A 51,227-nucleotide genomic window follows, 5' to 3' on the forward strand; every position below is an offset into this window, starting at 1 on the left:
GACGCGATTCGGATTCGTCGCGGGCCCTCGAAAGGACTGACCCCTCCCATGGACCTCCTCGGCACGATCCTCTGGCCCCTCAAATGGGCTGTCGAGCTGATCCTCGTCGCCTTCCATCAGCTGCTGACGCTGACCGGTATGGAGGCGGCGGCCGGCATCACCTGGGTGCTGTCGATCGTGGGCCTCGTCCTCGTCATCCGCGCCGCTCTGATCCCGATCTTCGTGAAGCAGATCAAGAGCCAGCGCCGCATGATGGAGGTGGCGCCGCAACTGAAGAAGATCCAGGACAAGTACAAGGGCAAGCGCGACCAGCTCTCCCGCGAGGCGATGTCCCGCGAGACCATGGAGCTCTACAAGAAGACGGGCACCAACCCGCTCGCCTCGTGCCTGCCCCTGCTGATCCAGATGCCGATCTTCTTCAGCCTGTTCTCGGTGCTGAACGACGCCCAGCGGAGCGAGGAGGGCGTCGGCCCCCTGAACGAGCAGCTCGCCCGCCAGTTCGGCGAGGCGAACCTGTTCGGCATCGCGCCGCTGCACCAGTCCATCCAGGGCGCCCTGCAGGAGGGCGGCCAGGAGCTCGTCGTCGTGATCGCCGTCATCATGGTGGTCCTGATGACCGCGTCGCAGTTCATCACCCAGCTGCAGATCGTCTCGAAGAACATGTCGCCCGAGGCCAAGGCCTCGCCGACCTTCAAGCAGCAGCGGATCCTGCTCTACATCCTCCCCCTCGTGTTCGCCTTCTCGGGCTTCGCGTTCCCCCTCGGCGTCATGTTCTACTGGCTGACCTCGAACATCTGGACGATGATCCAGCAGTTCATCGTCATCCGGAACATGCCCACCCCCGGCAGCGAGGCCGCCAAGGCCCGCGAGGAGCGACTGCGCCGCAAGGGCAAGCTCGTCGAGGAGACCAACGTCGCGGGCGAGACCACCCTGGTGGAGAAGAAGGTCGTGCAGCGTCAGCAGCCCGTCGGCAAGAACCGCGCCAAGAAGCAAGCCGGAAAGAAGTAGGACCGCCATGACCGACCAGACGCAGACCACTCCGGCCCTCGCACCGTCGTTCGACGAGGCCCCCCTGCCCGCCGAGGCGCCGGCCGCTGCCGCCGTTCCGACGCCGGAGGACGACGCTCCCGCATCGACTCTGGCTCAGCTCGAGGACGAGGGAGACGTCGCCGCGGACTACATCGAGGAGTTCCTCGACATCTGCGATCTCGACGGCGACATCGACATCGAGGTGCGCAACGGCCGCGCCTACCTGTCGGTCACGGCGACCGGCGACACCAACCTCCGGGTCCTGTCGCGCCCGGACGCGGTCCAGGCCCTGCAGGAGCTGACGCGCCTCGCGGTGCAGACGAAGACGGGTGCCTTCTCGCGCCTCATCCTCGACATCGGCGGCTCGCGGGACGCCCGCGAGCACGAGCTCGCCCAACTCGTCGACCGCGCCATCGAGCGCATCGAGGAGGGCGCGACGTCGGCGTCGCTCCCCCCGATGTCGTCCTACGAGCGCAAGCTGGTGCACGACATGGTCGGCGAGCGCGGTTTCGTGTCGGAGTCACGTGGCGAGGCGCGCGAGCGCCACACCGTCATCACCCGCGGCTGATCGCCGTGGAGCCGCGCTTCGAGGCCGAGCCGGAGGCCGCTGCGGCGATCGCGGGCGATCGGCTGCCGGTCCTCCGTGCATTCACGGAGTCGCTGGCCGCGCAGGGTGAGGAGCGCGGTCTGATCGGCCCGCTCGAGCTCCCCCGCCTGTGGACCAGGCACGTGCTCAACAGCGCGCTGGTGGCCCCTCTGCTGCGCCCGGGGCTGGTGGGTGATGTCGGCAGTGGGGCCGGCCTTCCCGGGCTCGTACTGGGCATCGTGCGGCCGGACGTGCGGTTCGTGCTGATCGAGCCCATGGAGCGGCGCATCGTGTGGCTCCGCGAGCAGGTTGCGGAGCTCGGACTCGAGAATGTCTCAGTTCTTCGGGCCCGCGCTGAGGAGGTACGACTCGAGGAACCGCTGGATCAGGTCACGGCCAGGGCCGTCAGTGCGCTGTCGAAGCTGATCCCTCTCACCGCACCGCTGCTCCGCCCCGGCGGCGAGCTCGTCCTGCTGAAGGGCGTCAACGCCGAGAAGGAGATCGCGGCCGCCGAGAAGGTCCTCCGGCGCTTCCGGGTGTCTCCTCCCGAGGTCGTGGTGCTGGGCGACGGCGTGCTCTCCGAGGTCACGCGCGTGGTCCGGGCTACAGTGGGTTGATCCGCCGACCTCGCAGGTGATCCGTTCCGGATCCTCGATCGTCGGCCCCGGTGGCACCCGCCCTGATCCGATTGCCGAGCGAAGGTTTCACGTGAAACGACCCGATTCCGATGTGGCCGGACAGTCCGGGGGATTCGACGCCTCCACTCCCCTGGCCCGCGAGATCGCCGACATGACCCGCCGGCGCGCGTTGCTGAATGCTCAGCCGCTGCCCAAGCCGGAGTCGACGCGTGTCATCACCATCTCGAACCAGAAAGGCGGGGTCGGCAAGACGACCACGACCGTGAACCTGGCGGCCGGGTTGGCGCGGGGCGACGCGAAGGTCCTGGTCATCGACCTCGATCCTCAGGGCAACGCCTCGACGGCACTCGGGATCGAGCACCGGGCGGACACCCGCAGCGTGTACGACGTGATCGTCAACGACACTCCCCTCGCGGAGGTCGTTCAGAAGAGCCCCGAGTTCGACTCGCTCTACGGGGTGCCGGCGACGATCCACCTCGCCGGCGCCGAGATCGAGCTCGTCTCCCTCGTCGCCCGCGAGCAGCGTCTTCGCCGAGCGCTCGACAAGATGCTCGAGAAGATGGAGGAGCCCTTCGACTACGTGTTCATCGACTGCCCGCCGTCGCTCGGGCTGCTGACGATCAACGCCTTCGTTGCGGCGCGAGAAGTGCTGATCCCCATCCAGTGCGAGTACTACGCGCTCGAAGGACTCAGCCAGCTGCTGAAGAACATCGACCTGATCGAGCGGCACTTGAACCCGAACCTCGCGGTGTCGACGATCCTGCTCACCATGTTCGACGGGCGCACGAACCTCTCCCACCAGGTCGCGGCCGACGTCCGCGAGCACTTCCCCAAAGAGGTCCTGAGAGCGGTCATCCCCCGGAACGTCCGCATCTCCGAGGCGCCGAGCTACGGGCAGAGCGTGATCAGCTACGACCCGCAGTCGTCAGGATCGCTGGCGTACCTCGAAGCCGCGGCGGAACTCGCGCGGCGGGGCGCACGGAAGGTCGAGAACACCGAGAACGAAGGGCAGGCACGCTGATGGCGACGAAGCGGACTGGACTGGGCCGGGGCATCGGCTCGCTCATCCCGACCAGCGACGAGACGCGCTCGCGTCCGGTCGATGTGTTCTTCCCCGACCAGAACGTCGACGTCGAGTCGGCAGACGATCTGCTCGACGTGCCGGGCGCGCGGCTCGCACGACTCCCCCTCGAGGACATCGTGCCGAACGCGGCTCAGCCTCGGACGGTCTTCGATCAGGACGACCTCGCCGAACTGATCCACAGCGTGCGGGAGTACGGGGTTCTGCAGCCGATCGTGGTGCGGCCGGTCTCCGGCCGTGGTGGTGCGAAATTCGAGCTGGTGATGGGGGAGCGCCGATTCCGGGCCTCCCAGGCGGCCGGGCTCACGACGATCCCCGCGGTCATCAAGGACACCGCGGACGAGAACATGCTGCGCGATGCGCTGCTCGAGAACCTGCACCGGGCGGAACTGAACCCGCTCGAAGAGGCGTCGGCTTACCAGCAGCTGCTCAGCGACTTCGGGATCACGCAGGAGGCTCTCGCCACTCGACTGGGCCGATCCCGCCCGCAGATCTCGAACACGCTGCGCCTACTGCGCCTTCCGTCCGACGTGCAGGCTCGTGTCGCCGCCGGAGTCCTCACTGCCGGCCATGCTCGAGCGGTACTCTCGCTCGATGACGTCGAGCTGATGCGGCGTCTCGCGGACAAGATCGTGAATGAGGACCTGTCTGTGCGCGCGGCAGAGGCCGCCGCCGCACAGATGAAGGCTCCGCGTAGTGCGGTTCGCCCGGCGCCGGAGGAGCGTGGCGGCCATGTGGGGCACCTGAGCTCGATCGCGGATCACCTCGGAGACCGACTGAACACTCGCGTGAAGGTCACCTTGGGTGCTCGCAAGGGCCAGATGGTGATCGACTTCGCGACCATCCAGGATCTGAACCGCATTCTTGCCGAGATCGGCGAGCCGTCTGAAGTGTCGCTCGCGCCGTAGGTCGCTGTGATGTTTCACGTGAAACGCCCCGGAGTGATCTACTTCGGGGCGTTCTCGCGTTGAAAGAAGAGCGATCTAAGCCTTTGCCTCGCCGAGGATAGGGTCGTGCTGTTGATATCGATACGCCGCGCTGCGCGAGCTACTCGATCAGCGACTACTGATCACTTCCGCCGTTTCATGTGAAACGGTGGAGGGAACTCCGTCCCTGCCGTCGTCGCGCAATCTCACTTGGCTGCATCGCGAGTCATATTCTCGACAGCCACACCGCGCGGATTGCTCGCTCAAAGATCCCGTGTGTTTCACGTGAAACGGCAGAGTCCGCTCCATCACGATTGTTGTCGCGTTGCCTGGCTGAGCCGTATCCGCGGGTGGATCTACTAGAAGGGGCTCCCGCTTCCTTGTTGGTCGAGTAGCCCCGAAGGGGCGTATCGAGACTCATGTCTTCCAGAAGATCCGTCTCGTCCCTGCCCTGCGTCGGCGCCGAAGGCGCCCCTGCGCCCGGTGCGCGAGCTCTTGGACCAGCAAGTACTGAAGAATTGCGGCCCGGCGATATGCACGGCGCACGGCTCGTGTCCTCGGATAAGAATGGAGCCGTTCACTCCCGTCTTCGGTGGAGCGCGACGCGATCACGTTTCACGTGAAACCCTTGTCACGGGATCGTCTCCGCGAGGTGCTGCCGCTGTGCCATTCGACTGCTGCGGCGCGGATCGTTTCTCGTGCGCCGATCTCGATAGGCCTGCTGCGTGTCTAGTCGGACAGCGGCTGCAGGCCACTCTCGATCTTCTCTTAAGGAGTTCCAGGCCGAGTGCAGCGGTCAGTGCACAGGCGAGATCGAAGAGGGCTGGCACGGCAAGCGTTTCACGTGAAACGCTCGACAAGCGGGTATCAGATGCGCGCGGTATGTCCGAGTACCGCGCAGTGCGCCAGAGTCGAATAGACGTCGCCGAGATAGCGGCCGGAGGCCTCGATGGCCTGGGGGACGAGGGACGTCTCGGTCAGGCCGGGGATGACATTCGCATCGAAGAACCAGGGACGACCATCGGCGTCGATGACGAAGTCGATCCGGGAGAGATCCCGGAGTCCGAGGAACCGGTGAACAGCGACGGCCGCGGCGGAGACTTCGGTGAGTGCCTCAGGAGCGACGCGCGCAGGAACGTAGAAGCGGGTCTCCCCAGCCGTGTAGCGCGCGTCGAACGTGTACACGCCTCCGATCGGCTCGATCTCGATCACGGGAAGAGCGACCGGGCCGTCTCCGAGGTCGAGGACACCGACCGCCACTTCCGTCCCATGGACGCGCTCCTCGATCAGGACGACGTCACCGTAGGTGTAGGCGCTGACCATGGCTCGTGAGAGGTCGCCGTCGGCGTCGACAATGCTGACCCCCTGAGCGGAACCGCCTTGAGCCGGCTTGACCACCAGATCGCCGGTCAGATGAGATCGCACCTGCGCGAGGATGGCTGCGGCGCCGAGCTCGCGGAATGTGTCGCGGGGGAGGGTGAGGGAGCGCGGTGTGAGGATCCCCGCGCGCGCTACCAGGGTCTTCGCGGTCGGCTTGAACCAGGCGAGCCTCGCGGCGTCGGCGTCGGACCCCACGTAGGGCAGACCGGCGGCCTCGAGCAGCCCCAGTAGCGCTCCGTCTTCTCCGCTGGCTCCGTGGACCGCAGGCCAGACGAGGTCCGGGCGAGCATCGGCCAGGAACGGGAGCAGATCCGCATCCGGTTCGCGAGTGGTCACGCGGTGCCCGAGCGCGGCGAGTCGGTCGGCGACACGACGCCCCGACCGGAGGGATACGTCCCGCTCATGGCTGATACCGCCGCTCACGACGACGATGTCGAGGGAGTCGCCGGACGTGCGGAAACTGGTCATGATCAGGCCTTTTGTTGGAGATTGGGCGGTCAGGAGACCGTCGGGGGCAGGCTGACGACCGTCTGCTCGTCCGGGGAAGTGCGCATCGGCTTCGTGTCGGCGAAAGTCGACAGGAGATCGAGCTCGCCGTCGATGACCGTGGCGAGCCGCCGGATCCCGTCACCGATCCGCTCGGGAGTCGGATAGCAGAAGGAGAGACGGATGTTCTGTCGGCCGTCGCCGTTGCCGAAGAAGGCGGTCCCGGGGGTGTAGGCCACCAGTTCCTTCACAGCCCGGGGGAGCATCGCCTTTGAGTCCAGCTCGTCCGGCAGCGTGAGCCAGACGTAGAAGCCGCCGTTGGGGTTCGTCCACGTGAGTGAGGGCAGGTGGGTATCGAGCCCGCGCAGCATCGCCTCTTTGCGCTCGCGGTACACGCCGCGGAACGTGTCGATCTGCGCCTTCCAGTCAGCGGTGGCCAGGTACTTCGAGATGACCAGCTGACTGAAGGAGGACGGACTGAGCACCGCGGCCTCGTTGGCGAGGATGAGCTTCTCGCGGATGGCGTGCGGCGCCAGCGCCCAGCCGACGCGGAAGCCGGGAGCGAGGGTCTTCGAGAAGGTGCCCAGGTAGACGACTCCGTCCTCCTCGAGCGACCGCATGGCCTTCGGCGGGACATCCTCGAAGTAGAGGAGTCCGTAGGGGTTGTCCTCGAGGACGAGGATCCCCTCACTCTTGCAGATCTCGAGGATCTCGACTCGTCGCTCCCAACTCAGCGTCACTCCGGCCGGGTTGTGGAAGGTCGGGATGGTGTAGAGGAACTTGATGGTCCTCCCCTGCCCCCGGACCCGAGCGATGTGCTCGCGGAGGGACTCCGGGATCAGGCCGTGCTCGTCCATGGCGACGTGCTCGATGTCGGCCTGGTACGAGCGGAAGATGACCATCGCGGTGACGTAGCTGGGCCCTTCGGAGAGGACGACGTCCCCCGGGTCGAGGAAGATCTTCGAGACGAGCTCCAGGGCGTGCTGAGAACCCGTGGTGACGACCACGTCGTCAGCGCTGGCCGAGATGCCTTCGAGGGCCATCACCTCGAGGATCTGCTCGCGCAGGACGGGAACGCCCTGTCCCGAGCCGTACTGCAGCGCGACCGGACCCTGCTCGCGCATCACCGAGTCGATCGCCCCCGTGACGAGATCCTGCGGCAGGGCGGACACGAACGGCATGCCGCCTGCGAGCGAGACCACCTCGGGGCGCGAGGCGACCGCGAACAGGGCTCGGACCTCGCTGGCGGCCAGACCGGCCGTCCGCTCCGCATAGGAGTCGTACCAGGGGTCGAGGTTGGTGCCGCGGTTGATCACGATGTCGTCGTTCCGGTCGTCGAATGGAGGCCCGGCCGTTCGACCGGGTCCGTCCACACTATCCGGCGACTGTTCCGCCGAAGCGGGGCCGTTCGACTCCACTCCGCTGTCGGTGGCCCGAGCTGTTTCACGTGAAACAGCACGAAGCCCCCGCCCGAAGGGGCGAGGGCTCCGTGGATCCGACTCGGCCGGATCAGAGGATCGCGTCGATCAGAGGAAAGCGGCCAGGTCGGCCTCCAGGGCCGGCTTCGGCTTGGCGCCGATGACGGTCTTGACGACCTCGCCCTTCTGGTAGACCTTCATCGCGGGGATCGAGGTGATCTGGTACTTCGCCGCGGTCTGCGGGTTCTCGTCGACGTTCAGCTTGACGATCTCGATCTTGTCGCCGTGCTCGGCCGAGATCTGGTCGAGGATCGGCGAGACCATGCGGCACGGGCCGCACCACTCGGCCCAGAAGTCGACGAGGACGGTCTTCTCGGAGTCGAGGACGTCGGACTGGAACGAGGCGTCGGTGACGCTCTTCGCGGTGGACATGGTTTCTCCTTCGCGAACCGGTCGAGCCGGTTCCACTGGTGTTGACCGGGGGGTCAGCGGGTGATGAGTTCAGCCTCGACCGAGGCGGCCACCTGGGGTGCCCCCTCGGTGTGGGCGGTGCCATCGGCGAGCGCAGCGAGGTAGTGCTCCGCGTCGAGGGCTGCGACCGTTCCGGATGCAGCGGCGGTGACGGCCTGACGGTAGGTCGGGTCGATCACGTCGCCCGCGGCGAAGACGCCGGGAACGGAGGTCTGGGAGGAGCGGCCGACCACCGAGATGGTGCCGTCGGTCGTCAGGTCGAGCTTGCCGTGCACGACGTGCGTCCGCGGGTCGTTGCCGATCGCGATGAAGAGACCGTCGATGTCGAGGGCGCGCTCGGTGCCGTCGACCGTGTCGCGCAGCTTCACTCCGGTGACGTGGTTCTCACCGCGGATGCCGACGACCTCGGAGTTCCACACGAATTCGATCTTCTCGTTGTCGTGCGCGCGCTTCTGCATCACCTTGGAGGCGCGGAGCGTGTCCTTGCGGTGGATGACGTAGACCTTCTCGGCGAACTTGGTGAGGAAGGTCGCCTCCTCCATCGCGGAGTCTCCACCGCCGACGACGGCGATGGTCTTGCCCTTGAAGAAGAAGCCGTCGCAGGTCGCGCACCATGAGACACCGTGTCCCGACAGGCGCTCCTCGTCGTGCAGGCCGAGCTTGCGGTACGCCGAGCCCGTCGCCACGACGACCGTCTTGGCCTCGATGCTCTCGCCCGATCCGAGGTGGACGGTCTTGGTCTCACCCTCGAGGTCGAGGGAGGTGACGTCGTCGTAGTAGGTCGTCGCTCCGAAGCGCTCGGCCTGGGCCTGCATGGAGGCCATGAGCTCGGGCCCGAGGACACCGTTCGGGAAGCCCGGGAAGTTCTCGACCTCGGTGGTGTTCATCAGGTCACCGCCGATCTCGACCGAGGAGGCGACCACGATCGGCTTCAGGTCGGCACGGGCCGCGTAGATGGCGGCAGTCCAGCCGGCGGGGCCGGATCCGATGATGACGATGTCGCGCACGGCAACTCCTCGAGGTCTGTGCTGAGCGGGTGCTGGTGGGAGACGGCGCCCCAGGGGCGCTGTCGTGGTGCTGAACGGTCGTGCGGAGCCCGGATCCGGTCGCTCGGTCGTTCCCCGGCTCCACGGGCTACAACACATCCTAGGCGGGCGCTATTCCGCGCCGACCCGGGCGCTCGGCCCGCGGTCAGGGTCACGTCGGGCGAATCCGCCCCGAACGCTGGATACCAGCGCTGATCAGGTTATTCCTGGTCGCTGTCCGAAGCCGGTCAGCGGCCGAGGCGACGCAGGATCGGAGCAGCCATCGCGCGCAGCTCGGGGTTCCGGGCGATCCAGAGGACACCGAAGTAGACCAGAGCCATCGCGACTCCGGTCAGCACCATCGAGACGAGCGCCTGCGGCCAGCCCGCGGTGGGGAACCCGTCGTTCTGCGCGAGGAGGAACATGACCAGCACGCCCGCACCGATGGCGGGGATCGTCGCGAGCCCGAACTGCGCGAAGCGGAAGACGATGCGGGTGCCGCCCCAGCCGCCGAGCTTGCGGCGCAGCAGGAAGCAGGCGAGGAACGCCTGCACGGCGACTCCGACCGAGATCGAGGCGGCGACGAAGATCGTCGTGAACTCGGACGGGAGCCCGAGGGCGACCAGACAGCCGACGGCGATGACGATGGTCTGCACGAGCGTGTAGAAGAACGGTGTGCGGCCGTCGTTGAGGGCGTAGAAGCCGCGCTGGACGATCGCGAGCGTCGAGAAGAGCGGGAGGACGATGACGTGCGCCGTGATGATCTGCGCCATCTGGAGAGCGGCGTCGGGATTGCCGGGCGCGAAGATCGTGGCGAAGGAGGTCGCGCAGACCACGAGTGCTGCCGCCGAGAAGAAGAGGAACAGACCGACCACGCGGATCGAGGTGGAGATGTCGGCCCGGAAGTCCGTCATCTCCCCGCGGGACGCGTGTCCGCTCATCTTGGTGAAGTAGGCGGTCGCGATCGAGACCGCGACGATCGAGTGCGGCAGCATGAAGACGAGCCACGCCTTCTGCAGGGCGGTGGCTGACGCGTCCTCACCCGACGCCCCGCTCACGACGGTGTTCTCGAGGAATCCCACCGCGACCGTCAGTAGCAGCGTGGCGAAGGTCCAGCCCGCGATCCTGCCGGCGCGGCTGAGGCCGACCCCGCGGAAGCCGAAGCTGGGCCGGTAGCGCAGGCCCACCCGCTTCCAGAAGAAGACGAGCAGGATCGCCTGCAGGGCGACTCCGAGGGTCGCCGAGCCCGCGAGCACGACGATCATCTCGGGCGTCCAGTCGGTCGCGTCCCGGAGTCCCTCGCCGTCGGCGCCGAACAGCTGCTGGAAAGCGATCAGCCCGCCGATCGTCACGACGTTGTTGACCACGGGCGTCCAGGTGAAGGGGCCGAAGGAGCCGCGGGCGTTCAGCACCTCGCCGAGGACCGTGTAGAGCCCGTAGAAGAACACCTGCGGCAGGCACCAGTAGGCGAACGTGACCGCGAGGCGCGTCTGCTCGGGGCCGTACCGTCCCGCAGAGAGCTGGATGAGCAGAGGAGCGGCCAGTGTCGCCACGACCGCGGCGCCGACGAGGACGAGCAGCGCGAGGGTCAGCAGCTTGTCGATGTACTTCCGTCCGCCGTCGGCCTGCAGCCCCGCGCGGACGATCTGCGGCACGAGGACGGCGTTGAGCGCGCCACCGGCGAGGATCGCGTAGATCGTGTTCGGGAGGCCGTTGGCGACCGTGAACGCATCCGCCCCCTGACCGGTGAGTCCGATGGTCTGCGTGAAGACCAGGGACATGACGAAGCCGAGGACGCGCGAGACCATCGTGCCGGAGGCGAGGACGGCGCTCGCGCGTCCGAGGGAGAAGCTAGCCACGCGGGTCCGTTCGTCGGTCGTCCGGTCCGGGCTGGACCGCCAGGGGGGCGTTGGGGTCCTCCTCCGGCTCCACCGCCGCTCCGCCGCGGCGACGGCGGCGGATGTTGCGGAGGATCCCGACGCCGAAGACGACGACGAGCAGGAGGCCGAACGAGAGAGTGCCGACGGTCTCCCAGTCGGCGCGCACGTTGGTGCTCACGCGCGCCGGGAGGCCGATGACCGTGCCGTCGAGTGCGGTGAGCTGCATCCGGAGCGTCGTCTCGCCGCTGCCGACCCGTGCCTTGACCGGGATGAGGACGCGGCCCTGCGATCGGGCGTCGATGGCGGTCGGCTCGATCGAGCTCTCGTCGATGTCGAGGACGGCGTTCGAGGTGGAGGCGCTGATCTCGACGGTGACGGGCCACGGGAGGTCGTTGCGGACGTAGACGGGGATGCTGGAGTCGCGGGACAGCTGGTTGAGCGTGCTCGTGGCCTCGATCGAGACACCACCCAGAGTGGTGTCGGCGTTGTCGAGGCTCGTCGTGACCGCCTCCGTCCAGCCGGCGTCGTCGTCGCGCCACGAGACGGCCAGGACCGCGAGCATGTCGTTGCGCCGCTTGCCGCTCAGCAGCTGCGGATCGGTGAGGACGGCCGAGAACTCCTCCACGCGGGCGGCGGCGTCCAGGAGCGTCGAGACGGTCTCGAGGCGCTCCTCCGACTCCGGCGCGTCGACCACGGCGGCGTCCGCCGTCTCGGGGGCCGTCAGAGCGGCGGCGAGCGAGGTCCCCTCCGCGTACGGCAGGGCGTCGAGCGCGTCGAGCGTCTGCGCGAGGCGGACTCCGTCGAGGGCTGCTCCGCGCTCGAGGGCGAGGACGACGTCGGGCACCTCTGCTTCGCGCTGCACCTGCGCCAGGTCCGCGGTCAGCGCGGTCATTCGCGCGCGCCACTCCGAATCCGTGCCGGCCGTGACGGCGTCGTCGAGCGCGGTGGAGAGGACGCTGTCGCTGACGATCAGGTCGTGGCCGTCGACGGCGGCCCGGGTCGCCGTGTCCTCCGGGAGCGTGAGGTTGGCGGAGGCGACGACCGTGCGGCTCATGCCGCTCGCGGCATAGACGTCGAGATCCGCGGCGCGGACGGTCAGATCGTCGGGCCAGGCGATCGACCCCACGGTCGGCGACCAGTCGAACGCGAGCAGCGACTCCGCCGTCGGTCGGGCGGGCAGGACCTCGTCGGCCTGCTCAGTCGGGACGGGTTCCGGCGTCGCGGAGGGAGTGGCTGTGGTGGCCGGCTCGGCGAACAGCGTCGGATCGACGCCGTACTCGAACGACGTCGGCCCCAGCAGCGTCGCGAGGCCCGACTGCGCCTGCGCCGAGACGTCCGCATCCGCATAGGGAAGGGGGAAGACCTCGTTCGGCGCGGACTCGAGGCGCTCGAGCCAGGCTGTCGCCGACTCGGGAGCGGCGGCGCCGAGGATCCGGATCGACGCGAGGATCCGCGGGTCGACCCCGATCGCGACGGCGCGGCCGAGCACGGAGTCGAGCTGCCGCGAGAGCGTGCCGGTCGACTCCGTGTAGTCGGCCAGGGTCTCGGCCGGGATCAGGCCCTCTCCGCTGCCGGGGATCGTGAGCGGGACGAGGACGGCGACGCCCGTCTCCTGCGCCGACGGGACACCGTCGGTCAGCTCGACCGCCGTGCGCGCCGTGGCGACGGGGCCTCCCGGACCGGTGACGGTGACGGCGACGGCGTGGGACCCGCGAGCGGCGGGGTCGGAGGAGAACGGCACGGCGGCCGCGGGGATCGTGAGCGAGACCTGGGCGGAGCTCGAGGGGAGCAGGCGGACGTCCGCTCCGTCGCCGATCGGGAGGCCTGCGTCGTCGTCCTCTCCCCCGAGCCACTCGGCGAGCTCGTCGCGCGAATCGAGCGTGTCGGAATCGATCGTCACCTCGACGCGGGCGCCGTCGATCGACTCCGTGGTGCCGTTGCGCACCGAGACCGACAGCTGCAGGTCCTGCCCCGCGAGCAGGACGCCGTCGTTCGCCGCGCCGACCGTCGCCGTGACGGTGCCGTCGGCCGGGTCGTCGGGCGACGGCGAGCTCAGAGTGCTCGGCGCGGGTGTCGGAGTCGTGGCGAAGGCCGGCGGAGCGACGCCGACGAGCGCGACTGCGAGGGCTGCCGCGCCGACGACGCGGAGCAGCTGCGGGATCGGGAACCGATCCGAGGGGGTGGGGCCGCGCCGATGCATCGAACTCACTCGGCCTCCATGCGGGTGATTCTACGTGCAGGCCTGCGGGGGGCGGCGGGCGGGTCACGGCGAGTGATGTAACCGGTCTGAGCGGTTAGCCCTACCAGCGCCCCTGGGGGCGTCGTCCGCCGCGACTACACTCGTGCGAATGCACAGCGTCCAGGCGGCACTCGAGACCCTCCGAGCACTGGCGCGTACTCCCACGGTGGCGCGGCTGGCGGAGGCGTTCGCCGTGGAGGGCCACGAGCTCGCGCTGGTCGGCGGTCCGGTCCGCGACGCGTTCCTCGGACACGGCGTGCACGACCTCGACTTCACCACCTCCGCCCGCCCCGACGACATCGTGCGCATCGTCGCTCCGATCGCCGAGGCGCACTGGGACATCGGACGCGCCTTCGGCACCATCGGCGCGCGTCTCGCTGGCGAGACCGTCGAGATCACGACCTACCGCAGCGACAGCTACGACGGGGTGAGCAGGAAGCCAGAGGTCGAGTTCGGCGACACTCTCGAGGGCGACCTCGTGCGGCGCGACTTCACCGTCAACGCGATGGCGCTGCGGATCCCCGAGGTCGTCCTCGTGGATCCGTCCGGCGGTGTCGAGGACCTGCTGGCCGGGCGCCTGCGGACGCCCGCCGACGCCGAGGTGTCCTTCGGCGACGATCCGCTCCGCATGCTGAGGGGTGCGCGCTTCACCTCCCAGCTCGGGTTCCGCACCACGGAGGAGGTCGAGTGGGCGATGGCCGAGCTCGCGCCGCGCATCCGCGACGTCTCGGCCGAACGGGTGCAGGAGGAGCTGCGGAAGCTGCTCTCGACCGCGTCCCCGCGCGCGGGCCTCGAGCTCCTCGTCGACACCGGTCTGGCCGGTTACTTCCTCCCGGAGCTGCCCGCCCTGCGCCTGGAGCAGGACGAGCACCACCACCACAAGGACGTCTACGTGCACAGCCTCACGGTGCTCGAGCAGGCGATCTCGCTCGAGCAGTCGCGGAACCCCGGAGCGGCACCCGATGTCGTGCTGCGCCTCGCCGCCCTGCTGCACGACATCGGCAAGCCCGCGACGCGCCGCCTCGAGCCCGGAGGGGCGGTCAGCTTCCACCACCACGACCTCGTCGGGTCCAAGCTCGCGACCAAGCGGATGCGCTCGCTCAAGTTCGACAAGCAGACGACCACCGAGGTGGCCCGGCTGATCGAGCTGCACCTGCGGTTCTTCGGCTACACCGACGGAGCGTGGACCGACTCCGCCGTGCGCCGCTACGTGACCGACGCCGGGCCCCTGCTCGAACGGCTGCACATCCTCACGCGGGCCGACGTGACCACGCGCAACAAGAGGAAGGCCGACCGGCTGGCGCACGCCTACGACGACCTCGAGCACAGGATCGCGGAGCTCGCCGAGAAGGAGGAGCTCGCGTCCAAGCGGCCCGACCTCGACGGCACCGCGATCATGCGGGTCCTCGACCTCCCACCGGGGCCCGAGGTCGGAGCGGCGTACCGCTTCCTGCTCGAGCTGCGGCTCGAGGAGGGCCCGCTGGGCGAGGAGGTCGCGACGCAGCGGCTGAAGGAGTGGTGGGCGGCGCGCTGAGCCGCGCTGCACCGCTCGCACGGGCGCAGATCTCCTGACCGCGGGGACGGCCGCGATGGTAGGGTGTCCAGGTTGTCCACGACCAGACGCACTCGCGTCCGCGGGAGTGGGCAGATGCTACATACCCTCCTGTCACGGAAATACCGTGGCCGTTCAGTCCGAAGGAGGTGGGTTAGTGACGCATCAGTACGAAATCATGGTCATCCTGGACCCCGAGATCGATGAGCGCACCGTCGCTCCGAGTCTCGACAAGTTCCTCAACGTCATCCGCACCGATGGTGGATCCATCGACAAGGTGGACGTCTGGGGTCGCCGTCGTCTGGCGTACGAGATCAACAAGAAGACCGAGGGCATCTACGCCGTCGTGGACTTCACGTCGACCTCCGCCGCCGCGAACGAGCTCGACCGTCAGCTGAAGCTGTCCGAGGCCGTCATGCGCACCAAGGTGCTGCGGGCCGAAGAGGGCATCGCCCAGGTCGCGGCCGCCGCGAAGCTCGCCGACGAGAAGGCCGCCCGCAAGGCTGCCAAGGCCTCGGCCGCTCCCAAGGCGTAGCGCTCATGGCCGGCGAGACGATCATCACCGTGGTGGGGAACCTCACCTCCGACCCCGAGCTGCGCTACACGCAGAACGGGCTCGCGGTCGCGAACTTCACCATCGCCTCCACTCCGCGCACCTTCGACCGTCAGGCGAACGACTGGAAGGACGGCGAAGCGCTGTTCCTCCGGGCCTCCGTCTGGCGCGAGTTCGCCGAGCACGTCGCGGGATCGCTGACGAAGGGGAGCCGCGTCATCGCGACCGGCCGCCTGAAGCAGCGCTCGTACGAGACGAAGGAAGGCGAGAAGCGCACCAGCATCGAGCTGGAGATCGACGAGATCGGTCCCTCGCTCCGCTACGCGACCGCTCAGGTCACGCGTGCCTCCGGTGGAGGCGCGGGCGGCGGACGCGGCCAGGTCGGCGGCGGTCAGGGCGGGAGCCAGGGCGGTCAGGGCGGCTTCGGCGGCAACCAAGGGGGCTCCGGCGGCAACGCGGGAGGCAACCGCGGTGGCCAGGCCGAGGAGCCGTGGGCGCCGAGCGCGCCCGCCGGTGGCGACGTCTGGAGTACGCCGGGCAGCTACAACGACGAGACGCCGTTCTGAGCCTCGGGCTCGGGCGCGACCTCACCTGAATCACGCCTTTCCCGCAGACCGCACGAGCGGCAGCGGGCGGGGGCGAACCAGAATCTAAGGAAACCACTATGGCTGGAAAGAGCAGCGGCGACCGCCGCAAGCCGATCCGCGGCAAGGGCGCGAAGAACGCGGCCCCCGCGAAGTCGGTCCGCGTGGGTGTCATCGACTACAAGGACGTCGCGACCCTCCGCAAGTTCATCTCGGAGCGCGGGAAGATCCGCGCCCGTCGTATCACCGGCGTCTCCGTCCAGGAGCAGCGCCTCATCGCCCGTGCCGTCAAGAACGCCCGCGAGATGGCGCTCCTGCCCTACGCCGGCAGCGGAAGGTAGGTATCGGTATGTCCAAGGTCATCCTGACCCACGAGGTCGACGGTCTCGGCTCCGCCGGTGACGTCGTCGACGTCAAGAACGGCTACGCCCGCAACTACCTCATCCCGCAGGGCTTCGGCGTCGCGTGGACCCGAGGCGGCGAGAAGCAGGTCGAGCAGATCAAGTCGGCCCGCGCCGCGCGCGAGCACAAGACGATCGAAGAGGCGCAGCACACCAAGCAGGTCCTCGAGGCCAACCGGGTGAAGCTCACCGTCAAGGCGGGCCGCGACGGCCGCCTGTTCGGCTCGGTGAAGACGAGCGACATCGCGAACGCGGTGGCGTCGGCCGGCTTCGGCGAGCTCGACAAGCGCAAGATCGTGATCGTGAACGCGATCAAGACGGTCGGCGAGCACGAGGCCGTGGTGCGTCTGCGCGACGACATCCAGGCCACCGTGAAGCTCCAGGTGGTCGCGGCCAAGTAAGGCCGCGAGACACGCCTCGAAGGGCGGTGCGGCGGGATCTCCGGGTCCTGCTGCACCGCCCTTCGTCGTCCCGTTCTCCACAGCTCCATCCACATACACCCAAACGTGCGGGCAACCTTCAATGTGGTCTGGAGACTCTTTTCCCCACAGGCTTGTGGAATGAAGGTTTTCCCTGGTCAGGTTGCTGAAAAAAGATCTGGATCGCTTCTGTTTCCACAGGGTTCTCCACACGTTGCTCACACGGAGTGCGGCGTTTCCCCGAAGTTGTCCACACTCTCCTCCACAGGGCGGTTTGACCCCGGTGTCGAGCGGTACGTAGTGTGGCGCAGCGCCCCGCGAGGGGAGCGGGACGAGGCGTCCGGAGCACCGGCGCCGACCCTGTCGGAGGTCGCTGGTAGACCGGATCCGACGCTTGCGATCGCGGCTCGGCCGACGATCCGCGCGTTCCCGCGAGGCACCCGACAGGAGGAGGCGAAGGCATGACGATCGCGCACCTGGCGGTTCCCGGCTCGGACGGACGGAGCGAGGGCCGGGGCGACTCCCCGCGCCACGAGCGCACCCCTCCGCACGACCTGCTCGCCGAGCAGTCGGCACTCGGAGGCATGCTGCTCTCGAAGGACGCGGTCGCCGACGTCGTCGAGAGCGTCAAGGCCACCGACTTCTACATCCCCAAGCACGAGATCGTGTTCGACGCGATCCTGCAGCTCTACTCGCACGGCGAGCCCACCGACGTCATCGCGGTGACCGACGAGCTCACCAAGCAGGGCGAGCTGCAGCGCGCCGGCGGCGCCGACTACCTGCACTCGCTGACCGCGATGGTGCCCACGGCGGCGAACGCCGGCTACTACGCCTCGATCGTCGCCGAGCGTGCGCTGCTGCGCCGCCTCGTGGAGGCCGGCACCCGCATCGCGCAGATGGGCTACCAGGGCGAGGGCGAGGTCCTCGACCTGGTCAACACGGCCCAGGCCGAGATCTACAACGTCACGGGATCCGAGGCGGCGGAGGACTACGTCCCGCTGACCGATGCGGTGACCGTCGCCATCGACGAGATCGAGGCCGCCGCGCACAAGGACGGCGCCTTCACCGGAGTGCCGACCGGGTTCGCCGACCTCGACGACCTCACCAACGGCTTCCACCCCGGCCAGATGATCATCGTCGCCGCGCGACCGGCGCTCGGGAAGTCGACCCTCGCGCTCGACTTCGCGCGCGCCGCCGCGATCAAGCACCAGATGCCGACCATCTTCTTCTCGCTCGAGATGGGGCGCAGCGAGATCGCGATGCGCCTGCTCTCGGCGGAGGCCTCCGTGCCCCTGCAGCACATGCGCAAGGGCACCGTCGACCAGCGCGACTGGACGACCATCGCGTCGACCCGCGGTCGCATCAACGACGCTCCGCTCTACATCGACGACTCGCCGAACCTCACGCTCGTCGAGATCCGCGCGAAGTGCCGCCGGCTCAAGCAGCGCATCGGCCTCAAGATGGTCGTCATCGACTACCTCCAGCTGATGACCTCGGGCAAGAAGGTCGAGAGCCGCCAGCAGGAGGTCTCGGAGTTCTCCCGTGCGCTCAAGCTCCTCGCGAAGGAGCTGCAGGTGCCGGTCATCGCGCTGTCGCAGCTGAACCGTGGACCGGAGCAGCGGGCCGACAAGCTCCCCGCGATCTCGGACCTCCGCGAGTCCGGCTCGATCGAGCAGGACGCCGACATGGTGATCCTCCTGCACCGCGAGAGCGCCTACGAGAAGGACAACCCGCGCGCGGGCGAGGCCGACCTCATCGTCGCCAAGCACCGCAACGGCCCGACCCGCACGGTGACCGTGGGCTTCCACGGCCACTTCTCGCGCTTCGCCGACATCCCGGCGGTCTAGGGCCGTGCCGGCTCCGGTCGAGGACGTGCCGCTGGACGGCGGGTCCATCCGCCTCGGGCAGTTCCTGAAGTTCGCGGGGATCCTCGACACGGGCGGCGAGGTGAAGGAGGCGGTCGCCGACGGTCTCGTGCGGGTGAACGGGGAGGTCGACCGCCGACGCGGGCGCCAGCTGGCGGTCGGCGACGTCGTCGAGATCGGCGGGCGGCGGTTCCGCGTCACGGCGTGAGCCCGGTCGTCCAGGAGCGGCTCCAGCTGCACGACGTGGTGATGAGGCGAACAGATCCTGTGCACGTGTCAAAAATGTGTCGCACTTTTGACACGTTGGTGAGACGTATCTCTACTGTTGACACGTGACGTGGACTCCGGAGCGCCCCTACAACGGTCTGCCGCTCGTCCCTCCTGGAGTGGAACTCGAGACACCCCTCGTCCTGAAAGCAGTGATCGAAGCGCGATCGGTTCTGGCGGCGCTGGATCAGGCTGCATCGCGGATGACGAACCCTGCCGTGCTCATCAACACGATTCCTCTCCTCGAAGCGCAAGCGAGTTCCGAGATCGAGAACATCGTCACTACGACTGACGAGCTGTTCCGCCACGCCGCTGATGAGGCAGCCTCGGCGTCTGCTGACACGAAGGAGACGCTTCGCTACCGGACGGCGCTCCTCGCCGGCATCGAGAGCATTCGAAGACGTCCGATGTCGGTGACTACCGCGCTCGAGATCTGCTCGCAGATCCATCGACGTGACATGCGGATCCGGGATCTTCCTGGAACGATCATCGCCAGTCCTCTGACGAGGCAGGCGATCTACACGCCGCCCGAGGGTGAGCCCGTGCTCCGCGCTCTTTTGAGCAACTGGGCCGACTTCGTCCATACCGCCCGGAGCCTCGATCCGCTGGTGCGAATGGCTGTCGCCCACTATCAGTTCGAGGCGATCCATCCGTTCACGGATGGCAACGGACGCACAGGCCGGATCCTGAACATCCTCATGCTCGTCGATTCGGGGGTGCTGCGACAGCCGATCCTCTACCTCTCGCGAGGGATCATCGAGCGGAAGGACGAGTACTACAGCCTCCTCCTCGATGTCACCAGGAGCGGTGCATGGGAATCATGGCTGATCTTCGTCCTCGAGGTGGTCCGCGACACTGCCGCCGCGACGCTCGCGAAGATCGACGCGGTCGACGCCGTTCAGGCGAGTGCACGCTCTCTCGCACGGGCGACCAGCGCCGGTGCGAACTCGGATCTGCTGGATGTCCTGTTCGAGCAGCCGTACTGCCGGATCGCGAATGTGGTCGATCGGTGCGGAGTGACTCGTCAGACTGCGGCGAAGTGGCTGGGAGAGCTCGCAGATCGCGGGGTCGTCCGTGACGTCCGGATCGGGCGGGAGAGGCTGTTCATCAACGAGAAGTTCCTGCTCGTTCTCACCCGGGACGAGAACGCATCGATCGGTGATGCGACCCTGTTCTAGTCATCACGGTGGAGGGCGGGCCGGGGCCCGGGGAGCGAGAACCGGACAGCGCCCGCCGACGCTGATCTCATCGATGAGAACGCGCTGGACCGGTTCTCGCAGCGGCGTGTCGGATCGGGGACCGGCGGACACTCGTCGAGGGGGTCACCGCTCCCGCATCTGCTCCGCCGGACGACAGGAGACCTCCCGATGGATGTCGGCATCCACTTCATGAACTTCACGCTGCCGGGTGGCAGCCCAGGGATCGCTCCGATCCTCGGGGCCACGGCGCGGACGGCCGAGGACGTGGGCTGCGAGTGGTTCACGCTGATGGACCACTACTTCCAGATGGAGCAGTTCGCGACGAGCGAGGATCCGATGCTCGAGGGATACACCTCGCTCGGGTTCCTCGCGGGACGGACGGAGCGGCTCCGACTGGGGCTGCTCGTGACCGGAGTGACGTACCGGCACCCGGGGCTGCTCGCGAAGATCGTCACGACGCTCGACGTGCTCTCGGGCGGGCGGGCGATGCTCGGCATCGGCGCGGCCTGGTACGAGCGCGAGCACCTCGGACTCGGCGTGCCGTACCCGCCGCTGAAGGAGCGGTTCGAGCGGCTCGAGGAGACGCTGCGGATCTGCCGGCAGATGTGGAGCGACGACGACGGTCCGTTCGAGGGCGAGCACTACCGGCTGGCCGAGACGCTGAACCACCCGGAGCCGATCCAGAAGCCGGGACCGCCGATCCTGATCGGGGGCGGCGGCGAGAAGAAGACTCTGCGGCTCGTGGCGCAGTACGGCGACGCGTGCAACCTGTTCGCGACGGGAGCGGAGGCGGTCGCGCACAAGCTGGACGTGCTGCGACGGCACTGCGACGAGCTCGGACGCGACTACGACGCGATCACGAAGACGATCATCGGCGGCGGGGACCCGATCGGGGATCCCGACGGCTTCGTGCGGGCGATGGAGGAGTACGCGGCGATCGGCGTCACGCTCGTGGAGCTGTCGCCGCAGGGGCCGGACCCGGAGGGGTACGTGGCGCGGCTCGGCGAGGGCGTGATCGGGCGGCTGGGGGAGCTGGGCTGAGAGGCGGTTCGGCCGGCTCGTGGGATCGCGTTCGGCTCGCAGGGGCTGAATGTTCTCGCGAGCCGAAGCTGTTCTGCGAGCCGACGCTGCGGACGACGTGGTCGCTGCGAGAGTGGAATCCGGGGCACGAGTGTCACCTCGATGAAGGAGGTCCGATGGGCGCGGAACCGGCGGGCGAACTGGTGGATCGGCTGAGCGTGGACGGACGAGTGCTCGAGAGGGTGCGGCGGCCGGCGCTCGCCGTGACGATGGGTCTGGAACCGCATCCGGAGGGCGGCTGGTATCGGCGCACCTGGACGTCTCCGGAGCGGTTGACGCTCACCGCGCCCGACGGCTCGACGCGCGAGCGCCCGGCGGCGACGCTCATCGTGTTCCTGCTGCCCGCCGGTGAGAGCTCGGCGTGGCACAGGGTGTCGTCGGCCGAGACCTGGGTCTGGAACGGACCGGGGCGGGTGGCGCTGCAATTCGGCGGGACCGGCGAGGAGCCGGTGGACGGCGAGACCGTGCTGCTGGGTTCGGCGTTCGACGGGCTCGCGGTGCAGGCGCTCGTGCCGGCGGACGTGTGGCAGCGGACGCTGCCGTCGACCGAGGACGCGGTGGTGAGCTGCCTGGTGTCGCCGGGGTTCGACTTCGCGGACTTCTCGATGCCGGAGGAGTGAGGGGGGCGCCGGCGCAGCGCGGCGCTCCTCGCGCGCGGGGTCAGCAGTAGACCTGCTGGAACACGACGACGGAGACGGCAGCGGCGTTCGTCATGACTCCCGTCTGCTCGGTCGCTGACGTCACGTTCGCTGCGGTGGTCGTCGCGTCGTTGACGACCAGCTCGAGCCCGTCCCGCCCACTCGCGGCGTCGGCCGCGGAATCGAGCGCCGCGACGACGTCGGCGGGATCGGCCTGGGCGACACCGCTGAGGTTGCAGGCGTAGAAGACCGCGGTCTGGACGTCCTCGTCCTGCGCGAGGGCTCGTGCGCGGCTCAGGACCGCCTGGTCGACGTCGTCGAGAGAGAGGACGGCCGACCTCGCCAGCGCTGCGTCGTCCGCACCGAGAGGGAGCGACCTGACGATCGGTGCGGACTCGGTGAGGGCGCCCTTCAGGAGGCGGGCACCGTCATCGGCGTACTGGCAGGAGGAGAGAGCGAGGGCGGCGGCTGCCGGCAGGAGCACGCCGATCGCCCGGCTCGTGACACGGATGTTCCTCATGGTCGTTCATCGCTCTCGTGTTCGTCCTCGCGGCCGGGGCATCCGTTCGTCGCCGTCACCGTCCGTGCCGGACCACCGGTTCGCGGCGACCGATCCCACCTCGATCAGAGGGCCGGAGCACAGGGATCACGAGTGTTCGCGGAGAGGTGCGTCCGGATCGTCTGCTTGCGTAACTGAGCTCGACGGGCCGCGGAGTCGCGTCCTCGGCCGCAGGTCGGGTCGGAGGACGGGTCCGGGCGGCACCGGGGAGTCCTGGCGGAACTCAGGAGTTCCGGGTGGCTGCGGAGGTCCGATGCCACTCGCGGGGGCGGCGATCGAGCCGCCGTGGTGAGTGAAGAGTAGAGAGCGAGTGTCCCGGGCGTCAACGACTCCGGAGATCCCGCCGCCGGTTGGAACCCCGAGGTCAGGGCTGCGTGCAGATCGATCTGAAGAGCCCGTTCGGGCTCCGGACCGGCACCCAGGACGACGTGGAGGGCCAGGTCGAGGAGCGGCATCCGGAGTGGCGGAGTCCGGACGGCGTACTGCCGCGCTGAGACAGCGCGACGTCAGTACGTCCTGCTTCCGCACTGTCGAGGAGGACGACGCCCGGTCGGCGGGTGATCGCAGCCGTGCCGAGAAACGGCGGTTCGCGCCTACCTCGAAGGCACTCTTACTGCGATAACAAGCAGCAGTATGCTGAATTACGCATGATTGGAGGACAAGAGTGGCATCTGCAGCAGTCCTCCTTCGCGCCGCCCGGAGATCCGGTCGCCTGACCCAGGAGCAACTCGCTCAGCGGACGGGACTCGATCAGGCTCGCGTGTCGCGCTCTGAGCACGACCAGGAGAGCCCGCGCTTCGACACGGTCGACCGGCTGCTCTCCGGATCGGGGCACCGCCTCTACGCGGCTCCGACGCGACGTGACGACGCGGCGACCGCAGCGGTGCGTATCCGCACCTGCCTCGGGCGCGGTGATCGGCACGGTGCTCTGCGGAACCTCATCCAGCTGAACGACGATCTGCTCGGAGAGAAGGGCCTCGTCCGCGGCGTGCTGGCGGTGACCACGCCGGAGAGCACGGGGGAGAAGGTGTGGGACTCGGCGATCGCCGCCCTCGTGGCGTGGCGACTCGGCCAGGAGCGCATCCCGTCGCCCGAGTGGGTCGCCGAGCCGAGTCGCACGATGAGCCGGTCCCGCGTCCTGCGAGTGGATGTCGCCGATCCGGTGCCCGGAAGGGACGACGTGCCGGAGGAGTTCCTGCAGCACGGAGTGCTCGTCTGGCGCGACACGTTCGGCAGTGTCTGAGTGACCCTGTTCGATCGCGAGGATCTCATCGACGCACTCCGCGCGCTCGTGGTCGAGCTGCGCAGTGCCGGAGAACCCGTGGGCCTGCGCATCGTCGGAGGCGCTGCCCTGGCTCTCCGGCACTACGACAGGAGCAGTACGGCCGACCTCGACGCGCTTCCTGTGCGGCCAGGAGACGATGCCGCTGTCGTGGCCGCAGCCGACCGCGTGGCACTGCGACGAGGATGGAGCGCGGGTTGGCTCAACTTCGCCGGAGCCGAGACCGGAGGTGAGCCGCTCCTCGGCCGTCCGACGACCTGGGAGACGATCCACGACGACGGTCTCATCGTGATCGAGGTCGCCGGCGCCGAGACGCTCTTGGCCATGAAACTGCGCGCGAATCGTCCCGGTCGGGACACGGACGACATCCGTCGACTCCTCGTGCTCTGCGACATCAGCACGATCGACGAGGCGGATTCGTTCTTCTCGGACTTCTACCCGGGCGATTCGTTGTCCGACCGTGCGTGGCGGATGGTGACCGCGATCCTCGACGGGGAGAACCCGGACAAGCCGGCACCGATGGAGCCCGTCGAACTCGGCTGACGGAATCGGCCCGCACTGAGTCCCTGCTCCTCGCGAGCCGCGCCGAGAGTGGACCTCGCACTGCGGTGGGTCACTGCGGAGGCGCTCATAGGATCCGTCCGTGACATCTGCCGAGTTCAGGAAACGCAGCGCGGACGCGATCGTGCTGTATCCCGCAGTGGACTACCGCGCGCTCGATGCGATGAGGGCGATGGCACCCGACTACCCGCGTCTCAGTCGCAGCGAGTATCCGCTGATCCTCGGGACCGCCGAGGGCCTCGAGTTCTGGGACGATCGCAACGAGCCGGCACCGGGCGCGGTGCTGCCGTGGAGTCGGGTGGTCGCGATGAACGGCCCGAGTCCGACGTCGAGGCTCGGCGGTCTGCGCATCCGGGTGCGGCACGGCGACCGAGCACGCACCGTCGAGATCCCGCTGCGCCCCGGCGGCGTGGGGATGCAGTACCTCCCCGAGGTCACGATCACGGTGCTCGCGAATCGCCTGAGGCTCCTCGCGTCGGCTGCGGGAACGGCCGAGGACGTACCCGAGGTCAGGCCCACCTCGGTGACGCTGATCCCGGGTCTCGATTCGACGGGCCACCTGATCCGCATCGGATGGGTGTCCCTCGCCGGAACGGCATCGATGGTCGCGTTCCTCCTTCTGGTGTGGCTGCTGCCTCTCCCGGTCAGGCAGCAGCCCGTCGTCGCCGTGCCGCACTACTGTCTGCTCGCCGCCTTCGTCATCGGCGTCATCGCCTGCGTCGTCCTGGGTCGGTTCGCGGACGACCGCCTCGCGCAGGAGACCTCCGCGGGCTACCGCATCACCGGTGACCCGTGGCCTGTCGGCACCCCTCTGGTCGACCGTCGAACAGGCGCGGTCGTGCCGGTCCCTGAGGGCTCAGCACCTCCCGGCACAGTCTGAGAGCCTCGGGCGTCCACTGCAGACGACGCGACACCGGCCCGATGTGCACCGGGCCGGCGTCGTGGAGGGGCGTGCCCGACTACTCGAGCAGTTTGCCCGCGGTGGCGACCTCGCGGATGAGGGACTGGATCTCCTCCGGGACCGCGGGGATCTGCTCGCGGGTGATCCCGGTGGCGGGGGACCAGACCAGGTTCACCTGGAGGGCCGGGTCGAGGTCCGGGTAGTCGCTGCGGTTGTGGCAGCCGCGGCTCTCGCGGCGCTCGAGGGCGGCCTCGAGGGTGGCGCGGGCGGCCATGGCGGCCGACTTCAGGTCGAAGGCGTGCGCGAGGTCCTGGAACCCGGCGATGTCGGGGTGCACGCCGATGTCGGAGATGCGCGCCTCGATCGCGTCGAGCTCGGCGAGGCCGGCGAGCAGGCCCTCCTCGTCGCGGACGACTCCGGCGTGCTCGGTCATCGTGTTGCGGATGGCGCGCTGCAGGGCGCGGACGTTCTCGGTGCCGTCGGCGGCCAGCAGGGCGGCGATCTCGTCGCGGGCGACCTGCAGCGACGCCGCCGAGCGGGTCTGCGCGGTCAGAGACGCGGAGTACTCCGCCGCGGCCTGCCCGACGATGCGGCCGAAGACGAGCAGCTCGATGAGCGAGTTGCCGCCGAGCCGGTTCGCGCCGTGCAGTCCGCTGGAGGCCTCGCCGATAGCGTAGAGGCCGGGGACGTCGGTGCTGTGGTCGTCGGAGCGGACCCAGACGCCACCCATCGAGTAGTGCGCGGTCGGCGCGATCTCGATCGGGTCCGTCGTGATGTCGAGCATCTGCAGCTCGAGCATCGTCTGGTAGACGCGGGGGAGCCGGGTCATGATCGTCTCGCGCGGCAGGTGCGAGACGTCGAGCCAGACTCCGCCGTTCGGCGTGCCGCGACCCTCCTTGATCTCGGTGTAGCAGGCCAGCGCTACGCGGTCGCGGGTCGAGAGCTCGAGCCGCTCCGGGTCGTACTTGTGCATGAAGCGCTCGCCGAGGCCGTTGCGGAGGATGCCGCCCTCGCCTCGCGCCGCCTCGGAGATGAGCGTGCCGGCCGCGTTCTCGGGCTCGATGATGCCCGACGGGTGGAACTGCACCAGTTCGGGGTCGCGCAGGCGGCCGCCGGCCTCGACGGCCAGGCGGAACGAGTCGCCCGTGTTCTCGTCGCGGCGCGAGGAGGTGCGGCGCCAGATGCGGTTGTGGCCGCCGGCGGCGAGGATGACCGCGTCGGCGTGGATGAGGTAGCGGGTGCCGTCGACGAGGTCGAAACCGTAGGCGCCGAAGACGGCTCCGTCCTCGTTGGTGAGGATGCGCGTGACGTAGACGGTGTCGAGGATCGGGATCTCGAGCTGAGCGGCGCGGTTGACGAGCGTGCGCTGGATCTCGAGGCCTGTGTAGTCGCCCGCGAAGGCGGTGCGGCGGTAGGTATGGGCGCCGAAGAAGCGCTGCGAGATGCGGCCGTCGTCCTCGCGGGCGAACGGCATGCCGTAGCGCTCGAGGTCCTGGATGCCGCGGGCGGCGTTCTTCGTGACGATCTCGACGGTGTGGGGGTTCGCGAGCAGGTACGACTCGGTGATGGTGTCGGCGGCGTGCTGCTGCCAGCTGTCGTCGGGGTCCATCGTGGCGAGAGCCGCGTTGATGCCGCCGGCGGCGAGCGAGGTGTGGGCGTCCGACTTCGAGCGCTTGCCCAGCGCGAGGACGTCGACGCCGGCCTCGGCCAGCTCGATCGCGGCGCGCAGGCCCGAGCCGCCGGTGCCGATGACGAGGACGGAGGTGGAGATCCGGCGCTCCGGGGTGGTGGTCGCTGAAGTGGTCATGACTCCATGCTAGGTTTCGGGCGTCGATTACTCCAATGCATCTTTCGCGTGTAGATGATGCGCGTAGGCTATGCACGTGAACTTCGAGCAGCTGACCGGATTCGTCGAGATCGCGCGCTCGGGCAGCTTCACCCGCGCAGCCGAGTCGCTGCACCTGGCGCAGCCCTCGCTGAGCAGGCAGATCGCCGCGCTGGAGCAGGATCTGGGGTCGGAGCTGTTCCACCGGTCCCGCGCGGGCAACACACTCACCTCGGCCGGCGAGCTCCTCCTGCCGCTCGCGCGGCGCATGCTGGCCGATGCGGAGTCGGTGCGCCGCGAGCTGGCTGAACTCGCCGGACTCGAGCGCGGCCGGGTGCGCTTCGGCGCGACTCCGACGCTCTGCATCAGCCTCGTCGCCGAGGTGCTGCACGCGTTCCACGCGGCGCACCCCGCCATCGAGCTGCACCTCGCCGAGGACGGCTCGCGCAGCCTCTTCGACCGCCTCGCCCGGGGCGAGCTCGATCTCGCGCTCGTGACGACGTCGACCGCGGCGGCCCTCGGTGCGTTCACCGTGACTCCGCTGCTCGTCGAGGAGCTCGTCGTGGTCTCATCGGCCGCGGAGCCCGCGTTGGCGGAGTCGGGCGCGCTCGATCTGGCAGCCGTGGCCCGCCTGCCGCAGATCGTCTTCAACTCGAGCTACGACCTGCGCCGCACGACCGACGCGGCGTTCTCGGCGGCCGGCCTGACGCCCGACGTCGTGCTGGAGGGGGCCGAGATGGACGCGGTGCTGCGCTTCGCCGAGCGGGGCCTCGGCGTCGCGATCGTGCCGGCGATGGTGCTGCAGGGGCGACCGGGGCTGCGGTCCGTGCGGATCGAGGAGCCGACGCGGCTGACCCGGACCATCAGCCTCGCGCGGCCGGCGGATCTGGCGCCGACGGCGGCCGTTCGGGTGATGCAGCGGACGATCGCGGCGACGGCGCGGGCGTTCGCGGCGCAGGCGGGCGGGACGATGCGGGTGGCGGAGGGGCGGGAGTCGGCGGAGGGGCGCGGGTAGCGGCCGCTGGTCGTGGAGGATGCCGCTCCGTGTGGCGGAACGCCGGTCCTGTCTGAGAGGGCTCCGACGCAGTGTCACCGCCACGCCGACACCGGCGCGATCAGTGGGCGGAGCCGCCCTCGATCCGGGCCGGGCGACTTCGCGCAAGACCCGTGACATCCGTTCGGCCCCCTGCCTACACTCCTCGGAGCACAGGCCGCACCAGGGATCCGAGCAGCCGCTCGGCGTCTGCATCTCTTCCCTCCTCTCGGTCGTTCGTCTTCGCAGAGAGACGAGCGGAGAGGCTCGACGACGATGTCTGAGAGAAGGACTCCGTCCAGGCGGACGATCCTCGCCGCCTCCGTGGCCGGCGCGGGAACGGTCGCCTTCGCCACCCCGGCTGTCGCCGCGGGCGACCTCGGCGCGGTCCCGAAGCTCCCCGGCGAGGTGTCCCGGATGGCGACCGCGACCTCGCGCACCGGGAGGAAGCGCTACGAGATCATCGACGTGGTCATCGCGGGAGACCGGTCCCGGCTCTTCGTCCCGCACGCGGCCCCGCCTTCGCAGAGCGTCGGAGCGACGATGCTCTGGTACTACCACTCGCTCAACGCGAACCACACCGCGCTCTCGAGCGCCTTCGCCTACTCGGCGGACCTGGCGGTGGACCGCGGGATCGTCAGCATCTGCCCGACCTACGGCGGCGGCACCTACACCAGTGCCCGGGCGATCGAGATCCAGGTCGCCGTGGCCGCGTGGGCGTCGTCGGTCTGGCGCATCGACGCGAGCCTGCTGCGCTCCGACTCCGGTGGCGGCCCGCTGCTCGCCTGGGCCTACGGCAACCGGATGCTCCCGCGGATCCTCGGTGCGTACTTCACCAGCAGCTCCTACGACCTGGAGGAGCGCGCGGCCAGCGAGCCGCAGAAGGTGCTGCCGTACTTCCCCGACGCCGCGGCCATCGCCGCCGCGAATCCCGCCCGTCTTCAGCAGGAGGTCTGGCGCGGGACGCGGTTCCGGATCACGGGCTCTCCGGACGACGTCGTCGTGCCGTTCGCGATGCACGGCATGGCGCTGCACGCGGCCGCGCTGCCGGTCGCGAAGGAGGCGACCCTCCGCTCCCACCCGGGCGAGGGCACCAACGGGCACGCCGCTCCGAGCTTCACGAACAAGGAGATGCTGGAGTACTTCACGCGGTGGCTCGCCGAGGGACCGGTGAGCGAGCCGTCGGCGGTGCTCCCGGGCGCGGGGACGTACGAGAACGGCTCGGACGAGATCGTGACGACCGGGACGTGGTCGACGCTGACGTCGGCGTCGGACAGCGGAGGGAGCATCTCGTACTCGAGCACGGCGGGTGCCTCGGCGACTCTCGCGTTCACGGGCACGGGGATCAGCTGGGTGAGCCGCCTCACCTCGTCCTCCGGCATCAACGAGGTGCAACTCGACGGCGTGAAGGTCGCGACGGTCGACAGGTACAGCGCGACGACCCGTGCGAAGCAGACGGTGTGGAGCAGCGGGCCGCTCCCCGCGGGCGACCACACGCTCACCGTCTCCCGCGGAACCACCCGCAACCCCGCGGCCACCGGCTCCAACCTCCTCCTCGACGCGTTCGTCGTCACCGACGCCGTGCCACCGCCCGCGACAGCGCTTCCGGGCGCGGGGACGTATGAGAACGGGTCGGACCGGATCGTGACGACCGGGACGTGGTCGACGCTGACGTCCGCGTCGGACAGCGGCGGGAGCATCGCGCACTCGAGCTCGGCGGGCGCGTCGGCGACGCTGTGGTTCACGGGGACGGGGGTGAGCTGGGTGAGTCGTCTCACGAGTTCGTCGGGGATCAACGAGGTGGAGCTGGACGGGGTGAAGGTCGCGAGCGTCGACCGGTACAGCGCGACGACGCGGGCGAAGCAGACGGTGTGGAGCAGCGGGCCCTTGGCCGCGGGGCCGCACTCGGTCACGGTTTCTCGGGGGACGGGGCGGAATCCTGCGTCCACGGGGACGAACGTGATCCTCGATGCGTTCGTCGTCGTCGATGCGACTGCGGTGCCGACGACGTAGGGTCCGATCGCGCTCGCGACGGAGTCCCTCAGCCGAGCAGCGCTTCTCGGAGTGACAGCGATCTAGTAGTGCCGCGGCGGACTACGAGACTCGCAACGCGCGTGACGAATCCATCCGAATCGAGGAATCCCAAGGCTGCCGGCTGAAGGAGCGTTGATATTCACTCAACCGTGATGGTGGAGAGCGCCGATACGTCGAGTCTCCGCGACTGCCAGACGGTGCGACGGCCTGACCATCGTCAAGATCGCTGCGAGCCCGAAAAGGCTCGCTGCCCCAGCGAAGGTGGTCAACAGCCAACCCGGACCCATGACGACCTCGGTGCCGGATGCGTTGGTGAACGTGCACTCGAGGCCAAGCGGGAAGCGGCTGATCCGAGCGCGGACGTCCCCATCGGCGCTGTCGCCGGGACCCGTCGTCGCTCGAGCGACGTCCGACAGGCAGGACCCCTCCATCGTCCGAGCCTCGTACAAGCCGCCCGCCACCGGCAGGGCGAACAGAGCAGCCAGGAGGAGAAGCCAGACGGTGAGGATGATCCGAGCGCGGGTCGTCATGCTCGCGAGAATATCGAGGGCACTTCTCGCCCGGGCGGGAGTCGCAGTTCTACATCACGCCGACAATCCCCAAGCCCATCTCTTCACGATCGCTGGCGAGCAGCCCTATGGCGGGTTCACAGGCGGGCGGTTCGATGGGGCCGGTGCGCGCCGCGGGGCTTGGACGTGCCTGCACTCTCCCACCGGCGCCTCTAGATGGGCCATCTCTGCGGTCTCGTCAGTGGTCGTGCGCGGCCTGAATGCCTTCGGGCCGCCCGAGGTAGCCGCGGACTTCCAGCCAATCGAGGATGTTGTCCTGCGTTGCAGACCACGTACCCTCGTGATAATAGGGGGAGCTGGGATCGTAGAAATCGTCGGTGACCCCGGCGCCGTAGATCATGAAGTCGTGCGGAGTTCCGACGGCTGCCATTCCGAGGTGCGCGTCCATGTAACTGCTCGCGTATGTGGCGCCGGCCTCGGCATAGATTCCGCGGACGGCGACTTCCGGGAACAGAGAAAAGTCTGGTCGCGGCGTCGGAAGCGAACAGGAAACTAGCCCCACGGACGTCAGAATGTCATGTGCTAAGACAAGACTTCTCCACGCTTCTGTTCCCGCCTTGCCGAAAGCGATGAGTGAAAGAGGGATATTGGGACGAGACTTGTGTAGTTGAGCCAGTGCTTCCGCGATCTGCGCCGCCTTCAGCTCGCTCTCGGTCGCGAGATGAACTGAAGCGTAGCCGGCGTTACTCAGCCGTTCAGTGAGATCCGGCAGAAATGCCGCAGTACTCGAATCTGCTCCGCAGAGAACGAGAACGACGCCGATGTCGGAGGATGTTCTCGTCTCCGCCCATTCCGCTGCCACCTCGCCCCCATCGAGTAAGAAGGTCACGGGTTTCGTCGTGATTCCTGCGCTCTCGGCGCAGGATGTGAGGCTGAGTGCGCCGCCTCCGACGAGCCCGAGAAAAACTGACCGCCGTGAGAGCGGCGCGGCGGCCAGTTCACAGAGCTGTCGATAGGCCGACGGCGGCCGGTTCAGATCTCCTCTTTCGCCGCGCCGATTCCGGTGGTGCCGGAGACGCGATCGGTGCAGTCGTTCTCGTTCATATAGAGCTGCCACTTGTTCGAGTTCGCACCGGTTCCCTTCACGCACCAGTACCCCAGGAAGCGTCCCGGATACTGCTTCATGAAGTTCGCGCCGGCGGTCCTGCACTTAGCTTGTGTGGTGTAGTAGCCCCACGGATAGACCGCGGCGAGTTCGATCGTGGCACTGCCGTCGGCAGTTCCGGTGACCGCGGTGCCGGTGGTGTTGCCCTCCGCTTTCACGAGCACAGCCTCGCTCGACGAAGGCGCGGGCACCGACGCTCCGATCGCCGCAGTGACGGCGATCGACGACGTGATCAGACCCACGGCCATGACGACCGAGGTGACGATCAGCGATGTCTTCTTGTGCATATCTCCTCCTTTGGATGAGCCTCTCGACGCAGAACCCGGTCGGCTGCTGCATTCGAGTGTGAGCGCCTACCAGGCGACTGCGTGTGTGGGCTTGAGCCAGCTGTCGAGCGCCACAATTCCCCCCGGGTACGGTTCGAGTCGTTCTGCGAGACGCGGCGTGATCTGCCGCACCCACCCACTCGCGCGGTACAGCCCTCGCGGGTCCAGGCCCTCACCCGACATGAAGAGCCCGGCGGAGTTCTCTTCGTCCGAGAGGATCTGTTGCACGGCATCGAGATCAGCCCGCGTCCACGGGCTCGGCACGACGACCAGCGTTTCTTGTAGCAACGGTCGAAGCGCCGCCTCGACGGCCGCTGCGTCGACCGCGCTCACCACGTGAGCGGTCGCATTGCCTGCTCGGACCTGTGCGTGATGGAGGGCGGACCCCCGATCGATGAGTTCGCGAACCACCTCGTCACGGCGACCGGTGTCGGCTGTTGTGCTCATGGTGTCGAGAATCGGCAAGTCAAGATCAACTTGCTCCCCGAGAAGGGGGGAGAATCGGAATTCTGACTCGCCGTCGGGAGATGACTCGAGCTGGGCGACCACGACTGCCGCACCATCCCACGTGCCGACGACTGAAGCGGAAGCGCGCGGCAATGTTCCATCCCACCCGAGAAGATCGACGGCCATCGGCTCAACCGGCGCTATCCGCCCGGACGGGTCGGCCCACAGCGGAACAAGCCGCGGCACTGAATCGTCATTGATTAGTCTGCCTCGAAGGCGAACCCGATCATTCGTTCGCAGAATTCGGGATGCAAGATTCATCTTTTCCCCTTTCGTCACCTCCGTTGGTGACCTGATCGAAGGACTCACCGCTCAGGGATGATTCGCGCAGTCGTGTTCATACTGGTCACAAGATGGACGAAGCAAGGGCGGAGCGGGCGTGTGGGGCCGATTTCGAGCTAACTCAATTCATGGTCCCCAGATCCATTACGCGAGTCACGCTAGTGGCCGCCCGGGTTCCCGCCTAGGCGAGGACGGCGTTTTGCGCCTGTGTGGCGTCTAGTGTCGGTCGGGAGATGGGTCTGCCTGCGAGAGGGTGTCCGGCGTCGCGGTTAGGCATTTATCGGCAGACGGTTACAACTGCACCCCATCGAGCGCGTGCGTGGAACGTCGACACGTGTCCGAGTGGTGGCCGCCGACGAGGCCGCACGCAACCATCTCCTGCTCGGCAAAGCCGAGTGACGGCCGTCGCCAGTGAAGACGGCACACAACTCCTGCGCTGTGAGCCTGTGCTCGAGGTCATCGCCCAGCGGGCAGGCCCGTTCGGAGTCGTCGTCTACCGCGCCCACGTGGAGGCCGGCTCCGCCTCGCTGCGATCCAGGGTGCTGGCCGTTGCGGTGTCCACGTGATCCGGACGGCGATCTGCAGGATGCGAGGCGCCTGGGCCGCGATTGTTGCGCCCCTGGGAGCGGCCGGGTCGGTGGTGCAGGTAGAGCGGCCTGAGCGAGGACCGCACATCGTGTCAGTGAACCGATGTCGTGCGGACAGTAGACCGGGCATTCCCGAACGGAGATTTCGACCGGTGTTCGCCGAGACCACCGCCCAGGAGGGGCTCGCGTGCACCTGCGCGCGCGCCCACCTTCACGCCGATGATTCCCGCGGCACCAGCCGCACCGGCATCCGACGGACGCCCGGCGTCGCTCCGCCGCGGATCGCGTGCGACAGCTCCTCCGCTGCGGCCCGCCCCAGGGTCTCGAGCTGCATGTCGATGCTCGACAGCGGCGGCCGCGCGGCCTCGACCAGCAGGTCCCAGTTGTCGAAGCCCACGACCGCGACGTCCCGCGGCACCCGCCGCCCGCTCTCGCGGAGGTGGTCCAGCGCCCCTCGAGCGATCTGGTCGCTCGCGCAGATGATCGCGTCGAGGTCCGGGTGCGCATTCACGAGCTCCTCCGCGCACTGCCGCCCCCAGCTCTCGGACCACTGGCCGTAGAGCACGTCGCCGCCGACCAGCGACAGACCCGCCTCCGTCAGCGCCTGCTGCACGCCGGCCGCGCGATCACGGGCGGCCGCGTAGCTGGGTTCGCCGTTGATGAGGGCGATGCGGCGGCGGCCGCGGTCGAGCAGGTGTCCCGCGGCGAGGAGGCCGGCCTGCGCGTTGTCGGGCGTGAAGGACGAGTCGGCGGGATCCTCCGAGGGGGCGTAGGCGTAGACCACCGGCACGGGGATCGTGCTCGTGATCGACGGGCGCGAGTTCGTGGTGCGGCCCAGGATCACGATGCCGTCGACGCGCTTGGCGAGCAGGTTCTTGATGTGGTGCTGCTCGCGGATGGAGTCGCCGCGGGCGTCGCAGAGCAGCACCGAGGTGGAGCCGGCGCCGAAGGCGTCCTCGGCGCCGAGGAGGACCGGCAGCACGAAGCGGTTGTCGAGGTCGCTGGTGAGCATGCCGATCGTGCCGGTGCGCGACGAGTTCAGGGCCTTCGCGAACGGGTTCGGGGTGAACGACAGCGAGGCGGCGGCGTCGAGGACGCGCTGGCGGGTCTCGGCGCGCACCTGGTCGCGGTTGTTCAGGGCCTTCGACGCCGTGGCGACCGAGACGCCGGCGACGCGGGCGACGTCGGTCAGGGTGATCGAGCCTGTGGGCTTGCGCGGGGTCACGGCGTCCTCCGATCGGCGGCGCGGATGAGCGCTCCGCCCGATCCTCGCACGAGTCCGCGAAAAACCGAAAAGGCCGAAACGTAACGCACTCTTGACGCCCGCCAGCCGCGTGCGTAGGTTCATCCCGCAGAAAGTAGTTTCGGTAACACCGCGAAGGCGGACCGGAACCGACCCGTCAACGACGAAGGGAACATCCGTGAGGACGAGGAAGTACGTACGGGGCCTCAGCGCCGCCGTCGCGCTGGGAGCGGCGGCGGCCGCACTGACCGGCTGCGCAGGAGGATCCGGAGACGGCTCCAGCTCGGCCGCGGGAGGAACCTACACGTTCTGGGACCCGTACCCCCAGTTCGACGAGAGCAGCGACTGGGCGAAGCTCATCGACGCCTGCGGGACGGAGGCGGGGGTGACCGTCGAGCGCACCGGCTACGACACCACCGACCTGACCAACAAGGCGCTGCTCGCGGGGCAGCAGGGCAACTCGCCCGACATCCTCCTCGTCGACAACCCCGTCGTCTCGACGCTGGCCGAGTCGGGGATCCTGACCACCACCGCCGAGAACGGGCTCGAGACCGGCGACATCGACGCGAACATCCTCGCGGCGGGGCAGACCGGCGGCGACACGTTCGGCGTGCCGATCGGGGCCAACACCCTCGCGCTCTACTACAACACGACCGTGCTGGCCGCGGCGGGCGTCGACATCGCCTCCGTCACCGACTGGGCGAGCCTGACCGACGCGCTCGCGAAGGTCACCGCCTCGGGCGGCAAGGGCATCACGTTCTCGGGCATCGGCACGGAGGAGGGGAGCTTCCAGTTCCTCCCGTGGTTCTGGGGATCGGGCGCCGAGCTCACCGAGCTCGACTCGCCCGAGGCCGTCCAGGCCGTCTCGCTCTGGACCGACTGGGTCGAGAAGGGCTACGCGCCCAACTCCGTCATCGGCAACACGCAGACCACCAGCTGGCAGGAGTTCGAGACCGGCGAGTACGCGTTCGGCGAGAACGGCACCTGGCAGCTGGCCAACGCGAAGGCCTCCGGCATCGACTACGGGATCCTCACGATCCCCGCGATCGACGGCGGATCCGCTCCGGCGCCGACCGGCGGCGAGTTCCTCACCCTCCCGGTCCAGAGCGACGAGTCGCGCTACGAGACCACCGCGGCGATCGCCGAGTGCCTGACGTCGACCGACAACCTCGTCACGACGGACAACACGCTCTCCTACATCGCGCCGACCGCTGCCGCCCAGGAGGCGCAGGTCGCCGGGAACGCCGACCTCGAGCCGTGGGTCGAGGCGGTGCAGTCCGCCAAGGGCCGCACCTCGGACGACCTCGGTACGAAGTACCCGCAGATCTCGGAGCAGCTCTGGACTGCCGTGCAGAACGCGCTGAGCGGCTCGCAGTCGCCCGAGGACGCACTGAAGGCCGCGCAGGTCGCGGCCGAGTCCGCCACGAAGTAGCCGGATGAGCCGGGTCGGTGCCGCGCGCGCCGACCCGGCCGTCAGAGGGAAGAGACCATGACCACCACCACCGAGACCGCCCGGCTGCTGCAGCGTGCAGGCGAGCGGAGGGACGCCGCCCCGGCGGTCGTCGCTCCGCCCCGGCGCCGCACGCGCCTCGAGGGCAGCCAGCTGATCGCGTGGGCGTTCCTCGCTCCGCTGGTCGTCTACCTGCTCGTCTTCTACGCGTTCCCGCTCTACCGCAACCTCGAGCTGAGCCTGAAGGACTACACGGTCCGCTCGTTCGTGCAGGGCGACGCGGCGTTCATCTGGTTCGACAACTACATCCAGGTGTTCCAGGACGCGACCTTCGGGCCGGCGCTCCTGCACACGGCCGTCTTCACGGTCGTGTCGATCGCGTTCCAGTTCTCGATCGGGCTCGCGCTGGCGGTCTTCTTCTACCGCACCTTCCCGCTCTCGGCGACGCTGCGGGCGCTGTTCCTGGTGCCGTGGCTCCTGCCGTTGATCGTGTCGGCGTCGACCTGGTCGTGGATGCTGAACAGCGAATCCGGGATCGTCAACGCGTTCCTGCAGACGTTCGGCATCGGGCAGATCAACTGGCTCACGTCGCCGTCGACCTCGCTGATCGCGGTGCTGATCGCCAACATCTGGATCGGCATCCCGTTCAACCTCGTGATCCTCTACTCCGGTCTGCAGAACATCTCGCAGGACCTCTACGAGGCGGCCTCGCTCGACGGCGCGACCGGCGCCCAGCAGTTCTGGCGCATCACGCTGCCGCTGCTGCGGCCGGTCTCGGCGATCACGATCCTGCTCGGCCTCGTCTACACGCTGAAGGTGTTCGACATCATCTGGATCATGACGAAGGGCGGCCCGGCCGACTCGTCGACGACGCTCGCGACCTGGACCTACCAGCTCGGCTTCGGCTCGATGCTGCCCGACTTCGGACCCGCGGCGGCGGTCGGCAACCTGCTGATCCTCCTCGCCCTCGCGTTCGGGGTCGTCTACATCCGGGTGCAGCGGAAGCAGGCGCAGTCGTGACCGCGCGCAGGCCCTGGTGGCTGACCGCGATCGGTCTCGTGCTCACCGGGATCATGCTGTTCCCCGTCTACTGGATGGTGAACGTCTCGCTCACTCCGACTGGCTCGATGCGCAAGGATCCGCCGGACTGGTTCCCGCTCTCCCCCACCTTCACCGGCTACGAGGCGGTGCTGCGCGAGCAGCTGCCGTTCCTCGGCACCAGCCTGATCGTGGGGATCGGGACGGTCCTGCTCACGGTGGTCATCGCCGCTCCGGCCGCGTACTCGCTGGCGAAGCTGCGGCCGCGCGGAGGGAACGGGGTCTCGTTCGTGCTGCTGATCGCGCAGATGATCCCGGCGATCATCATGGCGATGGGCTTCTACGCCATCTACCTCAACCTCGGGCTCCTGAACTCGGTGGCCGGGCTGATCGTCGCCGACTCCACCATCGCGGTGCCGTTCGGCGTGCTGATCTTCACCGCGTTCATGTCGGGGATCCCCGACGAGCTGACCCAGGCGGCGCGGATGGACGGCGCGAGCGCCTGGCGCACCTTCACGTCGGTGATCATGCCGATCAGCCGCAACTCCGTCGTCACCGTCTCGCTCTTCGCGTTCCTCTGGGCGTGGTCCGACTTCGTCTTCGCCTCGACGCTCGACAGCGGAGGGGACCTGCAGCCGATCACGCTCGGCATCTACCGCTACATCGGCAACAACAACCAGGAGTGGAACTCGATCATGGCGACCGCCGTCGTCGCCTCCCTCCCCGCCGCCGTGCTCCTCGTCGTCGCCCAGCGCTACGTCTCCGCAGGAGTCACCGCCGGCGCCGTCAAGGACTGACCGTTCCACCTAGGAGAACTCCGTGACCACGACGTCCCCCGCGACCACCACCGCCCTCGGCGGGCCGGTCGCTCCCGGCTCCGGTCGGCTGCGCCCGCTCGGGCAGCACGAGATCCGCCTGACCGGCGGCTTCTGGAAGCAGTACCAGGACCTCGGCGCGCAGGCCGTGATCGGCCACTGCCTCTCGTGGATCGAGCGCGTGGGCTGGGCCGGCAACTTCGACCGCGCGGCGAACGGCACGATCTCGGACGCCTCCGAGAACCGCCACGCGGGCATCGAGTTCGTCGACTCGGAGGTCTACAAGCTGCTCGAGGCGATGGCCTGGGAGCTGGGCCGCTCCGACGACGCGGACCTCGCCTCCTCCTACGACGCCCTCGTCGCCCGGGTCGCCGCGGCGCAGGAGGAGGACGGCTACGTGCACACGAGCTTCGGCCGCGAGGGGCAGCCCGCCCGGTACTCGAACCTGGAGTGGGGGCACGAGCTGTACTCGTTCGGGCACCTGATCCAGGCGGCCGTGGCGCGGCTGCGCACGGGGCGCGACGACCTGCTGCCCGCGGTGGCGCGACGGCTGGCGGAGCACGTCTGGCGCGAGTTCGGGCCGGAGGGACGCGTCGCGGTCTGCGGGCACCCCGAGATCGAGCCGGCGCTCGCCGAGTTCGCCCGCGCCACGGGGGACGGGCGCTGGCTCGAGCTCGCCCGCCTCTTCGTCGAGCGCCGAGGCACGGGCACCCTCGGCGCCGTGCAGTTCGGGCCGGAGTACTTCCAGGACGACGTCCCCGTCCGCGAGGCGGACGTGCTCCGCGGGCACGCGGTCCGCGCGCTGTACCTCGCGGCCGGAGCCCTCGACGTGGCGGTCGAGACCGGCGACGCCGAGCTCGAGGACGCCGTGCGGCGCCAGTGGTCGAGCACCGTCTCGCGGCGCACGTACATCACGGGCGGCATGGGCTCGCACCACCAGGACGAGGCGTTCGGAGCCGACTACGAGCTGCCCTCGGACCGGGCCTACGCCGAGACCTGCGCGGCCATCGCCTCCGACATGCTCAGCTGGCGGCTGCTGCTGCGCTCGGGCGACACGGCGTACGCCGACCTGATCGAGAGGACCCTCCTGAACGCGGTGCTGCCGGCGACGCGCGCCGACGGCCGCGCCTTCTTCTACACGAACACCCTGCAGCAGCGGGTCGACGGAGTGGAGCCCGACGAGTCGGTCGAGACCGACCGGGCGCAGTCGAGCCTGCGGGCTCCGTGGTTCTGGGTGTCCTGCTGCCCGACGAACACGGCGCGGACGCTGGCGAGCGTCGAGCTGGGCTTCGCGACGGCCGACGACGCCGGCGTGCAGCTGCACCAGTACGGCGCCTACCGGATCGAGACCGACGGCATCGCCCTGCAGGTCGAGACCGAGTACCCCGCCGACGGAGAGATCGCGGTGCGCATCGAGCAGGACGCGGAGTTCTCGCTCACCCTGCGCATCCCGCCGTGGGCGCGCGGCTCGGCGCTGCTCGACGGTTCTCCTGTCGAGGAGGCGCGCGACACGGTGACCGTGCGGCGCGCCTTCCGCGCGGGCGAGGTCGTGCGGCTGTCGCTCCCGATGACCGCGCGATTCGTGACGCCCCACCCGCGCATCGACGCCGTTCGCGGGCAGGTCGCGCTCGAGCGCGGCCCCTTCGTACTGGCGGTCGAGTCGATCGACCTGCCCGCCGGGCTCGACACGGAGCACATCGTGGTCGACCGCTCGGTGGAGCCGGTGCCGACGCCGGGAGGCGGCGCCCGCGCGGCGATCGCGGCGGTCAGCGCGCAGGAGGAGGAGTGGGCGTACGGGGCTCCCTCGGTCTCCGTGGAGCGGCCTGTCGACGTCGAGTTCCGGCCCTACTACACGTGGGCGAACCGCGGGCCGTCGACGATGCGCATCTGGACTCCCGCGCTCTGAGGGCGTAGGACTGTCGTGCCCGCGGGGGCGCGGATCTTCGGGTGATCCGCGCCCCGGCGGGTTCTCCCGATGCGGGCGGTTCTCCGAGGAGGAGTCACCTCATGCGGATGCCTGCCTGCCTGCTGATCGAGTAGCCCGCGGAGCGGGCGTATCGAGATCCGGCGCGCATGGGACCCTGATCCGACACGACGGAGGGGGTGCACCGTGGGCGCGATGGACGATCTGATCGGACCGGAGGTGGTCGCGCGGCTGCGCGAGGCTCTGCGGGAGGTCGCTCCGCTCGACCTGCCCGCGCTGACCGAGGCTCCGGGTGCGCTGGACGGCCTCCGGCTCCGGCAGCGCGTGGACCTCGTGCGCGACGCGCTGCTGAGCGACCTGCCCGCAGGGTTCCCGGCCGTCGAGGGCCTCGTCCTCGAGCTCGTCGAGCAGCCGCTCCTCGACGGCTGGATGATCTGGCCGGTGACGGAGCTCGTCACCGTCCGCGCTCTCGAGAGCGGATCCGCCGAGCATTTCGACGCGGCGCTCGCACTGCTCGCCCGGCTGACCGTCGGCCTGACGGGCGAGTTCGCGATCCGCGACCTGCTCATCGCCCGCCCCGAGCGGGCGCTCGCCGTGATGCTGACCTGGACGGACCACGAGAACGAGCACGTGCGACGGCTCGCCACCGAGGGCTCGCGCGCCTTCCTGCCCTGGGCGAAGCGCGTGCCGTGGCTGATCGCGCACCCGCGCGCGACCCGGGGGATCCTCGACGCCTCCTACCGCGACTCGTCGGAGTACGTGCGCCGCTCGACGGCCAACCACTTGAACGACCTCAGCCGCCTCGATCCGGAGATCGTGATCGAGACGGCCGCCGGCTGGTCGGCGGACCCGGACGCGAACACGCCCCGGGTGGTGCGCCACGCACTCAGGACCCTGCTGAAGAAGGGCCACCCGGCGGCGCTCGTCCTCGCGGGCTTCGACGGCGGACTGCTGCGGGTCGGCCGGCCGCGTCTCTCCGTCGACGTCGTGCCCTGGGGCGGCTCGGTCGAGATCTCGGCGGAGGTCGTCAACGAGGGCGGGACGGAGGCGACGGTCGTCATCGACTACTCGATCGGCTTCCAACGGGCCGACGGCTCGGTCCGGCCCAAGACCTTCCGGCTCGCGACCCGGCGCCTCGCCGCGGGCGAGAGGGCGACCGTGACCCGGACGCACTCCTTCCGCGAGATCACGACGCGGCGGTACTACCCGGGCGCCCACTCCGTCACCGTGCAGGCGAACGGCGTGGTGTCGACGCCGATCGACTTCGTGCTCGAGAGCTGACGGCTCGGCGCCGCCTGAGGACACCGCGCCGCTCACGACACAGCGCCGCCCGGGAGGAACGGCCTCCCGGGCGGCGCTGCGTGCGGTGCGGAGTGCTACGCGTCGGTGCGCGAGTCGACGTCCTTCGCGGTCTCGATCGGCTCGCCCTCGACGCTCGCACGGTCGGACTTGCCCCGGTCGCCGCGGGTCTTGAGCAGGCTCGCGATCGTGGCGACGGCGATCGTCGCTCCGATGAAGGTGAGCGAGAACCAGATCGGGATCTCGGGCACCCACAGCAGCGGCTCGCCGCCGTTGATGAAGGGCACCTCGTTGACGTGCAGGGCGTGGAACACGAGCTTCACGGCGATGAACGCGAGGATCACGGCGAGGCCCTGGCTGAGGTAGACGAGGCGCTCGAGCAGTCCGCCGATGAGGAAGAACAGCTGGCGCAGACCCATCAGCGCGAAGGCGTTCGCGGTGAACACGATGTAGGCCTCGCTGGTCAGGCCGTAGATCGCGGGGATCGAGTCGAGCGCGAAGACGAGGTCGATGAAGCCGATCGCGACGATCGTCAGCAGCATCGGAGTGACGAAGCGCTTGCCGTCCTTCTTCACGGTCAGCTTGTCGCCGTGGTACTCGTCCGTGACGGGGAGGATGCGGCGCACCAGGCGCATGAAGGCGTTGTTCGACGGGTCGCCGTGGTCGCCCTTGATCTGCTGGTACGCGAGGACGAAGAGCAGGGCGCCGAACAGGTAGAAGACCCACGAGAAGTTCTCGATCAGCGCCGCACCGACGGCGATGAAGGCTCCGCGCATGATCAGCGCGATGACGATGCCGATCATCAGCACCTTCTGCTGGTACTTCTTCGGCACCGCGAAGCCGCTCATGATGATGAGGAAGATGAAGAGGTTGTCGAGCGACAGCGCCTTCTCGGTCAGGTAGCCGGCGAAGTACTCGCCGCCGTAGCGCCAGTCGGCGACGACGCCGATGCCGACACCGAACAGCAGCGCGAGGCCGATGTAGAAGGCCGACCAGCGGGCGGATTCGCCGATGGTCGGTTCGTGGGGCTTCCTCACGTGGACGAAGAACTCGTAGACGAAGAAGGCGATCGTCACGGCGATCGTGATCAGCCAGACGGCGGGGGTGACCTGCACGGCGTACTCCAAGGGGTGGGTGGTCGGGATGACACCAAGGTCTCCTCCACTCCACCGCGGACCTCAGGTCTTCGCGGGCGGAGCCGATGGCCCGGGATGCTCTGACGCATCCGTAATGACGGGCTCACCGCAGACGGGAGTACTCCCCTTGCTAGGGTCAACTGTAGCGAAAGGTGCGACGCGTCAACCTGGGAAGGGTCTGCGGTGGAGCCGCCGAGAAGCTGGGCGGGGTGCGACGTGATCGGGCGTACTCGGACGCGTGCCGGCCGGTCAGCGCGGGTAGGTCCTCAGGGGCACCGGCGGCAGGGCGGCCAGTTCGGGGGAGACGAAGCCGATGACGTCGGAGTAGTGGTCGACTCCGTCCTGGCGGAGGAACGACCAGCACTTGAGGGATCGCGGGCGCTTCGCCAGGGGAAGCGGCGTCGCCTCGACGACGATCAGTCCGCGGTCCTGGAGGAGGATGCGGGCGGTGAGCTTCTCGGCTCGGCCGTCGACCGTCCACAGGCCGACCGCGTGCAGGCGGCCCTCGCGGCTGTCGACTCCGAGGGACATCACCGAGCTGTAGTCGTCGGAGGCGGCGCCCATGCCGATCTGGAAGTCGCCCGCGGAGCCGTCGAGCACGAACGCGACGTCGAGCCCCGGGCGGTGCCGCACCGAGTACGTCGAGACCAGGCGACCGCGGCCGAACGACTCGGACCGGCTCTGCGCTGCGCGCACGTGATCCTCGGCCTGCCTGCGCTCCACGCCGTCCTCCTCCGCTCCGAGCACGGCGGTAGCGGCGCTGCCCCCGACCCTAGTGGGCGGTGCGAGCGCGGCGACGGGCGTCGGCCGCCGTTCGAGTGCGGGGCCGATCAGCCGGGAGCCGGCGACCCGTCGGCCGGTACGGTGGAACGGTTCCGAGCACCACCCCGCACCGACGAAGGAGCCCCCATGCCCACCACTGTGAGCGGCGTCATCGCCCGATCGAAGGGCGCTCCCGTGGAGCTCGTCGACATCGTGATCCCCGATCCCGGGCCTGGCGAGGCGGTCATCGACATCGAGACCTGCGGCGTCTGCCACACCGACTACCACTACCGCGAGGGCGGGATCAGCGACGACTTCCCGTTCCTGCTCGGCCACGAGGCCGCGGGCCGGGTCAGCGCGATCGGCGAGGGAGTGACGCACGTCGCCGTCGGCGACTTCGTCGTGCTCAACTGGCGCGCCGTCTGCGGCGAGTGCCGGGCGTGCGTGCGCGCGGAGCCCTGGTACTGCTTCAACACCTTCAACGCCACCCAGAAGATGACCCTCGAGGACGGCACGGAGCTCAGCCCCGCGCTGGGCATCGGCGCTTTCGCCGAGAAGACGCTCGTGCACGCCAAGCAGTGCACGAAGGTCGATCCGTCGGCGGATCCGGCCGCGGTCGGGCTGCTGGGCTGCGGGATCATGGCGGGCCTCGGCGCGGCGATGAACACCGGGAACGTGACGCGCGGCGACTCCGTCGCGGTCATCGGCTGCGGTGGAGTCGGCACCGCCGCCGTCGTCGGCGCGAAGCTGGCCGGAGCGAGCACGATCATCGCGATCGACCGCGACCCCAAGAAGCTGGTCGCGGCGCAGAAGCTCGGCGCGACCCACGTCATCGACTCGAGCGGACTCGACGAGGCGGGAGTCGTCTCGGCGGTCCAGGAGCTGACGGACACCTTCGGCGCCGACGTCGTGATCGACGCGGTCGGCCGCCCCGAGACGTGGCGGCAGGCGTTCTACGCCCGCGACCTCGCCGGCACGGTCGTGCTCGTCGGGGTGCCGACGCCCGAGATGACCCTCGAGATCCCCCTCCTCGACGTCTTCGGCCGCGGTGGATCGCTGAAGTCGAGCTGGTACGGCGACTGCCTGCCCGAGCGCGACTTCCCGATGCTGACCGACCTCTACCTCCAGGGCCGACTGCCGCTGGACGAGTTCGTGAGCGAGCGGATCGGCATCCGCGACATCGAGCAGGCCTTCGCCACGATGGCCGGCGGCGACGTGCTGCGCTCGGTGGTGGTGCTCTGATGGGCGCGCGGATCGACCACCTCGTCACCAGCGGCACGTTCAGCCTCGACGGCGGCACCTGGGAGGTCGACAACAACGTGTGGATCGTCGGCGACGACTCCGAGTGCGTCGTCATCGACGCCGCGCACGACGCCGACGCGATCCTCGCGGCGGTCGGCGAGCGGACCCTCGTGGCCGTACTGCTGACCCACGCCCACGACGACCACATCGACGCGGTGGCGGGCGTGCGCGAGGCGACGGGTGCGCCCGTGCTGCTGCACGACTCCGATCGCATGCTCTGGGACGTGGTGCACCCCGACAGCGCGCCGACCGCGGCGCTCGCCGACGGCCAGCGGATCGCCGTGGCCGGCATCGAGCTCGAGGTGCGGCACACGCCCGGCCACTCGCCCGGAGCGGTCTGCTTCGTGGCCGAGGAGCTCGGCACGGTCTTCACGGGCGACACCCTCTTCCAGGGCGGACCGGGCGCGACCGGACGCTCCTACAGCGACTTCCCGACGATCATCGAGTCGATCACCGAGCGACTGCTGACGCTGCCGGCCGACACGGTCGTCCGCACCGGGCACGGCGACTCGACGACGATCGGGGCGGAGGCGCCGCACCGCGAGGAATGGATCGCGCGCGGGCACTGAGGGCGGGCCGGCTGCGGCCGGTCACCGGCTGAATCCCCTCAGAACTCAGGTTGAGAGGCCGATCGCGCGTGATCTGCGCTGATCCCGGCCTCTCAGCCTTACTTCTGCAGGCCTCGGCCGTCGGGCCGAGACGCGGCGATCAGATCCAGCCGTGCTCGCGGGCCTCGATCACCGCGCGCTGGCGCGTGTCGACCTGCAGCTTGCGGAGGATCGACGACACGTGGTTGCGCACGGTGCCGTTCGAGAGGTGCAGCGCGGCTCCGATCTGCCCGATGGTCTCGCCGCGGGAGCCGGCGCTGAGCACGTCGAGCTCGCGGTCGGTGAGGGGGCTGCGCGTCGTGGCGAGGGCGTCGGCGGCGATCTCGGGATCGACGTAGCGGCGGCCGCTGGCGACGAGGCGGATGACCTGCGCGACGTCCTCGGCGCGGCGCGACTTCGGGAGGAAGCCCGCGACTCCGACGGCCAGCGCACGGCGCAGCACGCCGGGGCGCGCGTGGCGGGTCACGACCACGACGCGGGTCGCGGAGGAGCGGCGCAGTCGCTCCGCGGCCTCGATGCCGTCCATGCCCGGCATCTCGACGTCGAAGAGGCAGACGTCGGGCTCGAGGCGCAGAGCCTCGGCCACCGCCTCCTCGCCGTCGCGGCACTCGCCGACGATCTCGAGGTCGTCCTCGAGGCGGAGCAGCGCGGCGAGGGCGGTGCGGATCATGTCCTCGTCGTCGGCGAGGAGCACGCGGATCACCGCGCACCTCCGACGGGCAGGCGCGCCTCGAGCTCGAAGGTGCGCCGCGTCGGACGGGTGCGCAGGGTGCCGCCGGCGCGCTCGATCCGCTCGGTCATGCCGGCGATGCCGACGCCCTGCTCGTCGGGCGCCTCCGGCTCGGCGGGGAGGTCGTTCTCGGCGTGGAACCGCCACTCGCCCTGGTCGCGGGCGAGTCGCAGGCGGGCGGACTCGCCTCCGCCGTGCTTGAGGATATTGGTCGTGCTCTCGCGGACCACGGGGCCGAGGGCCTCGGCCGGCGCGAGGTCCGCCTCCGGGCCGATGTCGAGCTGCACGCGCAGCCCGGCCGAGCGGAGGAGGTCGGCGGCGTTCTCGAGCTCGTCCGAGAGCGAGACGCTGCGGAAGCGGGTGGCGAGCTCGCGGGTGCCGGTGCGGGCGCCGTCGACGCTGCGCTGGGCGGCGCGGAGCTGATCGAGGGCGCCGTCGGGGTCGTCGCGGAGGAGGCGCTCGGCGAGCTCGAGCTGCAGGGCGATGACCTGGAGGTGGTGGCCCTGCAGGTCGTGGACGTCGCCCGCGAGGATCAGCCGCTCCTGCGCGGCCGCGAGGCGACCCTCCGCCGCCCGCGCGCGGTCGAGCTCGCGCACGATGTCCCACCACCAGAGCATGCTGACGATCGAGAAAGGCAGTGCGGCGGCGAAGATCAGCATCATCGGCCAGAGGTCGGCCGTGGACAGCGGCCCGGCGCTCAACCGCTCGTGCTCGAGCGCGGCCGACACCACGAGGGCGACGGTGAGGAGCCCGGTGAGGCGACCGCGGACGCCCCGCGGCCACGGCAGGACGCCGACCAGGACGAACGCGAGGGAGAGGGCGGAGGTGACGCTGCCGGTGGCGACCCCGACGCCGGCCGCCGCCGCGACTCCGACGACGAGGACCGCCGACGGGCCGACGGGCGAGTCCTCCCGTGCCCGGCGGTAGCGCAGGATCAGCATCGCGAAGGCGGCGCACCACACGGCGGCGCTCCCGAAGTACGCGGCGACGCGCCACGGCTGCGGATCGCCGACGAGGACCGGCACGGACCAGACGAACAGCACGGCGAGCACGAAGGAGCCCGCCGAGACGAGGGTGTACCACCAGGTGGCCGACACACCGCGGCCGGAGGGCGGGGCGACGTCGATCGTCTCGGGCGCAGTGCTCATGCCGCCCACAGTACGACCATGACGGATGTCACCCCTCGGGGGTGCGTTCCTCCCCTGCGGACGTGACCCGGCGGCACTGCCCGGGCGTCGGCTGCTGCGGTCGGATGGAGTCATCCCGAGAGACGGGAGGGCCGCCGACGCGGTCAGCAGAGCGGAGAGACGACATGTCGAACATCGCAGCCGACGCCATCCTCGGATTCCAGGACCTCCTCGCCCGGGTCCCCGACCTCGTGCAGCCCCTCGTGGTGGCCGCCGCCGGGGCCGTGCCGTTCATCGAGGGCGAGGGTGCGGCGAGCATCGGGATCATCGGCGGCATCAACCCCGTGATCGCCGCGATCTCGGGTGCCGTGGGCAACTTCGTCTGCGTGGCGCTGCTGGTGCTGCTGGGGGCGGGGGTCCGCTCGGCCGTCACGAAGGGGCGGACGCGGAAGTCCTCCGCGCGGCGTGAGAAGTTCCAGCGCGCGTTCACCCGCTACGGGGTGCCCGGAGTGAGCCTGCTGGGGCCGCTGCTGCTGCCGACGCACTTCACGGCGGTGATGCTCGCGGGGGCCGGAGTGGCGAAGGGGCGCGTGCTGCTGTGGCAGGGCGTCGCGATCGTGCTGTGGACGACGGTGCTGACGGTGCTGGTGAGCCTCGCGGTGGGCGGGGCGGGGCTGGCCTGACGCGTTCGGAACCGAGGTCGGGAGGCTGTGGCGGGGCCGCTCGCGGGCCGCTCGCGGGCTCCGGCCCTCGGTTGCGGACGCGATCCGCGCGCCGGACCGTCGGAACGAAGGCTGAGAGGCCGGACTCGCGCTGGGTGCGCGACGTCCGGCCTCTCAGCCTTTCTTCTGCAGGCGGTTGCGCTGCGACCGGGCCTCAGGCGCTCACGCCGCGACGCGGGCGTGCGCGTCGGCCAGCAGCTCCACCGAGCGCAGGCGCGCCGGAGTCGCGAGCGACGCGTGGGCCACGATGACCTCGTCGGCGTCGGCCGAGCGGGCGAATCCGGCCACGTAGTCCGCGACCTCCTCGCCGGTGCCGACTCCGGTGTAGTGGGTCATGCTCGCCACGTGCGCGCCGACCGGGGCGCTCAGCAGGCTGTCGAGCTCGTCGTCCGAGAACTGCTGGTCGAGCGGGATCTGGCCGCTCTGCCGCAGCAGCATCAGCAGGCGCGCCCGCTTCATCTCGGCGAACTGGCGCTCGGCGTCGGCGGTCGTGTCGGCCGCGATGGCGTTCACTCCGGCGATCACGTAGGGCGCGTCGAGCTGCTCGGACGGGCGGAAGCCGCGGCGGTACTCCGCGACGGCCTGGTGCAGCGCGTCGGGCGCGAAGTGCGAGGCGAACGCGTAGGGGAGGCCGAGGGCCGCGGCGAGCTGGGCGCCGAAGAGCGAGGAGCCGAGGATGTAGAGAGGCACGCGGGTGCCGGCTCCGGGCGTCGCGCTGACGCCGGGGATCCGGGACTCGCCGGCCAGGAAGGCCTGCAGCTCGAGGACGTCCTGCGGGAAGCGCTCGGACGACTCCGGATCGCGGCGCAGTGCCCGGAACGTCGCCTGGTCGCTGCCCGGCGCACGGCCGAGCCCCAGGTCGATGCGGTCGGGGTGCAGGGTCGCGAGGGTGCCGAACTGTTCGGCGATCGTCAGCGGGGAGTGGTTGGGCAGCATGACGCCGCCGGAGCCGAGGCGGATGGTGGAGGTCTGCGACGCGACGTGGGCGATGAGCACCGAGGTGGCGCTCGACGCGATCGAGGCCATGTTGTGGTGCTCGGCGTACCAGACCCGGCGGTACCCGCTGCGCTCGGCCTGCTGCGCCAGCGCCACCGAGGCGGCGAAGCTGTCGCGCGCGGTCTCTCCGGGGGCGATGGGGGCGAGGTCGAGGATCGAGAGGGGAACGGTCATACGGGTGCCAACGCACGGGAGGCGCGGAGTGTTCCCGGCCCGACGACCGCACCTCTTCTCACTCGCGTCCGATCCTGCTACGGTGCTCTGAACCGGTTCAGTAAACCGGTTCAGACTCGACGAGGAGGCGCCCGATGGCGAGCAGGCCCACGATCCTCGACGTCGCCCGCGAAGCCGGGGTCAGCAAGGCGCTCGTCTCGTTCGCGCTGAACGACCGGCCCGGCGTCTCCGTCGGGACGCGCGAGCGGATCCTGCAGGTCGCCTCCGACCTGGGCTACCGGCCCAGCGTCACCGCCCGCTCCCTCTCGACCAGCGTCTCGTTCGCCGTCGGCCTCGTCGTCGCGCGCGACCCCGAGGTGATCGCCGCGGATCCGTTCTTCCCCTCCTTCATCTCGGGCGTCGAGCGCGTGCTCGCCGAGAACGGCCGGGTGCTCGTGCTGAGCGTCGTCGAGCCGGGACCGTCCGAGGAGGCGGTCTACCGCACCCTCGCCGCCGACCGCCGCGTCGACGGCGTCTTCCTCACCGACCTGCGCGAGGGCGACTCCCGGTCGGCGCTGCTCACCGAGCTCGGCCTGCCCGCCGTCACCCTCGGCCGCTACGACGGATCGGCGTCCCCGGCCGTCGTGATGGACGACGCGGCCGGCATCGCCGACGCGGTCGCCCACCTCGCCGCCCTCGGCCACGAGCGCATCGCCCACGTCGCCGGACCCGACCACCTGCTGCACTCGCAGCGGCGCTGCACCGCGTTCCTCCGCTCCTGCGCCGCCGCCGGCCTCGAGCCGGGCCCCGTCGTCGCCACCGACTTCAGCGCGGGCCAGGGCGCCCGGGCGATGGAGCAGCTGCTCGACCTCGCCGAACCGCCCACCGCGGTCGTCTGCGCGAACGACCCGATGGCCATCGCCGGCCTCGGCGTCGCGCACACCCGCGGGCTGCGGCTGCCCGACGACCTCTCGATCACCGGGTTCGACGACTCCGAGATCGCCGCCCACGTCTACCCGTCGCTGACCTCCGCCCGCACGCGCCCCGCGCGCTGGGGAGAGGCGGCAGCCCGCACGCTCCTGGATCTCATCGAGACCGGGAGCGCCCCCGACGTCGACCTCGAGCCCGCCGGGCTCGTCGTGCGCCACTCGACCGCTCCGCCGCGGCCGACCCACTGAGAGGCGCGCGCACCGCCGCGCGCGCCGAGCACAGGACAAGGAGAACACCATGAGCAGCTCGACGACGAGACGATGGCTCACCGGGATCGGCATCGCCTCACTGGCGACGATCGGCCTCACCGCCTGCAGTGGAGGGGGTGGAGGAGCCTCCACCGACCTCACCGCGACCGGCCCGATCACGATCTGGTACTCGAACAACGAGCAGGAGGTCGCCTGGGGAGAGGCGATGGTCGAGGCCTGGAACGCGGACAACCCGGACCAGGAGATCACCGGGCAGGAGATCCCCGCCGGCAAGAGCAGCGAGGAGGTCATCGGAGCCGCGATCACCGCCGGCAACGCGCCGTGCCTCGTCTTCAACACGGCCCCCAGCGCGGTCGGCCAGTTCGAGCGGCAGGGCGGCCTCGTCGACCTGTCGGAGTTCGAGGACGGCGACGACTACATCGAGACCCGCAGCGGCGACCTCGCCGAGCAGTACCAGAACGCCGACGGCGACTACTTCCAGATGCCGTGGAAGAGCAACCCGGTCGTCATCTTCTACAACAAGGACCTCTTCGCGCAGGCCGGCCTCGACCCCGAGAACCCGTCGCTGGCGACCTACGACGAGTTCGTCGCCACGTCGAAGACGCTCGTCGAGTCCGGAGCCGCGCCCGCCGCGATCCAGCCCGCGCCCACCAGCGAGTTCTTCCAGACCCAGTTCGACTTCATGCCGCTGTACGCCGCGGCCACCGGAGGGACGGGCCTGGTCGAGGACGGGAAGGCCACGTTCGCGAGCGAGGACGGCTACGCGGTCGCCGAGTTCTGGAAGAGCCTCTACGACCAGGGCCTCGCCGGCCGCGAGCAGTACCAGGGCGACGCGTTCGCAGACGGTCAGGCCGCCATGTCGATCGTGGGCCCGTGGGCCGTCTCGGTCTACGAGGACCTGAACTGGGGCTCCGTCTCGGTGCCCACCCCCGACGGCACTGCGGCCGAGGACACGTGGACGTTCAGCGACGCGAAGAACGTCGGCCTCTACTCCGCCTGCGAGAACAAGGGCACCGCCTGGGAGGTGCTGAAGTTCGCGACCAGCGAGGAGCAGGACCGCTCGCTGCTCGAGACCACCGGCCAGATGCCGCTGCGCACCGACCTGCAGACCACCTACGCCGACTACTTCGAGGCCAACCCCGCCTACCAGCGCTTCGGCGACCAGGCGAGCCGCACCATCGAGGTGCCGTCGGGACCGAACACGGTGCAGATGCTGCAGGCGATCCGCGACGCGTGGGGCAAGACCGTGATCTTCGGCGAGGGCGACGTGGAGTCGGCGCTCGACGGAGCGGCCGAGACCGTCACCGGGCTCGCCGGCCAGCAGTGAGCCGGCCGTGACCACGCTCACCCCGAAGGCTCCGGCGTCCACGGGCGCCGGGGCCCCGGGTCCGGCCGCGAAGCGGAGCCTGCTCCGCCGCGTGCTCGGACCCCAGCC

48 protein-coding genes are annotated in these 51,227 nt (G+C 69.6%); 30 read left to right on the top strand and 18 right to left on the bottom strand.

Annotated elements, in window-relative coordinates:
* The first annotated feature begins 48 nt into the window (after positions 1-48).
* The 5 genes from yidC (at position 49) to ASF46_RS17725 (ending at position 4,242) form a co-directional block, all read left to right on the top strand.
* Positions 49-1,008, top strand: coding sequence for a membrane protein insertase YidC (gene yidC, locus ASF46_RS17705; RefSeq protein WP_056868845.1), 960 nt, complete (start codon positions 49-51; stop codon positions 1,006-1,008).
* Between the two features lie 7 nt (positions 1,009-1,015).
* Positions 1,016-1,597: a protein jag gene (locus ASF46_RS17710; RefSeq protein ID WP_082485648.1), complete on the top strand. Its 582-nt coding sequence runs from the start codon at positions 1,016-1,018 to the stop codon at positions 1,595-1,597.
* Positions 1,597-2,232 (top strand): 16S rRNA (guanine(527)-N(7))-methyltransferase RsmG, encoded by a 636-nt coding sequence (rsmG, locus tag ASF46_RS17715; protein ID WP_056868846.1) that lies wholly within the window; start codon positions 1,597-1,599, stop codon positions 2,230-2,232. The genes ASF46_RS17710 and rsmG overlap by 1 nt, the downstream gene beginning before the upstream one ends.
* A 91-nt stretch (positions 2,233-2,323) precedes the next feature.
* Positions 2,324-3,274 carry a ParA family protein gene (locus ASF46_RS17720; RefSeq protein WP_056868847.1) on the top strand — a complete coding sequence of 317 codons (951 nt, stop codon included), beginning with the start codon at positions 2,324-2,326 and terminating at the stop codon, positions 3,272-3,274.
* Entirely contained in the window at positions 3,274-4,242 is a 969-nt protein-coding gene (locus ASF46_RS17725) for a ParB/RepB/Spo0J family partition protein (protein WP_056868848.1), read from the top strand. The genes ASF46_RS17720 and ASF46_RS17725 overlap by 1 nt, the downstream gene beginning before the upstream one ends.
* Before the next feature lie 885 nt (positions 4,243-5,127).
* Here the strand turns inward: ASF46_RS17725 and ASF46_RS17730 are convergent.
* From ASF46_RS17730 to ASF46_RS17755, 6 genes are all read right to left on the bottom strand, one after another.
* Positions 5,128-6,108: a D-alanine--D-alanine ligase family protein gene (locus tag ASF46_RS17730; protein WP_056868849.1), complete on the bottom strand. Its 981-nt coding sequence runs from the start codon at positions 6,106-6,108 to the stop codon at positions 5,128-5,130.
* Positions 6,109-6,137: 29 nt separating this feature from the next.
* On the bottom strand, positions 6,138-7,439 hold the full coding sequence (locus tag ASF46_RS17735; protein ID WP_200919772.1) for a PLP-dependent aminotransferase family protein: 1,302 nt from the start codon (positions 7,437-7,439) through the stop codon (positions 6,138-6,140).
* Positions 7,440-7,652: 213 nt separating this feature from the next.
* Entirely contained in the window at positions 7,653-7,976 is a 324-nt protein-coding gene (gene trxA, locus ASF46_RS17740; protein WP_055784535.1) for a thioredoxin, read from the bottom strand.
* A 53-nt stretch (positions 7,977-8,029) separates the two neighbouring features.
* Positions 8,030-9,022: a thioredoxin-disulfide reductase gene (gene trxB / locus ASF46_RS17745; RefSeq protein ID WP_056868850.1), complete on the bottom strand. Its 993-nt coding sequence runs from the start codon at positions 9,020-9,022 to the stop codon at positions 8,030-8,032.
* Positions 9,023-9,288: 266 nt separating this feature from the next.
* Positions 9,289-10,899: a murein biosynthesis integral membrane protein MurJ gene (gene murJ / locus ASF46_RS17750; protein ID WP_082485649.1), complete on the bottom strand. Its 1,611-nt coding sequence runs from the start codon at positions 10,897-10,899 to the stop codon at positions 9,289-9,291.
* Positions 10,892-13,120 (bottom strand): DUF6049 family protein, encoded by a 2,229-nt coding sequence (locus ASF46_RS17755; protein WP_056868851.1) that lies wholly within the window; start codon positions 13,118-13,120, stop codon positions 10,892-10,894. The genes murJ and ASF46_RS17755 overlap by 8 nt, the downstream gene beginning before the upstream one ends.
* 148 nt (positions 13,121-13,268) lie before the next feature.
* On the opposite strand from ASF46_RS17755, the gene ASF46_RS17760 reads away from it, so the two are divergent.
* The 10 genes from ASF46_RS17760 (at position 13,269) to ASF46_RS17805 (ending at position 21,699) form a co-directional block, all read left to right on the top strand.
* Positions 13,269-14,693 carry a CCA tRNA nucleotidyltransferase gene (locus ASF46_RS17760; RefSeq protein ID WP_056868852.1) on the top strand — a complete coding sequence of 475 codons (1,425 nt, stop codon included), beginning with the start codon at positions 13,269-13,271 and terminating at the stop codon, positions 14,691-14,693.
* 175 nt (positions 14,694-14,868) lie between these two features.
* On the top strand, positions 14,869-15,246 hold the full coding sequence (gene rpsF / locus ASF46_RS17765) for a 30S ribosomal protein S6 (protein ID WP_055784548.1): 378 nt from the start codon (positions 14,869-14,871) through the stop codon (positions 15,244-15,246).
* 5 nt (positions 15,247-15,251) lie between these two features.
* Complete coding sequence (locus ASF46_RS17770) at positions 15,252-15,830, top strand: single-stranded DNA-binding protein (protein WP_056868853.1); 579 nt, start codon at positions 15,252-15,254, stop codon at positions 15,828-15,830.
* A gap of 98 nt (positions 15,831-15,928) precedes the next feature.
* A complete protein-coding gene (gene rpsR, locus ASF46_RS17775) occupies positions 15,929-16,189 on the top strand; it encodes a 30S ribosomal protein S18 (RefSeq protein ID WP_055784551.1) in 261 nt (86 codons plus the stop codon).
* An 8-nt stretch (positions 16,190-16,197) separates the two neighbouring features.
* Positions 16,198-16,650 (top strand): 50S ribosomal protein L9, encoded by a 453-nt coding sequence (gene rplI / locus ASF46_RS17780; RefSeq protein WP_055784554.1) that lies wholly within the window; start codon positions 16,198-16,200, stop codon positions 16,648-16,650.
* Positions 16,651-17,129: 479 nt separating this feature from the next.
* Positions 17,130-18,515, top strand: a complete 1,386-nt coding sequence (gene dnaB / locus ASF46_RS17785; RefSeq protein WP_056868854.1) for a replicative DNA helicase — start codon at positions 17,130-17,132, stop codon at positions 18,513-18,515.
* Between the two features lie 4 nt (positions 18,516-18,519).
* On the top strand, positions 18,520-18,741 hold the full coding sequence (locus ASF46_RS17790; protein WP_056868855.1) for an RNA-binding S4 domain-containing protein: 222 nt from the start codon (positions 18,520-18,522) through the stop codon (positions 18,739-18,741).
* Between the two features lie 124 nt (positions 18,742-18,865).
* Positions 18,866-19,978, top strand: coding sequence for a Fic family protein (locus ASF46_RS17795; protein WP_056868856.1), 1,113 nt, complete (start codon positions 18,866-18,868; stop codon positions 19,976-19,978).
* A 189-nt stretch (positions 19,979-20,167) separates the two neighbouring features.
* Complete coding sequence (locus tag ASF46_RS17800) at positions 20,168-21,040, top strand: LLM class F420-dependent oxidoreductase (protein WP_056868857.1); 873 nt, start codon at positions 20,168-20,170, stop codon at positions 21,038-21,040.
* Positions 21,041-21,195: 155 nt separating this feature from the next.
* A complete protein-coding gene (locus tag ASF46_RS17805; RefSeq protein WP_082485650.1) occupies positions 21,196-21,699 on the top strand; it encodes a cupin domain-containing protein in 504 nt (167 codons plus the stop codon).
* A 40-nt stretch (positions 21,700-21,739) separates the two neighbouring features.
* Here the strand turns inward: ASF46_RS17805 and ASF46_RS17810 are convergent, their stop codons facing one another.
* Positions 21,740-22,237, bottom strand: coding sequence for a hypothetical protein (locus ASF46_RS17810; RefSeq protein WP_056868858.1), 498 nt, complete (start codon positions 22,235-22,237; stop codon positions 21,740-21,742).
* A gap of 703 nt (positions 22,238-22,940) precedes the next feature.
* Here ASF46_RS17810 and ASF46_RS17815 point away from each other — a divergent pair.
* The 3 genes from ASF46_RS17815 (at position 22,941) to ASF46_RS17825 (ending at position 24,999) form a co-directional block, all read left to right on the top strand.
* The gene (locus ASF46_RS17815; RefSeq protein WP_162240198.1) at positions 22,941-23,519 is read left to right on the top strand and encodes a helix-turn-helix domain-containing protein; all 579 of its coding nucleotides are present in this window, start codon (positions 22,941-22,943) and stop codon (positions 23,517-23,519) included.
* The gene (locus ASF46_RS17820; protein ID WP_056868860.1) at positions 23,520-24,101 is read left to right on the top strand and encodes a hypothetical protein; all 582 of its coding nucleotides are present in this window, start codon (positions 23,520-23,522) and stop codon (positions 24,099-24,101) included.
* 100 nt (positions 24,102-24,201) lie between these two features.
* On the top strand, positions 24,202-24,999 hold the full coding sequence (locus ASF46_RS17825) for a hypothetical protein (protein WP_157602752.1): 798 nt from the start codon (positions 24,202-24,204) through the stop codon (positions 24,997-24,999).
* A 79-nt stretch (positions 25,000-25,078) separates the two neighbouring features.
* On the opposite strand, the gene ASF46_RS17830 is transcribed toward ASF46_RS17825, so the two are convergent.
* Positions 25,079-26,827 (bottom strand): L-aspartate oxidase, encoded by a 1,749-nt coding sequence (locus ASF46_RS17830; protein ID WP_056868862.1) that lies wholly within the window; start codon positions 26,825-26,827, stop codon positions 25,079-25,081.
* Between the two features lie 70 nt (positions 26,828-26,897).
* On the opposite strand from ASF46_RS17830, the gene ASF46_RS17835 reads away from it, so the two are divergent.
* Positions 26,898-27,860, top strand: coding sequence for a LysR family transcriptional regulator (locus ASF46_RS17835; protein WP_056868863.1), 963 nt, complete (start codon positions 26,898-26,900; stop codon positions 27,858-27,860).
* Positions 27,861-28,154: 294 nt separating this feature from the next.
* The gene (locus ASF46_RS17840; RefSeq protein WP_157602755.1) at positions 28,155-29,891 is read left to right on the top strand and encodes a hypothetical protein; all 1,737 of its coding nucleotides are present in this window, start codon (positions 28,155-28,157) and stop codon (positions 29,889-29,891) included.
* Positions 29,892-30,055: 164 nt separating this feature from the next.
* Here ASF46_RS17840 and ASF46_RS17845 read toward each other — a convergent pair whose 3' ends face one another.
* The 5 genes from ASF46_RS17845 to ASF46_RS17865 form a co-directional block, all read right to left on the bottom strand.
* Positions 30,056-30,442: a hypothetical protein gene (locus tag ASF46_RS17845; RefSeq protein WP_056868865.1), complete on the bottom strand. Its 387-nt coding sequence runs from the start codon at positions 30,440-30,442 to the stop codon at positions 30,056-30,058.
* 217 nt (positions 30,443-30,659) lie between these two features.
* Positions 30,660-31,310: a hypothetical protein gene (locus ASF46_RS19275; protein ID WP_157602758.1), complete on the bottom strand. Its 651-nt coding sequence runs from the start codon at positions 31,308-31,310 to the stop codon at positions 30,660-30,662.
* Positions 31,311-31,453: 143 nt separating this feature from the next.
* The gene (locus tag ASF46_RS17855) at positions 31,454-31,873 is read right to left on the bottom strand and encodes a hypothetical protein (protein ID WP_056868867.1); all 420 of its coding nucleotides are present in this window, start codon (positions 31,871-31,873) and stop codon (positions 31,454-31,456) included.
* Between the two features lie 66 nt (positions 31,874-31,939).
* Positions 31,940-32,680, bottom strand: a complete 741-nt coding sequence (locus ASF46_RS17860; protein ID WP_157602761.1) for a hypothetical protein — start codon at positions 32,678-32,680, stop codon at positions 31,940-31,942.
* 819 nt (positions 32,681-33,499) lie between these two features.
* Positions 33,500-34,513: a LacI family DNA-binding transcriptional regulator gene (locus tag ASF46_RS17865; protein WP_056868869.1), complete on the bottom strand. Its 1,014-nt coding sequence runs from the start codon at positions 34,511-34,513 to the stop codon at positions 33,500-33,502.
* A 196-nt stretch (positions 34,514-34,709) separates the two neighbouring features.
* Between ASF46_RS17865 and ASF46_RS17870 the strand changes: the two genes are divergently transcribed.
* The 5 genes from ASF46_RS17870 to ASF46_RS17890 all read left to right on the top strand — a co-directional run bounded on the left by ASF46_RS17870 (position 34,710) and on the right by ASF46_RS17890 (position 41,039).
* Positions 34,710-35,963, top strand: a complete 1,254-nt coding sequence (locus tag ASF46_RS17870; protein ID WP_056868870.1) for a sugar ABC transporter substrate-binding protein — start codon at positions 34,710-34,712, stop codon at positions 35,961-35,963.
* Positions 35,964-36,020: 57 nt separating this feature from the next.
* Entirely contained in the window at positions 36,021-37,001 is a 981-nt protein-coding gene (locus ASF46_RS17875; protein WP_056868871.1) for a carbohydrate ABC transporter permease, read from the top strand.
* Positions 36,998-37,816, top strand: a complete 819-nt coding sequence (locus tag ASF46_RS17880; RefSeq protein WP_157602764.1) for a carbohydrate ABC transporter permease — start codon at positions 36,998-37,000, stop codon at positions 37,814-37,816. Before ASF46_RS17875 ends, ASF46_RS17880 begins: the two co-directional genes overlap by 4 nt.
* A 22-nt stretch (positions 37,817-37,838) precedes the next feature.
* Positions 37,839-39,740: a glycoside hydrolase family 127 protein gene (locus tag ASF46_RS17885; protein ID WP_056868872.1), complete on the top strand. Its 1,902-nt coding sequence runs from the start codon at positions 37,839-37,841 to the stop codon at positions 39,738-39,740.
* Between the two features lie 213 nt (positions 39,741-39,953).
* Positions 39,954-41,039, top strand: a complete 1,086-nt coding sequence (locus ASF46_RS17890; RefSeq protein ID WP_235577015.1) for a hypothetical protein — start codon at positions 39,954-39,956, stop codon at positions 41,037-41,039.
* 95 nt (positions 41,040-41,134) lie between these two features.
* Here the strand turns inward: ASF46_RS17890 and ASF46_RS17895 are convergent, their stop codons facing one another.
* On the bottom strand, positions 41,135-42,172 hold the full coding sequence (locus ASF46_RS17895; RefSeq protein ID WP_055788630.1) for a TerC family protein: 1,038 nt from the start codon (positions 42,170-42,172) through the stop codon (positions 41,135-41,137).
* A gap of 270 nt (positions 42,173-42,442) precedes the next feature.
* Positions 42,443-42,916 carry a hypothetical protein gene (locus tag ASF46_RS17900; protein WP_056868874.1) on the bottom strand — a complete coding sequence of 158 codons (474 nt, stop codon included), beginning with the start codon at positions 42,914-42,916 and terminating at the stop codon, positions 42,443-42,445.
* A 186-nt stretch (positions 42,917-43,102) separates the two neighbouring features.
* Between ASF46_RS17900 and ASF46_RS17905 the strand changes: the two genes are divergently transcribed.
* Positions 43,103-44,197, top strand: a complete 1,095-nt coding sequence (locus ASF46_RS17905) for an S-(hydroxymethyl)mycothiol dehydrogenase (protein ID WP_056868875.1) — start codon at positions 43,103-43,105, stop codon at positions 44,195-44,197.
* Entirely contained in the window at positions 44,197-44,826 is a 630-nt protein-coding gene (locus tag ASF46_RS17910) for an MBL fold metallo-hydrolase (RefSeq protein ID WP_056868876.1), read from the top strand. Before ASF46_RS17905 ends, ASF46_RS17910 begins: the two co-directional genes overlap by 1 nt.
* Before the next feature lie 139 nt (positions 44,827-44,965).
* On the opposite strand, the gene ASF46_RS17915 is transcribed toward ASF46_RS17910, so the two are convergent.
* Both ASF46_RS17915 and ASF46_RS17920 read right to left on the bottom strand, forming a co-directional pair.
* Complete coding sequence (locus ASF46_RS17915; RefSeq protein WP_056868877.1) at positions 44,966-45,568, bottom strand: response regulator transcription factor; 603 nt, start codon at positions 45,566-45,568, stop codon at positions 44,966-44,968.
* Positions 45,565-46,743, bottom strand: coding sequence for a sensor histidine kinase (locus ASF46_RS17920; RefSeq protein ID WP_162240199.1), 1,179 nt, complete (start codon positions 46,741-46,743; stop codon positions 45,565-45,567). The genes ASF46_RS17915 and ASF46_RS17920 overlap by 4 nt, the downstream gene beginning before the upstream one ends.
* A 164-nt stretch (positions 46,744-46,907) precedes the next feature.
* On the opposite strand from ASF46_RS17920, the gene ASF46_RS17925 reads away from it, so the two are divergent.
* The gene (locus tag ASF46_RS17925) at positions 46,908-47,405 is read left to right on the top strand and encodes a hypothetical protein (protein WP_056868879.1); all 498 of its coding nucleotides are present in this window, start codon (positions 46,908-46,910) and stop codon (positions 47,403-47,405) included.
* 201 nt (positions 47,406-47,606) lie between these two features.
* Here the strand turns inward: ASF46_RS17925 and ASF46_RS17930 are convergent, their stop codons facing one another.
* Entirely contained in the window at positions 47,607-48,614 is a 1,008-nt protein-coding gene (locus ASF46_RS17930; protein ID WP_055784674.1) for an LLM class flavin-dependent oxidoreductase, read from the bottom strand.
* A 134-nt stretch (positions 48,615-48,748) separates the two neighbouring features.
* Between ASF46_RS17930 and ASF46_RS17935 the strand changes: the two genes are divergently transcribed.
* Positions 48,749-49,771 carry a LacI family DNA-binding transcriptional regulator gene (locus ASF46_RS17935; RefSeq protein ID WP_056868880.1) on the top strand — a complete coding sequence of 341 codons (1,023 nt, stop codon included), beginning with the start codon at positions 48,749-48,751 and terminating at the stop codon, positions 49,769-49,771.
* A gap of 49 nt (positions 49,772-49,820) precedes the next feature.
* Positions 49,821-51,119 carry an extracellular solute-binding protein gene (locus tag ASF46_RS17940; protein WP_056868881.1) on the top strand — a complete coding sequence of 433 codons (1,299 nt, stop codon included), beginning with the start codon at positions 49,821-49,823 and terminating at the stop codon, positions 51,117-51,119.
* Positions 51,120-51,227: the final 108 nt, after the last annotated feature.

Origin of the sequence: Rathayibacter sp. Leaf296 (genome assembly GCF_001423045.1) — a bacterium.
Taxonomy (GTDB): Bacteria; Actinomycetota; Actinomycetes; order Actinomycetales; family Microbacteriaceae; genus Rathayibacter; species Rathayibacter caricis.

Excerpts from the sequence above, each read along its gene's own strand:
- yidC (WP_056868845.1), top strand. The coding sequence starts at position 49 with ATGGACCTCCTCGGCACGATCCTCTGGCCCCTCAAATGGGCTGTCGAG.
- ASF46_RS17710 (WP_082485648.1), top strand. The coding sequence starts at position 1,016 with ATGACCGACCAGACGCAGACCACTCCGGCCCTCGCACCGTCGTTCGAC.
- ASF46_RS17725 (WP_056868848.1), top strand. The coding sequence starts at position 3,274 with ATGGCGACGAAGCGGACTGGACTGGGCCGGGGCATCGGCTCGCTCATC.
- ASF46_RS17730 (WP_056868849.1), bottom strand. The coding sequence starts at position 6,108 with ATGACCAGTTTCCGCACGTCCGGCGACTCCCTCGACATCGTCGTCGTG.
- trxA (WP_055784535.1), bottom strand. The coding sequence starts at position 7,976 with ATGTCCACCGCGAAGAGCGTCACCGACGCCTCGTTCCAGTCCGACGTC.
- ASF46_RS17755 (WP_056868851.1), bottom strand. The coding sequence starts at position 13,120 with ATGCATCGGCGCGGCCCCACCCCCTCGGATCGGTTCCCGATCCCGCAG.
- ASF46_RS17760 (WP_056868852.1), top strand. The coding sequence starts at position 13,269 with ATGCACAGCGTCCAGGCGGCACTCGAGACCCTCCGAGCACTGGCGCGT.
- ASF46_RS17770 (WP_056868853.1), top strand. The coding sequence starts at position 15,252 with ATGGCCGGCGAGACGATCATCACCGTGGTGGGGAACCTCACCTCCGAC.
- rpsR (WP_055784551.1), top strand. The coding sequence starts at position 15,929 with ATGGCTGGAAAGAGCAGCGGCGACCGCCGCAAGCCGATCCGCGGCAAG.
- rplI (WP_055784554.1), top strand. The coding sequence starts at position 16,198 with ATGTCCAAGGTCATCCTGACCCACGAGGTCGACGGTCTCGGCTCCGCC.
- dnaB (WP_056868854.1), top strand. The coding sequence starts at position 17,130 with ATGACGATCGCGCACCTGGCGGTTCCCGGCTCGGACGGACGGAGCGAG.
- ASF46_RS17800 (WP_056868857.1), top strand. The coding sequence starts at position 20,168 with ATGGATGTCGGCATCCACTTCATGAACTTCACGCTGCCGGGTGGCAGC.
- ASF46_RS17805 (WP_082485650.1), top strand. The coding sequence starts at position 21,196 with ATGGGCGCGGAACCGGCGGGCGAACTGGTGGATCGGCTGAGCGTGGAC.
- ASF46_RS17810 (WP_056868858.1), bottom strand. The coding sequence starts at position 22,237 with ATGAGGAACATCCGTGTCACGAGCCGGGCGATCGGCGTGCTCCTGCCG.
- ASF46_RS17830 (WP_056868862.1), bottom strand. The coding sequence starts at position 26,827 with ATGACCACTTCAGCGACCACCACCCCGGAGCGCCGGATCTCCACCTCC.
- ASF46_RS17835 (WP_056868863.1), top strand. The coding sequence starts at position 26,898 with ATGCACGTGAACTTCGAGCAGCTGACCGGATTCGTCGAGATCGCGCGC.
- ASF46_RS17840 (WP_157602755.1), top strand. The coding sequence starts at position 28,155 with ATGTCTGAGAGAAGGACTCCGTCCAGGCGGACGATCCTCGCCGCCTCC.
- ASF46_RS17845 (WP_056868865.1), bottom strand. The coding sequence starts at position 30,442 with ATGACGACCCGCGCTCGGATCATCCTCACCGTCTGGCTTCTCCTCCTG.
- ASF46_RS17855 (WP_056868867.1), bottom strand. The coding sequence starts at position 31,873 with ATGCACAAGAAGACATCGCTGATCGTCACCTCGGTCGTCATGGCCGTG.
- ASF46_RS17860 (WP_157602761.1), bottom strand. The coding sequence starts at position 32,680 with ATGAATCTTGCATCCCGAATTCTGCGAACGAATGATCGGGTTCGCCTT.
- ASF46_RS17875 (WP_056868871.1), top strand. The coding sequence starts at position 36,021 with ATGACCACCACCACCGAGACCGCCCGGCTGCTGCAGCGTGCAGGCGAG.
- ASF46_RS17890 (WP_235577015.1), top strand. The coding sequence starts at position 39,954 with ATGGACGATCTGATCGGACCGGAGGTGGTCGCGCGGCTGCGCGAGGCT.
- ASF46_RS17905 (WP_056868875.1), top strand. The coding sequence starts at position 43,103 with ATGCCCACCACTGTGAGCGGCGTCATCGCCCGATCGAAGGGCGCTCCC.
- ASF46_RS17910 (WP_056868876.1), top strand. The coding sequence starts at position 44,197 with ATGGGCGCGCGGATCGACCACCTCGTCACCAGCGGCACGTTCAGCCTC.
- ASF46_RS17920 (WP_162240199.1), bottom strand. The coding sequence starts at position 46,743 with ATGAGCACTGCGCCCGAGACGATCGACGTCGCCCCGCCCTCCGGCCGC.
- ASF46_RS17925 (WP_056868879.1), top strand. The coding sequence starts at position 46,908 with ATGTCGAACATCGCAGCCGACGCCATCCTCGGATTCCAGGACCTCCTC.
- ASF46_RS17930 (WP_055784674.1), bottom strand. The coding sequence starts at position 48,614 with ATGACCGTTCCCCTCTCGATCCTCGACCTCGCCCCCATCGCCCCCGGA.
- ASF46_RS17935 (WP_056868880.1), top strand. The coding sequence starts at position 48,749 with ATGGCGAGCAGGCCCACGATCCTCGACGTCGCCCGCGAAGCCGGGGTC.
- ASF46_RS17940 (WP_056868881.1), top strand. The coding sequence starts at position 49,821 with ATGAGCAGCTCGACGACGAGACGATGGCTCACCGGGATCGGCATCGCC.